Source organism: Paenibacillus sp. FSL R5-0908 (assembly GCF_038006245.1).
GTDB classification, from domain to species: Bacteria; Bacillota; Bacilli; order Paenibacillales; family Paenibacillaceae; genus Paenibacillus_AQ; species Paenibacillus_AQ odorifer.
The window spans coordinates 1152925-1210595 of sequence record NZ_JBBOUV010000001.1 but is presented as its reverse complement, the minus strand read 5'-3'; the positions used below and the strand labels follow the sequence as shown (position 1 = coordinate 1210595).

General features: G+C 44.7%; 47 protein-coding genes and 1 riboswitch (2 of these 48 only partly in view). Of the genes, 8 read left to right on the top strand and 39 right to left on the bottom strand.

Annotation, left to right across the window (positions count from 1 at the left end; genetic code table 11):
• The 16 genes from MKZ09_RS05380 to MKZ09_RS05305 all read right to left on the bottom strand — a co-directional run.
• A protein-coding gene (locus tag MKZ09_RS05380; protein WP_036676592.1) for a glycosyltransferase crosses the window boundary here: on the bottom strand, positions 1–699 show its 5' portion. Its footprint begins 402 nt before the window's first position; only the first 699 of its 1101 coding nucleotides appear in the window; the start codon lies at positions 697–699; its stop codon lies beyond the left edge, outside the window.
• A gap of 61 nt (positions 700–760) precedes the next feature.
• Positions 761–1900, bottom strand: a complete 1140-nt coding sequence (locus MKZ09_RS05375) for a glycosyltransferase family 4 protein (RefSeq protein ID WP_076207342.1) — start codon at positions 1898–1900, stop codon at positions 761–763.
• Positions 1900–3087: a glycosyltransferase family 4 protein gene (locus MKZ09_RS05370; RefSeq protein WP_036676596.1), complete on the bottom strand. Its 1188-nt coding sequence runs from the start codon at positions 3085–3087 to the stop codon at positions 1900–1902. The genes MKZ09_RS05375 and MKZ09_RS05370 overlap by 1 nt, the downstream gene beginning before the upstream one ends.
• Positions 3074–3931 carry a glycosyltransferase family 2 protein gene (locus MKZ09_RS05365; protein WP_038568901.1) on the bottom strand — a complete coding sequence of 286 codons (858 nt, stop codon included), beginning with the start codon at positions 3929–3931 and terminating at the stop codon, positions 3074–3076. Before MKZ09_RS05365 ends, MKZ09_RS05370 begins: the two co-directional genes overlap by 14 nt.
• Before the next feature lie 26 nt (positions 3932–3957).
• On the bottom strand, positions 3958–5343 hold the full coding sequence (locus tag MKZ09_RS05360) for an oligosaccharide flippase family protein (RefSeq protein ID WP_076129264.1): 1386 nt from the start codon (positions 5341–5343) through the stop codon (positions 3958–3960).
• Complete coding sequence (locus tag MKZ09_RS05355; RefSeq protein WP_076207340.1) at positions 5309–6787, bottom strand: O-antigen ligase family protein; 1479 nt, start codon at positions 6785–6787, stop codon at positions 5309–5311. The genes MKZ09_RS05360 and MKZ09_RS05355 overlap by 35 nt, the downstream gene beginning before the upstream one ends.
• Positions 6784–7557 carry a WecB/TagA/CpsF family glycosyltransferase gene (locus MKZ09_RS05350; protein WP_036676606.1) on the bottom strand — a complete coding sequence of 258 codons (774 nt, stop codon included), beginning with the start codon at positions 7555–7557 and terminating at the stop codon, positions 6784–6786. The genes MKZ09_RS05355 and MKZ09_RS05350 overlap by 4 nt, the downstream gene beginning before the upstream one ends.
• A complete protein-coding gene (locus MKZ09_RS05345) occupies positions 7554–8900 on the bottom strand; it encodes an O-antigen ligase family protein (protein ID WP_036676609.1) in 1347 nt (448 codons plus the stop codon). Before MKZ09_RS05345 ends, MKZ09_RS05350 begins: the two co-directional genes overlap by 4 nt.
• A gap of 9 nt (positions 8901–8909) precedes the next feature.
• Positions 8910–9845, bottom strand: coding sequence for a glycosyltransferase (locus MKZ09_RS05340; RefSeq protein ID WP_076207338.1), 936 nt, complete (start codon positions 9843–9845; stop codon positions 8910–8912).
• 25 nt (positions 9846–9870) lie between these two features.
• Positions 9871–10563 (bottom strand): sugar transferase, encoded by a 693-nt coding sequence (locus MKZ09_RS05335; RefSeq protein WP_076137155.1) that lies wholly within the window; start codon positions 10561–10563, stop codon positions 9871–9873.
• 30 nt (positions 10564–10593) lie between these two features.
• Positions 10594–11484, bottom strand: coding sequence for a UTP--glucose-1-phosphate uridylyltransferase GalU (gene galU / locus MKZ09_RS05330; protein ID WP_042185171.1), 891 nt, complete (start codon positions 11482–11484; stop codon positions 10594–10596).
• A gap of 149 nt (positions 11485–11633) precedes the next feature.
• Positions 11634–12275 (bottom strand): CpsD/CapB family tyrosine-protein kinase, encoded by a 642-nt coding sequence (locus tag MKZ09_RS05325; RefSeq protein WP_076207336.1) that lies wholly within the window; start codon positions 12273–12275, stop codon positions 11634–11636.
• Positions 12259–12996, bottom strand: coding sequence for a YveK family protein (locus MKZ09_RS05320; protein ID WP_076129269.1), 738 nt, complete (start codon positions 12994–12996; stop codon positions 12259–12261). The genes MKZ09_RS05325 and MKZ09_RS05320 overlap by 17 nt, the downstream gene beginning before the upstream one ends.
• A 265-nt stretch (positions 12997–13261) precedes the next feature.
• Positions 13262–13897 (bottom strand): response regulator, encoded by a 636-nt coding sequence (locus MKZ09_RS05315; protein WP_036676623.1) that lies wholly within the window; start codon positions 13895–13897, stop codon positions 13262–13264.
• 23 nt (positions 13898–13920) lie between these two features.
• On the bottom strand, positions 13921–15567 hold the full coding sequence (locus tag MKZ09_RS05310; RefSeq protein WP_076137153.1) for a sensor histidine kinase: 1647 nt from the start codon (positions 15565–15567) through the stop codon (positions 13921–13923).
• A gap of 317 nt (positions 15568–15884) precedes the next feature.
• Positions 15885–16739, bottom strand: a complete 855-nt coding sequence (locus MKZ09_RS05305) for a helix-turn-helix transcriptional regulator (RefSeq protein ID WP_038568894.1) — start codon at positions 16737–16739, stop codon at positions 15885–15887.
• Between the two features lie 84 nt (positions 16740–16823).
• Here MKZ09_RS05305 and MKZ09_RS05300 point away from each other — a divergent pair, with 84 nt between their 5' ends.
• A complete protein-coding gene (locus MKZ09_RS05300; RefSeq protein ID WP_076207334.1) occupies positions 16824–18755 on the top strand; it encodes a family 20 glycosylhydrolase in 1932 nt (643 codons plus the stop codon).
• 53 nt (positions 18756–18808) lie between these two features.
• Here MKZ09_RS05300 and MKZ09_RS05295 read toward each other — a convergent pair whose 3' ends face one another.
• Positions 18809–19102, bottom strand: a complete 294-nt coding sequence (locus tag MKZ09_RS05295) for a hypothetical protein (RefSeq protein WP_076207332.1) — start codon at positions 19100–19102, stop codon at positions 18809–18811.
• A 101-nt stretch (positions 19103–19203) separates the two neighbouring features.
• On the opposite strand from MKZ09_RS05295, the gene MKZ09_RS05290 reads away from it, so the two are divergent.
• Together MKZ09_RS05290 and MKZ09_RS05285 are read left to right on the top strand one after the other, a co-directional pair.
• Entirely contained in the window at positions 19204–20139 is a 936-nt protein-coding gene (locus MKZ09_RS05290; RefSeq protein WP_076207330.1) for a hypothetical protein, read from the top strand.
• Between the two features lie 94 nt (positions 20140–20233).
• Complete coding sequence (locus MKZ09_RS05285; protein WP_170914256.1) at positions 20234–20473, top strand: NHLP leader peptide family RiPP precursor; 240 nt, start codon at positions 20234–20236, stop codon at positions 20471–20473.
• A 10-nt stretch (positions 20474–20483) separates the two neighbouring features.
• Here MKZ09_RS05285 and MKZ09_RS05280 read toward each other — a convergent pair whose 3' ends face one another.
• The gene (locus tag MKZ09_RS05280; protein ID WP_341041829.1) at positions 20484–22400 is read right to left on the bottom strand and encodes an ATP-binding protein; all 1917 of its coding nucleotides are present in this window, start codon (positions 22398–22400) and stop codon (positions 20484–20486) included.
• 113 nt (positions 22401–22513) lie between these two features.
• Positions 22514–24412: a sensor histidine kinase gene (locus tag MKZ09_RS05275; protein WP_076207325.1), complete on the bottom strand. Its 1899-nt coding sequence runs from the start codon at positions 24410–24412 to the stop codon at positions 22514–22516.
• A 257-nt stretch (positions 24413–24669) separates the two neighbouring features.
• Between MKZ09_RS05275 and MKZ09_RS05270 the strand changes: the two genes are divergently transcribed.
• Complete coding sequence (locus tag MKZ09_RS05270; protein ID WP_076137144.1) at positions 24670–25074, top strand: hypothetical protein; 405 nt, start codon at positions 24670–24672, stop codon at positions 25072–25074.
• Positions 25075–25160: 86 nt separating this feature from the next.
• On the opposite strand, the gene MKZ09_RS05265 is transcribed toward MKZ09_RS05270, so the two are convergent.
• Entirely contained in the window at positions 25161–26387 is a 1227-nt protein-coding gene (locus MKZ09_RS05265) for an MFS transporter (RefSeq protein ID WP_076207323.1), read from the bottom strand.
• A 210-nt stretch (positions 26388–26597) separates the two neighbouring features.
• Between MKZ09_RS05265 and MKZ09_RS05260 the strand changes: the two genes are divergently transcribed.
• Positions 26598–27257 carry a peptidylprolyl isomerase gene (locus tag MKZ09_RS05260; protein WP_051491160.1) on the top strand — a complete coding sequence of 220 codons (660 nt, stop codon included), beginning with the start codon at positions 26598–26600 and terminating at the stop codon, positions 27255–27257.
• 134 nt (positions 27258–27391) lie between these two features.
• Here MKZ09_RS05260 and MKZ09_RS05255 read toward each other — a convergent pair whose 3' ends face one another.
• The 3 genes from MKZ09_RS05255 to MKZ09_RS05245 form a co-directional block, all read right to left on the bottom strand.
• A complete protein-coding gene (locus tag MKZ09_RS05255; RefSeq protein ID WP_076207321.1) occupies positions 27392–28498 on the bottom strand; it encodes a Glu/Leu/Phe/Val family dehydrogenase in 1107 nt (368 codons plus the stop codon).
• A gap of 205 nt (positions 28499–28703) precedes the next feature.
• Positions 28704–29636, bottom strand: a complete 933-nt coding sequence (locus MKZ09_RS05250) for a manganese-dependent inorganic pyrophosphatase (protein ID WP_076207318.1) — start codon at positions 29634–29636, stop codon at positions 28704–28706.
• 99 nt (positions 29637–29735) lie between these two features.
• Entirely contained in the window at positions 29736–30542 is an 807-nt protein-coding gene (locus tag MKZ09_RS05245) for an AAC(3) family N-acetyltransferase (RefSeq protein ID WP_052096796.1), read from the bottom strand.
• A 179-nt stretch (positions 30543–30721) separates the two neighbouring features.
• Here MKZ09_RS05245 and MKZ09_RS05240 point away from each other — a divergent pair, with 179 nt between their 5' ends.
• A complete protein-coding gene (locus tag MKZ09_RS05240) occupies positions 30722–31699 on the top strand; it encodes a ring-cleaving dioxygenase (protein ID WP_076137136.1) in 978 nt (325 codons plus the stop codon).
• A gap of 59 nt (positions 31700–31758) precedes the next feature.
• Here MKZ09_RS05240 and MKZ09_RS05235 read toward each other — a convergent pair whose 3' ends face one another.
• On the bottom strand, positions 31759–32460 hold the full coding sequence (locus tag MKZ09_RS05235) for a YjjG family noncanonical pyrimidine nucleotidase (protein WP_076207315.1): 702 nt from the start codon (positions 32458–32460) through the stop codon (positions 31759–31761).
• 168 nt (positions 32461–32628) lie between these two features.
• Here MKZ09_RS05235 and MKZ09_RS05230 point away from each other — a divergent pair, with 168 nt between their 5' ends.
• Positions 32629–33564: an MraY family glycosyltransferase gene (locus tag MKZ09_RS05230; protein WP_076137133.1), complete on the top strand. Its 936-nt coding sequence runs from the start codon at positions 32629–32631 to the stop codon at positions 33562–33564.
• 849 nt (positions 33565–34413) lie between these two features.
• On the opposite strand, the gene MKZ09_RS05225 is transcribed toward MKZ09_RS05230, so the two are convergent.
• The 9 genes from MKZ09_RS05225 to qoxA all read right to left on the bottom strand — a co-directional run bounded on the left by MKZ09_RS05225 (position 34414) and on the right by qoxA (position 44236).
• A complete protein-coding gene (locus tag MKZ09_RS05225; RefSeq protein ID WP_076207313.1) occupies positions 34414–34935 on the bottom strand; it encodes a mismatch-specific DNA-glycosylase in 522 nt (173 codons plus the stop codon).
• Between the two features lie 34 nt (positions 34936–34969).
• The gene (locus MKZ09_RS05220; RefSeq protein WP_076207310.1) at positions 34970–35530 is read right to left on the bottom strand and encodes an RNA 2'-phosphotransferase; all 561 of its coding nucleotides are present in this window, start codon (positions 35528–35530) and stop codon (positions 34970–34972) included.
• Positions 35531–35884: 354 nt separating this feature from the next.
• The gene (locus MKZ09_RS05215; RefSeq protein WP_143767368.1) at positions 35885–37927 is read right to left on the bottom strand and encodes a hypothetical protein; all 2043 of its coding nucleotides are present in this window, start codon (positions 37925–37927) and stop codon (positions 35885–35887) included.
• A complete protein-coding gene (locus tag MKZ09_RS05210) occupies positions 37881–38783 on the bottom strand; it encodes an ABC transporter ATP-binding protein (protein ID WP_076207306.1) in 903 nt (300 codons plus the stop codon). The genes MKZ09_RS05215 and MKZ09_RS05210 overlap by 47 nt, the downstream gene beginning before the upstream one ends.
• Positions 38776–39165, bottom strand: a complete 390-nt coding sequence (locus tag MKZ09_RS05205) for a GntR family transcriptional regulator (protein WP_036680827.1) — start codon at positions 39163–39165, stop codon at positions 38776–38778. Before MKZ09_RS05205 ends, MKZ09_RS05210 begins: the two co-directional genes overlap by 8 nt.
• Before the next feature lie 1181 nt (positions 39166–40346).
• Positions 40347–40637: a cytochrome aa3 quinol oxidase subunit IV gene (gene qoxD / locus MKZ09_RS05200; RefSeq protein ID WP_036680878.1), complete on the bottom strand. Its 291-nt coding sequence runs from the start codon at positions 40635–40637 to the stop codon at positions 40347–40349.
• 4 nt (positions 40638–40641) lie between these two features.
• Entirely contained in the window at positions 40642–41238 is a 597-nt protein-coding gene (gene qoxC / locus MKZ09_RS05195; protein ID WP_042124373.1) for a cytochrome aa3 quinol oxidase subunit III, read from the bottom strand.
• Positions 41235–43178: a cytochrome aa3 quinol oxidase subunit I gene (gene qoxB, locus MKZ09_RS05190; protein ID WP_036680823.1), complete on the bottom strand. Its 1944-nt coding sequence runs from the start codon at positions 43176–43178 to the stop codon at positions 41235–41237. The genes qoxC and qoxB overlap by 4 nt, the downstream gene beginning before the upstream one ends.
• A 38-nt stretch (positions 43179–43216) precedes the next feature.
• A complete protein-coding gene (gene qoxA / locus MKZ09_RS05185; protein WP_036680822.1) occupies positions 43217–44236 on the bottom strand; it encodes a cytochrome aa3 quinol oxidase subunit II in 1020 nt (339 codons plus the stop codon).
• Positions 44237–44722: 486 nt separating this feature from the next.
• On the opposite strand from qoxA, the gene MKZ09_RS05180 reads away from it, so the two are divergent.
• Positions 44723–45859, top strand: coding sequence for a polysaccharide deacetylase (locus MKZ09_RS05180; RefSeq protein ID WP_076208740.1), 1137 nt, complete (start codon positions 44723–44725; stop codon positions 45857–45859).
• A gap of 1685 nt (positions 45860–47544) precedes the next feature.
• Here the strand turns inward: MKZ09_RS05180 and MKZ09_RS05175 are convergent.
• The 6 genes from MKZ09_RS05175 to MKZ09_RS05150 all read right to left on the bottom strand — a co-directional run.
• Positions 47545–49251: a methyl-accepting chemotaxis protein gene (locus MKZ09_RS05175; RefSeq protein WP_076207871.1), complete on the bottom strand. Its 1707-nt coding sequence runs from the start codon at positions 49249–49251 to the stop codon at positions 47545–47547.
• Positions 49252–49453: 202 nt separating this feature from the next.
• The gene (locus tag MKZ09_RS05170) at positions 49454–52018 is read right to left on the bottom strand and encodes a DUF4430 domain-containing protein (RefSeq protein ID WP_076207873.1); all 2565 of its coding nucleotides are present in this window, start codon (positions 52016–52018) and stop codon (positions 49454–49456) included.
• Positions 52019–52188: 170 nt separating this feature from the next.
• Positions 52189–52391: riboswitch (cobalamin riboswitch) on the bottom strand.
• 127 nt (positions 52392–52518) lie between these two features.
• Entirely contained in the window at positions 52519–55515 is a 2997-nt protein-coding gene (locus MKZ09_RS05165; protein WP_076207875.1) for a GAP1-N2 domain-containing protein, read from the bottom strand.
• Positions 55512–56774 (bottom strand): hypothetical protein, encoded by a 1263-nt coding sequence (locus MKZ09_RS05160; RefSeq protein ID WP_076129587.1) that lies wholly within the window; start codon positions 56772–56774, stop codon positions 55512–55514. The genes MKZ09_RS05165 and MKZ09_RS05160 overlap by 4 nt, the downstream gene beginning before the upstream one ends.
• An 82-nt stretch (positions 56775–56856) precedes the next feature.
• Positions 56857–57498: a beta-mannanase gene (locus MKZ09_RS05155; protein ID WP_076207878.1), complete on the bottom strand. Its 642-nt coding sequence runs from the start codon at positions 57496–57498 to the stop codon at positions 56857–56859.
• Between the two features lie 24 nt (positions 57499–57522).
• Positions 57523–57671, bottom strand: partial view of a vWA domain-containing protein gene (locus tag MKZ09_RS05150; RefSeq protein WP_076207880.1) — the 3' end only. The gene runs 1126 nt beyond the window's last position; the window shows 149 of its 1275 coding nt (coding positions 1127–1275); its start codon lies off the right edge, out of view — the gene reads right to left on this strand; it ends in the stop codon at positions 57523–57525.

Genomic DNA, 57671 nt, shown 5'->3' with positions numbered 1-57671 from the left:
CGGTCCATCCCCTACGATATAAAGCTTAAGACCGTTACGATTGAAAGCCTCTACGGCCAGATCAATCCGCTTGTAGGAAACAAGCCGGGAGACAATTAGATAATAGTCACCAATGGTAGAAGAGCTTGTAAACCGGGCTGTATTAATCGGTGGAAATATGACATCAGCATCCCGGTGATAATAATTCTGAATCCTCGTCTTCACTACTGAAGAATTGGCTACGAACTGATTCACATTTTTGGAAGTCCGTTGGTCCCACGTTTTGAGCTGCTGCATGTATACCTTAAGCATTTTTTTGAACAGCCCGGAATTCGACTGACGTTCCATGTAGGTGTCATAATCCCATGCGAAGCGCATAGGCGTATGGCAGTAACAAAGATGAAACGTATGTTTAGGAACTTGAATACTTTTCATAAAAGCACTGCTGGAACTCAGGACGATATCGAAACCGCGAAAGTCCAAATCACGGATGGCCATTGGATAAAGTGGCAGCACCCCTTTAAAATTGGTCTTTACCCCCGGAATCTTTTGCAACCAGGAGGCACGGATATCCGCATCTTTGAGATTGTCAGTAAGGCGGCTTCCGTTAAAAACCGTTGTGTAGATTGGAGCCTCGGGATACATGTGATGAAAGACTTCCACCACTCTTTCCGCGCCGCCCATTTGGATTAAGTAATCGTGCGCTATCGCAATTTTCATGTGAATCATCCTCAAAGTTTTATGGAGCATCATCTTCAGAATTACCGCGTCATCTCATCTGTCAGGTGCCCGCCAACAAACCTTTATAGTAGTCAACGATGTCCTTGACCGTATTCTCGATAACAAAATGCTCTTTCACTCGTTTCATCCCATTGTCCGCCATCCGCCGTCTTTCCTCTGGGTGATCCAGCATCCATTTAATGGAGTCTGCCAGTATCGCCGCGTCACCAGGCTCTATCAGTAGCCCGGTCTCACCTTGAACTACAATTTCTACCGGCCCGCCTTCATTGGAGGCGATCACCGGCAATCCCGCTGCCATTCCTTCAACGATAACTTGGCCAAAAGGCTCAGGAGTTACCGAAGTGTGAATCAGTAAATCAGCAGTATTCATAAGGCCTTGAATATCATCCACATGCCCTAGCATGCTTACATTAGTAAGCTCGTCGTTTTTTATCCTTTGCAGCAATTCCTGCTTATAAGCCTCTTCTCCAAACAGAGCGTCTCCGGCCAGCCAGAATTTCACACGAGGTTCGTTCTTAAAGCTTTTTGCGGCTTCCAGCACAATATGCTGACCTTTCCAATGCGCCAATCGACCAACTAGCAGTACGTTAAAATCCTTCTGGTCCCGCATGCCGATCCCATTACCAATCGCTTTAGCAAAAGCGGAGTATACGACCAGCGTTTTTTTCGAACGCGGCAACTCCAAAGCATTCAGCGTAGAATGTGAATTTGCGATGACTCCATTTGGGAGCAGACGCGACAGCAAACGAATGCCTTTGGCAACGATTGGCTTTAAATAAGGAGCTCCAATATGATCCCGGATGTGCCAGATCAATGGAACGCCCGCTATTTTGGCAGCGATGGCTCCGTATAATGCAGATTTCAGGGAATTGGTGTGCACGCAATCTACCTTCTCCGCTTTTAAAAGCGGCGCAAGCTTGCGGCCATAAGCCAACAGCTTGAAGGCTGCAGCAGGTGCTCCCAAGTTGACTGCATTTCTACCACGACTTCTGATGCTCTCATCCAGCGGAATAATACGGACATCCATCCCTTTTTCACGTAGCCGTTCAGCCAGCGCACCATCCTCAGCCAGAATTACCAGTGGATCGATCTGTTCTCCAATATGGGTAAGGATGTTAAACAGGGCAACTTCTCCACCACTCCATTTAGCAGTGTGATCTATATAGGCCACTCTAAGCATTACGTGGTCACCTCCTCTCCTAAAGCTTGCAGGAACACGGATTCTACTTGATCCGTAACATGCTCCCAGGTATATCTCTCCAGTACATGCTCTCTACATTCATCCCGGCTCGGAAGCAGCTTTCGATTGCTGAGCATATGGATCATACCTTCAGCCATGTGGTCGCTACTTGAACTCTTAAATAGCAACTCCGGCCGGAAGCCTTGCAAAATTTCCTTATTGCCGCCAATCGGTGTAGCCATCACTGGCAATCCCGAAGATAAGGCTTCAACGGTAATCAAACCAAAGCCCTCCAATGCCTGTGAGGGAACCACAAACATATCCGCTGCCTGATAATAAGAGGCTAGTTCATGATCAGGAATGTAGCCTAGCAGTCTTACCTTGTTGCTCAAGCCATAGTCGGCGATCTTTTCTTCCAGTTCCCCCCGCAACGGCCCTTTACCACCAATCAGCAGAATTGCATTCGGGAAGCGCTCCGCAACTTGCTTCCAGGCTTCAAGCAGCTGGAGTAGTCCCATCCGATTGACCAACCGCCGGACAGTCAGCACGGTTGTTGCTCCCTCAGGTAAATTCAAGGTTCGGCGAATCGCCAATCGGTTTGTAGCGGGGATAAAACGTTCCACATTAGCTGCGCCTGGAATCACAATAATTTTGTGTAGTGGCACTCCGTGCAGCTTATGGAGAATATCGCGGAACGTCTCACTAAGCACGATGAACTTATCCGCAAGCTTATAAGCTCTATGTTCAATGGATTTGGCGATGGTTGTTTTGACCCGGTGCTTAATGCCTTGGCCTTCGATTTTCATTTCTTCATTCCATGGACCATGAAAAGTCATCACTACAGGAATCCCACGTTTCTTTGCTTCCAAGGCTGGACCAATACCATAAGGAGCAAAGTGAGTGTATAAAATATCTATACGGCCACTGCCCTCTCCCATCAGATCGGCTGCCTTACGCTGGAAAGCATCCTTACGTTTCCAGATCCCATCTTTTGGATCTCCGGCATTGTGAATAATCAATTCCTCAGGGGTAGCAGGCGTCTCTTGACTGCAAATCAGCGCATGCACCCGATTACGTGAGGAGAGTTGCTCGCAAACGGATTTGAAATACGTGTTAAGCCCACCCGGCTGTAGCGACGGCCAGCTAAGGCCTGTCGTCATAATGTTCAATCCGTCACTGTACGGCATAGCTTCTCTCTCCTTTATTCTCCTTCTCGGTCTGACTCGTCTTCGCATTGTGCTGAGTCAGCTTTCCCGATCTAATTAATTCGTAATGCTTGAAGCCGACCATGAATTCATACATGACCCAGAATACGGATACACCGAAACCTGACATTCCCTTCTTGAACAACCCGTGTAAGAAATACTTTTGCAGGAAACGGGCTGGTGGTCTTAACAGCAGATGACTGACCCGAAATCGTTTGCCCTTGGCATACGCACTTTCAGCTTCCAAGTCAGTGTACTTATTGAAACGGGCCACATGATCGTTAATACTGCGGTAACCATAATGCCAGAGGGTTCCTGTCAAACGTATGGTTCGCTCTTCAGAGACCTCAGGCATCTCGTGCACCAAGCTATTTCGAATTCCATACGCTTTGCGGTTGTAAAGGCGCACTAGATATTCGCCACGATCCAGCCATCTACCCATGAAATCACCAATCCGGTAGATAGAATAGGCAACCGATTGATCCATAAGCCCCGGTTTCAGTTCAAGAATACTTGCGGCCAACTCGTCGCTGACCACTTCGTCAGTATCAATAAGGAAGACCCAATCATGAACCGCGCGTTCTACTCCGAACTCTCTCTGTTTCGCATATCCGGGCCAAGGGTTGACGTATACACGACAATTCAAGCTTTCAGAAAGCTGTACTGTCCCGTCTTTGCTGCCTCCGTCAATCACAACCACCTCGTCGGCGAATAACCTGCAGGATTGTATGGCCTTAGATATTCGAACTTCGTCATCCTGAGCGATGATGACAGCCGATATTGGATAATTGCCTTGGCCGCCTACCACGCTTTTTACTGAATCCATGAAGGTTTCCTCCTTTATCTTTCGCATTATCCATTCATATCCATAGGTTTCTTGCGAATGTAAGAATTCATCGTCGTCTTCATCCACTGAATGTCCTCCCGGGTAATGAGCAGCCGCGGAAGTTTAACTTTTAAGGTGTACTTTATATTGAGAACAATGAAGAAAAACCGCAGGATTGCTGATGACAACATCGCTATCCCTGCTCCGAGTAAACCAAATTTAGGGATGAGCAGGAACAACATTGGGATAACCAAAAGTAAGCCGAAACCTTGAAGCATCGAAACCACTTTTGGCTTGCCTAACGCCATAAAGGCCTGCGCCAGAATGATCGTCCCTCCGCTAATGGTCACTTCAAGGAGCAATAAGCGAAACACGGTTAATGCCGCATTGAAGTCTTTGCCGTACATCAACGGAATTACTAAAGGGGCTAAGAGCATCAGGAATACTCCACCAAGCATGGTGAAGGTCGTACTTATTCGGAAGGCTTTGAATGTTAACTCAACTGCCTGTTCTTTGGACAGCTCAGAAGCCTTAGGAAACAACACGATCGTAATCGAGCTTGAGAAAAAATTAACCATTCGTGATAGACTCACAGCCACTACATACAGCCCCAAATCAGCTGGTCTTAACAAACCGGCAATTACGATCTGATCGATATAGGTAGAGAAATTGCCAAGCAAGTCATTGCCGTAGGAACCAAGTCCGTAAGTAAACAATCTTTTTAAATTCTGATAGGCCCCTCTCATCTTCACCTTATAGGTACGAAGCAAGGAAATCGTCATTCCGATAAACAGCGGCGCTCCAGGAAGAAGATAGGCAACTGCAGTTGTAAATGGATTCATCTGATCCAGCGCGATCAATATCCCGATCATCGTCAGTGTAAGCAACGGCACTAGATAGCGAATCCAATTAAACCTCTTGTATTCACCTCTGAATTGAAAAGCTGCATTGTTAATTTGAGAGATCACTATAATCGGACACAGAATCATAGACCACTGAGCAAAGGTCACGACCTCCGGACTGAAGGATTTCAGCCAATAAGGCAAGACTACGATACCTATAATCATCGCTATGACCCCAAAAATGGTACCAAGCAGTAATGCCATACGATAAAGCACTCCGGCATCCTCCGGGTTTTTCTTAGCGTTATAGATGAGAGCTGAAGGAATGCCAAAGCTCATGCTAAACGCCAGAAACTGTGACCAGTTAATCATTGCCGTCTGTTCCCCACGACCTGTCGGTCCAAGATAACGGGCGGTCAGTACACCCGTTAACATGTTAATCAATAGGATCATGACACTGACAAACATAGTTTTTACGGCTGCCGAGCTGTTGTCCTTGCTCTTGGCGAACAATCTAAAAGATGACCAGATTGTTCTAGCGGGGAGAGATTTTGCATTCAACTGCTGCATACGGTGTTCCCTTCCTTCTAATTTGAGTAATCTCCCTTGCGCTGAGGCCAAGACCGATCAGCATCCAGATTAAGTATCCCTTGAGTCCGGGAAACCCATTATCTGAAACTAGACTGACAATCGCACCGGTCCAAGTAGCTAACGCAAGTCGGGCGTAGGGCTGCAATTGGTCCCTGCTGATTACTCTAGCGAATATCTGTTTGACAACTGCGCCTAAAGCTCCGAAGAAGAAAACAGCACCCAGAACACCAAAGGTAAGCAGTAAAGCGATAACTCCGTTATCCATAATTCCGTACTCACCAAGCTCGCCGTCATTACCAAGCTTAGTCCCTTGACCTACACTACCAATTCCCTGACCTACTGGATTGGCGGCGACCATCGGCAGCATGTTTTGCCATAAGCTTAGCCGTTCATTATAAGAGTGATCTTCTTGAACAGAAGAAAGTGTCTCTACCCGAGCAACCAGTCCTTCGGCACCAGGCAATTTCGGCACAACCCAGAACAACGCAGCAGCCACAAAAACTAATTGGATCAAGGTTTTCCACTTTCCCTTAGAAGGAGAGGTTCCAATGTACATAAGCAGCATCACCAGAAGTATCAGCCATGCCGCACGTACTAAAGTAGTCAGCAGGCAGATGACAACTAGCAGAACGCCGATCCAGCGCAATGTTCCCCGCCATTTTTTCTCCAGTATCATCGGAACTAAAGCAAATGCTAAGAAGGTTGCAGCCGGTCCGGGCGAATTCAGTGTAGAGAACACTCGGATTTCCAATGGATATGGATTTCCGATGGACATCATATCCGCATGTTTCATCCAGAACACATCCCAAGGTGGCACCGTCAAATACTGAACAATCCCGTAAATGGCAACTAGGACTGCAATATTGGCAAAAGCGGTAAGCAATCGATCGATATCCTTCGGCTTGAACTTCGTGACGGCAAAGTACGGCAATAACAGCAGTGGCACAATATAATTCGCTAAGTCATAAACTGAGCCCATGCCATTCTTAGCCAAACCGATTAAAGCACCATAACCCAGCGCAACTGCGAACATTAACATGATCCGCGTGGAGGCTTTTTGAATATTATGAATCTCCTTCAGCAGCGGAATGATCAAGGTTACACCGGTTAACAAGGGAGCTAAGCTCAGCAAAGATACAGAGTGATACACTCCTTCTGACCAGTCAGCAATGCGGCGCAGCTCTGGAGCTACGGCCCAGATTAGCAAGGTATAAGCAACCAGCATTTTCGGTCTAAGTACGGCTAACAAGAAAGCTGGGAATAGGATGGCTGAGAGAATGGCTCCCTGCAGACTGTTCGATGAACTCAGCATCGCACTGGAGAAGCCGATGATCAGCGGAAGAGAGACACCTATAGCAGCAGTCCCCCCTATTAATCCAACTGTCTTGATGAACCTAAGTGATGGGGGCGTAAATACACTCATTCCAAGCCTCCTTCCTTCACCTTATCCCGCTTACGCAGTTCCTTAAGTAATAAAAGTAGAAATTGTGCATCATCCACAAGATATCTTTTCCAGAGCCGACCCGGCTCCTGGCTAAGCCGCCAGAACCATTCGAACCCTGTTTTTTGCATAAAGCTAGGTGCTCGTTTCACTGAGCCTGACAGAAAATCAAAGGTCGCTCCCACTCCGATCGATATCGGAGCTTGATAAGAGGTATAGTGGCGATAAATCCACTTTTCCTGCTTAGGCGCTCCTACACCAACAAACACGATATCTGGCTGGCACTCTGTCAGCATTTCTATAATGCGTTCATTCTCCTCCTCATTGTGCTCGAATCCATAGGATGGAGAATAACAGCCAACCACATTTATTCCGGGATGCGCTGTTTTCAAATTCATCGCTGCCCGTTCCGCCACGCCTTCAGCTGAGCCTAAGAAGAACAGCCGGTACTTCCTTTGCTCAAAGGCGTTGCCCAATCGATTAAATAGATCCGCGCCGGATACCTTCTGCTTAAGCGGTTTGCCTAGCATTTTGGATGCCCAGATCAGTGGCATTCCGTCAGCAACAACTGCACCTGCCTTCGAATATACCGTTTGAAATTCTTTATCCTTTCGAAGCTTGATCACATGATCTACATTGCAAGTGAGGATATAAGACTGATTCCTCTCCTGAATGGTTTTATCAATGTAATCAAGCAAATCCATGAAATCATAGTTATCAAAATTGACATCGAACATATTCACTTGACTCATCGTATCACTTCTTTTTGTGGGGAATCGGTTGGCTGTGAAGATCGATACAGGCAGTTCAGGTACCAACAGAACGGAATAATAAATTGGACCGTCGACAGCGTGTTATCGGAGAATGAGTAGATTAAAAACGCTGCAATAAATAACAGATAATAAGGTTTGATCGGCGGAGCCAATGCTCTGTACACCAGAATAAATACAGCCAATAAAGAGAACATCAACAGAATAGCGCCAATATATCCCCCATCGAAGTAAAAGCGGATATACTCGTTGTGTGGAACTACAAAACCCTTATACAATGTTCCATCATTTGCTACCGTCACTGCTCCAAGCCCTCTACCAGACCAAGGAGAGTCCGCAGCCTTATTTAAAAAATACTCCCATGCCTCTGACCTTCCTGATAAATCAACAGCCGTGTCTGTCTGTCTCTCAAAGGAACGTTTCTCAAAATTATCGAGCTGCCAGAAGACGGCGACCATAATCAGGAAAAATGCACCCATTAACGGAATTAGCAGATAGGTTCTGCCCTTCAAATATTGGCGAAGAATATCATAGAAGTAATAGAGAACGGTAAGTCCAAGTGCCAATATAGGCCCTCTTGTTCCTGTTCCAATCAAGATAAAGAAATTTAGAACTAACATGATATAGAAAAAGCGTGCTTGCTGCGGATTCCGCTTCACCTCTATAAATGGAATCGCTACTCCCATAAAGGCCAGCATCGCTAGATGCGCAGGAATATTAGCCCCCTGAATCCGTACAGCGCCTGTATACTCGATGTTGAGAAAATTATGAACATGCGCAAGCTGCAGCAACAAACCAACCACTACACTAACAAGGGGAAGCATACAGATAATTTTGATTTGCAGCTCGGCTACATTCTTTTTCCAGTTGATTAATAAAAATACGAATGGAATGGATAGACCGATAAAAGCTTTAACTGCAATGGATGAGGTCATTTCCGGCAGCCAGATCGAAGATCCAAAGGTAATCACCAGCAGGGCTACCATTGCCCACAAGGGGTGACTCAGACGAAACCGCAAGCCATTGACCAGAATACAAGGAACAAGCAGCATCACGATAACCAATTTATAAAGGGACAGTATCTCCATTCCAAACATGCTGCCATCATATAAAAAGTTAATCGATATTGCTGTCGTGATTAGAACGAAATAACTGATCAGTTCAGGCCGTGAAATCGAGATTCCCAGCAAAATAATCAGAAGCACGGCAGCTATCGCAATCATCGGCTGGTAGATGACCGCCGTTCCAAAGAACAGGGCCGACATGAGATAGAGCATCCCGTATGGCAAAACATTTAATTTGGAGCCCCACTCAAAATTTGTCATGTTAATCCCTCACCCCGCTGCGGAATGCCTCTCCCGATTGAGAATCATATGAAGCGTTCCACGAATACTCTCCAGCCTGCATTTGTTCAAAAGCCTTCTTCCTTTACTTCTTGAGAGGATAGAATCAGCCAGGATATACACGAGCTTAGCGGCTGTCTTTCCCACTAGAAGCAGCTTGCCTTTTAGTCCTTCGCTTTTCATAGCGTTAGAGATACCTTGGCTATAATAGCGCCTCATAATCCAGTCTTCCGTCAAACGGGCCGCCGGAACGAAATGGTCAACCGCCATTTCCGGATGGTAGAGGATGGAATGCCCTTCTTTTTGAATCTGTCCGAATAACCAGGTCTCTTCACCGGAGAGCAGAGAATCACCCTTTCTTCCGAGATCTAGGGGAAAAAGACTGATGTCGAATACGAGCTTCCGCATCGCCATATTGGCCCCACAAGGGTGAAGTTGCTTGGGATATTCCTTAATCCGGCTACCTAAATCAACAATCGTGTACGGAAGCTCAAAGGGTTTAATCAACCAGTCCGGACGTTTACTTTCAAATATCGGAGCAATTTTGCCTCCCATAGCCATGACCTCCGTTTTACTCTCGAAAGTACTGACAATCGTTGTTATCCAACGCTGGCAAGGTATCGCATCATCATCGAGAAAGGCAATCAGCGGCGATTTGGAAGCCAGAATTCCTGTATTTCTAGCCGCTGAAAGCCCCTGCATCGGCTCCATCATGTAGCGGATATCCACATCAGCTCCATGCTTTCCTATAAACTTTTTGACGCAAGCTTCAGTATCATCCTTGGAACAGTTATCCACAACAATGATCTCCGCCTGCTCTAAGTGATCCAGCTTTAAAAGTGACTGAAGCGTCTTGATCAATAAAGGTGCTCTGTTGTAGGTACAGATGATAATGGAAAGCTTAGGAACGTCTCCGTATTCACGCATCGGCATTCACCTAATTTCCACATTATTAATAAGCATCTTTTGAACCGAGTAACATCAGTCCGGTTTTAGCAATGATTTTTAGATCCAGCATGGTGCTCCGAATATGGATGTAGGTTAAGTCCAGCTGTACCATTTCGTCGAAGCCGACACTGTTTCGAGCATTTACTTGCCAATATCCGGTACAGCCTGGTGTAACCGTCAAACGCTGTTTGTCATATTCCGTATACTGAGCTACCTCTTCTGGCAGCGGAGGACGAGGACCGACCAGACTCATTTGACCTATCAGCACATTCCACAGCTGAGGTAGCTCATCGATGCTCGTCTTACGCAGGAATCTCCCTATTTGTGTGATCCGCGGATCGTTCTTAATCTTGAACATGGCACCGCTCACTTCGTTATAGGCCATCAGGTTTTCTTTTAACTCCTCAGCGTTACTGACCATGGATCTGAACTTATACATTGGGAATTGCTTTTCGTTCTTCCCAACCCGGTTTTGCCGAAAGAACACCTTTCCTTTCGGATCCTCCAGCTTGATCAGAATCGCCACGACAACAAATAATGGCATTAACACGAGAAGACCAAGAGCGGAAAAAAAGATATCGATTATCCGTTTCATTATCAAATAGGACTCTGCTTCTTTCCTTCTCTCATCGGTATGCAGCATGTAAAGTTTCGGCAGGACCGCCTCGTAGTCTTCCGGCAGTTTTTGCATGCTCATCCTCCTCATCTAAAATTTTGCGAACTCAACTTAACTACTCAAGCTGGTTTGTCCCATTTTATTCAGCCATTCCGCCATTGCATCCATCACCGGATAGCGCAAATCTTCGCTTTGCAGTGCAAATTCAAGTGTTGTCAAAATATATCCAAGCCGCTCGCCGACATCATATCTTGTTCCGTCAAAATTATAGGCATATACCCGTTCGCTCTGATTCAGCTTCTGAATGGCATCTGTCAACTGGATCTCTCCGCCAGCGCCTTCTTCCATCAAATCGAGATACTTAAAGATCTTCGGAGTAAACACATACCGGCCCATGATCGCAAGATTGGAAGGTGCCGTACCTAGTGGCGGCTTCTCTACAAAATTGTTAACCCGATACAATTTACCGTCCTGCAAATCCGGTTCAATAATACCGTAACGATTCGTGAATTCATCAGGAATCTCTTGAACTCCGATAACCGAGTTTTGTGTTTCTTCATATTGATCAATCAGCTGCTTAAGGCAAGGTACGGCTCCTGTGACGATATCATCACCTAACATGACACCGAATGGCTCATCTCCGATAAACCGTCTTGCACACCAAACGGCATGCCCCAGACCCTTCGGTTCTTTCTGGCGGATATAGTGAATTTCAACCTTGGCTGAACGCTGAACCTCTTTAAGCAGATCCAGCTTTCCATCTTCCAGAAGCCTAGACTCCAGCTCAAACGCATTGTCAAAATGATCCTCAATGGCTCTTTTACCTTTACCAGTAACAATGATGATATCTTCAATACCGGAAGCAATAGCTTCCTCAACAATGTATTGAATGGTTGGTTTATTGATAATCGGAAGCATTTCTTTAGGCATGGCTTTCGTTGCGGGAAGAAAGCGCGTACCTAGTCCTGCCGCGGGTATGATTACTTTTTTTACCTTTTTCATCGCACTTTACCTCCTAAAAGTTTTGTGAGCATTAGCTTCAATGATTTGACTTCGTACAAAACTCACTTCGAAAGCATAAACTTAAGTTTTGTGAGCATTAGCTTCAATAATTTGACTTCAAGCAAAACTTACTTCGAAAGCATAAACAATTACTTCGCCTGGTTCATGGCAATTCCGATTAGATTAGAGCCGGTCTGTTCAAGCAGCGTCTTCGCTTTGCGAATCGATTCCCGTTTGGACTTTCCGTATCTGGCCACCAGGATCACGCCGTCCGCTTGAGGTGCCAATATACGAGCATCACTGAAATCGACTGCCGAAGGAGAATCCAACAGGATCAGATCGTAGTTTTCTTTTAGTTCCTCAAGCAAAGTGGTCATTTTGGGGTTCCCCAGCAAATCCGGCGGACTAACATGAGTTTTTCCTGCCGGGATGACTGAAAGATTGGCTAAGTTTCCGAGGACAGCGATGTTATCTGCTTCCTCTTGCCCACTTAAATAAGCCGCAAGCCCGTCACTCCCCTCTACTTCAAACACGGTATGAAGACCGGGATGTCTCAGATTGCAGTCAACCACCGCTACCTTCTTGCCATCCTGGACGAAAGAAACCGCGAGATTCGACAAGATTGTCGTCTTGCCTGCTCCAGCTTCTGCTGACGTAAAGAGCAGCACTTTTCCTCCGCCGCCCTCCGCTAGTCCAAGCTGACGTATATATGTGCGCAGTGATCGGAACGATTCGGAGATATGCGAGGACGGATTAACGTCTGTAACCAGACTCTTATTTAGCCGCAACATAAGCACCCTCCTTCACTCTGGTGTCGCCTGCCGCCTTACCCAAGTCACGTTTGCGAATAGTTGCGATCGAAGCAATTACCGGTAGACCAAGGTCATATTCCGCTTCCTTTTCAGACCTTAATGTGCCGTTAAGTGTTTCCATCAGCAAGATAATTCCTAGGGCAGCCATAAGTGATACAACAAAGCTGATGATGAGATTCATCGCAAACCCGCCGTTCGAGGGCCCTGGAACATCAGTCGGATCGGCCGGTGTCAGCAAGGTAACATTGTCTACCCTCATCAGCGATGGCAATTCACGAATGAATGTCTGCGATACCGCATTTACGATCCCGGCAGCTTTGGTGTAGCTTTCATCCTGAACATTGAGGTTGATCACCTGACTTTTCTCTGAAGTTTTAATCTCAAGCTTCTGACTTAGTTCATCGGCCGTGAGACCAAACTCCGGGTGATTTTCTATTACGCTTTTCATGATGGTTGGTGATTTCATAATTTCCTTGTAACTCTCAATTAAATTCAGGCTAAAGCTCAAATCGTTAAGATTGTTGCTCTCGGGAGCTTTGGCAATGTTGTTGACAAGCAGCTGTCCGGAAGCGGAATAGACGGGTTCAACGAAGTTTTTGCTAACATAGTAAGTCGTAGCACAGGAGATCAAAACGAACACCATGATGAGCCAAAACCTTTTTTTAATCAGGTTAATGTAATCCAGAATCGTCTTTTCCACAGTAACCCTCCTTCCGCTAAAATTACATTCTGAAAGCATTCATGAAAGTTTCAGTTGTTGCTTTAATTCTATCAATCCACACCATTCGCCACATGGCTCATACCATCACTTTCCTCTTCACTTTGGAGTAAGACGTTATACCTCTTAAGAGGGGGATTAGGTATACTTTAGTGCCATATATAGGGCTGATTTAAGTTTTAACGCACAAAAAAACACGGACAACCTGTCCGTGTTCATGTACAATGCTTACGAATTATTTCAATTTTCACTCGTATGACATTTCATATTTGGTTAATCCGACAGCATTTGCATAAAGCGCTGCCTGTGTACGATCAGCCACCTGTAATTTAGCTAAAATCTGACTGACATGCTTTTTCACCGTAAATTCGCTAATGAAAAGACGTGAAGCAATTTCTCTGTTGCATGCGCCCTGCCCCAGCTCGATCAGGACTTCCTTTTCTTTGGGTGTCAATTCATCCGTTGGGCTGCTTCCACTCATGCGCATTTTATCTTCCATCAGACCAGGATCGTAATACTTTCTTCCCTTATGCACCAATTGGATAGCAAACAGTAACTCTTCAGGCAACGCCTCTTTCAGTACATATCCATCTACTAGTACTTCTTCAGCCTTCAGGAAATCCTCTCTGCTCGCAGATGAGGTCAACAAAATGAACTTACTAACGATACCACGAGCACGTGCTGTCTTAATGACATCCAATCCCGATTCATCTGCTAGCTTTAGATCAATCAATACGAGATCAGGCTGCGTCTCCTCAATCACAAGAAGCGCTTCTTGGCCATTCGTTGCCTCACCTGCAAACTGCACATTCGGCTGCATTGAAATGACAGATGCCAGTCCTCTTCTAACTAAAGGATGATCATCTACAATGACGATTTTCACAGAAACGACCTCCCGCCTAAAGTTTATGCATTCTTTAATTCAGCTACACCGACAGGAATCGAAATCATAATTCTTGTTCCTGTGCTCTCATTACTGGACAACTGAAAGTCGCCGCCGAGCGACTGGGTCAAATATTGCATATTCTTCATGCCAAGTCCGCTTACACTATCTTCAGATTCAATCCATAACAAATCAGTATCAAAACCAACACCATTATCACAAATCAATAATCGAATCCAAGTCGGCTTCAGAGACAATTCTACATCCACTCGACTGGCAGCACCATGTCTGATGGCATTACCAGTGGCTTCGGAGATAATCCGAAAAAGCGCTTTGTGATAAGGATAAGGGAGACTGAAATCATCGCCCGTTATTTTTAAATCAATATCAACATCATTTAACCTGGATAAGCTCTTCAAATGTGATCTTACCATGCCCAACCAAGTAGGCCCGCCACTCTTCTTGGAGCTAAGACTGTAGATCGTGATCCGCAGTTCTTTAGCAACCTTTGTAGCAGAATCATGAATTAGCTCAATTTGTTCTTCTAGCTCATGATCTGACATTCTCTTCCACGATTCCTTCAGCGAATGCGTCGCATACACAATACCAAAAAGGCTCTGCGATACACTGTCGTGCATTTCATCCGCAATCCGGTTCTGTTCGTTCGTGATGATCAACCGGTTCTCGATCACACCAAGCTCATGTCTTTCAAGAATATTCGCACTTAGCTCAGATAAGAATATCAATTGTTGAATATACCATCTGCGGCCTTCCAGCCCCTCTGTAGACTCCAGCTTGAGTCCAATCATCCCTACAAAACGGGTGCTCATCCGTACAGGCATCAGCAGGAAATCTCCTAATCCCGGCAGATTTCTAAAAATAGGCTCTCGCTGCAATCTCCATTCATGCTCATGTTTTCCCAGTTCTGAGAATAGGAACTGTTCCTCTTCCTGCTGCCAGCCGGTCTGCCTGCTCTGCGGAGCTGGTTCTCCGCTTTTCTTGGCGAACCAAAACAAAGCCTTATCCAGCTTCGTTAGCTTAACAACATAATCGGTGATCACTTGACCGATATTCATGAAATCATGTTGGCTTGAGGTTTCCACGATATGGTACAGGGATTTGATATGCTCCATCGTCTCTTTCGTGCGGGCATTCGATTCTTCACGTTGCCGCTTCATCCGATTAACGATCTGCATTATTATAACCGTAAGTACCAGTGTTAGAAACAGATTCCCATTTATAAATACAATTTCTAGAAAATTTCTGTTCGCAGAATTGATAAAAAAATAACAGAGCACCGCAAAAATACTGATATAGCTTAAGAGCAACGACCATCCAAAATAAATGGACAACGAGCCTGCAGCAATCAATACAGGATTTAGCACATAAAGCCTAAAAGAGCTTTCGTACCCACCCGTAAACAAGGTTAATGCGATAATTCCCACCATCTCTATACTAACAGCCAGGACGAGAGTCTTCGGCCTGCTGCGTAGCCTTCGATAACAAAATGAGAACGTTTGTGCAAACATAACAAGTATAGCAATAATAAGTGATTTATAAATTATGGAAGGTCCCGTCTGATCTAGAAGATACATGAGTGATGTGAGGGACAATGAAAAATACCTGTAATACGCAATCAGTTTGTCTTCTGCAGTTGGTTTGATTTTCATCCCACCACCCTATTCTCCAGTTTTTTGGAAAATGCGAGATTGTACTGTGCTCGATAAAAGCATCATACATGAGAAAAATCACAATAACAAGTTGACATTTCCCATGTTTGCGCTTCCATTTGAAAAATAGTTACAAAAAATTTATTATTTTTTCAGTAGGTTTTATCACTAAAATTTGGAATTTTATCCACTATAGTTAATAAGAACTAACGTATTTATGTAATATTAATCCATAATTTTCAACATATCTTATAAAACGACAACAATTATACAAATTATAACAATTGCCGTTGGGACTCTAGTAGGATGATGTCGATTTAAATGTTATTCCGGCAAAGCTGGGGTGCGATCCCCATATATTTTTTAAATAAACGAGAAAAATAGAACGGATCATTATAATGAAGCATACTAGAAATTTCCTTGATTTGTAATGACGTGTTGAAAAGCAACTTTTTGGCTTCCGCCATTTTTAGACGGTGAATATATTCATGAAGCGGGTATCCACTGCTGCGCCGAACAAGACGACGAAGTGTAGACATCGAAACATGATGTTTTGCCGCTATTTGTTCTAGGTCCATTTCACCATAAATGCATAAGTTCAGGTCTTCCCGAATCTGGCGCATATAATCAGCCTGAGAATTCCAACTTTTTTCTTCTATTATAAAAGAACACTCCAGCAGCATTCTTTCGAGCAATAATGCTGCCCGATCCGCATCTACAGGTTCTCCGCTCTCCATCCGTTCCAGCACTTCTTCAAATAAGGTAGTAAGACCTACTATAGATTGGGCTTGAAAAACATTTCCCCCGGCTATGAGGCCCGATTCCAGCCATTCGGATACACGCGTGCCATTAAAGTTAATATAATACTCATCCCAGCTGCCTCCCGGTGGTGGACCAAAGTTATAACTGTAACCTGGGCGAAAAAAGTATAAGCTGCCTTCACGCACCTGCTGCTCTTTTCCCCCAATCTCCATGTAGGAGCCACTACCTGACACTATGTAAACAATGGCCCAGTGCTCAAAAACTACACCTGAACGGAATAACGTTCTTCCTGGCAGATGACCTGCCTGTCCCACCCTTATATTCTTGAGCTTCAGCTTGGAGGATTCAACCTTCGGATCAATAATTCTTATTGGATATGGACTGATCATATAATCCATGTGCTTGGACATTATAGGCATTCCTCCCCTTGTTTAGTAGTGATAAGGTTATTGTGAAGATGATCATATTCTACATGAATAAGAGGTGTCCACGCTATGCTTAATCATTCTGCACTACTGCTTTTCCCTAATCCGCGTGAAATCACATTGTCACAAGACTCCTTCCATTTCCCAACAAGCGGAAGCATCGTGCTTCCTAATATGGAAGAACAATCTGCCATGCCAGCTGCACGAAAACTACAGGAAGTGATTGCACAAGCATTGAATCTGCAGCTGACTTTATCCATTGGCTTACGTCCAACCGTTGTATCTGTCTGTAACTTTAACTATGTGCCATTATTGTCTGCACAGGCATATGAGATTGTTGTCGATCAGAAGGGTATCGTTGTCTCCTATAGCTCTCCTGTAGGTGCCTTCTACGCAGCAGCAACCCTGAAACAAATCATAGAACAAAGTGGCAAATCTATACCTCAGCTGCATATTCGCGATGAACCAGATTTTGGAGCCAGAGGCCTGCTCATAGATATCAGCCGCAATAAAATTCCGAAGCAAGAAACCTTGTACCGGATCATTGACCTTATGGCTGATTTGAAGATGAATGAACTTCAGCTATATATAGAAGGTGCTCCCTTCGCTTATGAATCCTTCCCTCAAGTCTGGGAGCTTGAAACCCCAATTACCGGAGAGGAAATCCTGCTTCTGGATGCCTATTGCAAAGCACGTTATATAGAGCTTGTTCCCAATCAGAACAGCTTTGGGCATATGGAGGGCTGGCTTTCTCGTCCAGAATTCAACGCTTTAGCTGAAATTCCCGAAGGCTTTATGCTTCCGAAGAATTTGTATGCACAGGACGTTTATCCAGAAGGCTTATTTATGCATCCTGGTACTTTTGATACCGAAGATCCTGCTGTACTACCTCTGCTAGACAAAATGTTTGACGATCTGCTGCCCTACTTTAGCTCCAATCAGTTTAATGTAGGCTGCGATGAGACCTATGAACTCGGTCTTGGTAAAAATAAAGCTCTGGCAGAAACTCAAGGCAAAGGTCAACTCTATTTATCATTCCTGCAAAAGATTTATGAGTTGGTTACAAAACGTGGCAAAACGATGCAATTCTGGGGCGATATCATTATCCAGCATCCCGAACTGATTCCTCAGCTTCCTAAGGATATTATTGCTATGGAATGGGGTTATAGCGCGGAGCATCCCTTCGAGTCCGATACGCTCAAATTCCGTGAAGCTGGTATTCCTTTTTATGTCTGCCCAGGCACCAGCTCATGGAACTCCATTACAGGACGCACGGACAATATGTTAGCCAATCTGCGCAGTGCAGCTATTCATGGCAAAAACAACGGTGCTATCGGTTATCTCATTACGGATTGGGGAGATTTTGGACACTGGCAGCATCTGCCGGTCAGCTATGCCGGCTTCGCCTACGGCGCAGCCCTATCCTGGAGTGTAGATCATAATCTGGAAGCAGATACTGCACAGTATTTAAATAGATTTATCTTTGCAGATCGTTCTGAGGGAATTGGCCAGCTGCTCTTGGATCTCGGCAATTACTATCAGCTTGAATCCAGTATCAACCGTTCAAATGATGCAGAAATGTCCCTGCTGCTGCGTACCCATCTGGACAATTTCCTAATCATAGAGAAGCTTACTGAGGAACACTTCAATCATCTCGAAGAATATCTGCTCTCCATTGAGGCGCGGCTATCGGGGCTAGATCTTCAATGCGAGGATGCTGCTCTTGTGCTGAAAGAACTGAGTAATGGCATCCATTTTGTGAAGCATGCTGTGCAGTTGGGCAGAATCAAGCTAAAGTTGACATCAGCACCAGATTCGCTTGATCCTGCGCTGATTACGAAGCAAATCAATGATCTTGATATACTCCTTCACCAATATCGTCTCTTGTGGACGGAACGCAACCGGCTAGGCGGCTTGGAGCAAAGTATCTCGAAACTTCAACGCCTGCGTAGTCAATATGAAGCATTAAAATCAGAGCTCTCCGCATCCGTAAGTTCCTAATCCCTCTTATTAATATTCTCTATATAGCTGCTGTTGGGTAATCGAACGTTGAACTAACGTTTTCGGTTCGCCCAACGCAGCTCTTCATATTGATTCTCAAGCATCTCCCGCTCACGTTGCTCGTGTTGTTCCCTGCCAATTCCCTCCTGCTGGCTTTCCTCATCCTCATAGATTCGCCATAGGTCAGAGAACAGATAGTCTTTGATTTGTACCACTTTTCCCTGCAGGATTCCGTTTATCCAAAAAAGTCCCGTGGAGGTACGCATAACCATGCGGCCATCCGGTGTTTCCGCCTTTTGACCCATTCGAATAGCCATAAGCATTTGGCCGAAAGTATACCATTCCATATTCGCTAATACCTCCTAAATTTTAGTTGTAATGGAATAAAGAGAAAGCTATAATCAGGGCAAAAGAACCATTTTCGTAAAAATTTTATAGGAGGATTGTTATGGATTGGCTAAATGACTACGAAGATGAACTGCGCTTGGTATTCCAAGAAAGCAGACGGATTATTTCCGAATTTCCAGAACCTCTAAATCAACAAGGCATGTCCTATCTTGAGCATTTTAACGTATTTAACGCTGAAAGCCACAAAAACTACATATGTTATCTTTTACCCTTTTGGTTGCAAAAGGGATGCGGAATCTCAGCAGAGGTTACTCGCCAGATGTCGATGGGCAACGTCTTTTTTATGTTGTATTTCTTCATACAAGATGACCTGATGGACAGCCAAGAATGCTCCGCATACGAAAAATTGCCCTTGGCGAATTTGCTTTATGTCGAATTTTTAAATATCTACCGGATACTATTTCCGGAGCCATCCGCTTTCTGGATCTTATTTAATCGTTATATCATGGAGTGGGCAGATAGTGTTAGCAACGAAAAAACCAGTGACTATTTTCTTAATGATCGGGTCAAAATTGCCTATAAAGCCAGTCCCCTCAAGCTATCCAGCACCGCTGCCCTTCTGATGTCTGGAAAGAGTGATTTAGTGCCGCAAGCTGAAGAACTTATCCATTCGGTTTTGCTTACACTGCAAATGCTGGATGACTATGAGGACTGGAAAGAAGATTTATCCGCGGGCAACTATAATTGTCTTCTCTCCCTAACTCGCAAACATCTGCCAAACAACAGTGCAGCTAAACTCACTTCACAAGAGGTCGAATTTTATCTATTCACTGCAAATGGTCTACATACCTATACGGAATTAGCACACGACACACATAACAAAGTTACAGCTTCCGACCTTAATGTCCCTCATCTTATCGCGTTCCATTCCATGCTAGTAAGTAACTTACAGCAGATCTCTGATTCCATCGAAGCGGACAAGCAGCTCTTGCTAAACGGAGGATTATATCATTGGTTGTCAAAAAATGTCCATTAATTCTATTATTTTGTAATAAAAAGAATAGTATTAGTAGTTTTGCTATGTTATATTATTAAAGGTAAATATATACAATTTGGGAAGGGTGATTATTATGTCAGAAGCAATTCTTAGAAATCAAGTCATTCAAAAGGCATGGGAAGATCCAAGTTTCAAGAAAAGACTACTCTCAGACCCAAAAGCGGCACTCCAAGAAGCACTAGGCGTAATCATTCCCGACAGCGTTACCTTGAAAGCCGTTGAAGAAGGTTCAAACGAATTCTATCTTGTAATTCCACCAAGTCCTACATCCGATGTATTGAAGGCAACCGCAGCACCACGCGGTTCGTGGTAAGACAACAAGATTAACCCCCTAAGGAGTGAGAATCATCCGGAGCTTCTGCCAATGGCAGTATGGTGATGGATTCGGTTCCCACTCCTTTTTTGCTTGTGAATTTCACTTTACCTTGCATAGCTTCGATGATGCGGAAAGTGACCATTAATCCAAGACCTGTCCCTTTATTCTTTTTAGTGAAATAAGGCTCTCCCAATCGGTGCAGGACATCCGCGTCCATCCCTTCCCCGTTGTCTTTGATATGAATAATTACGTTCTCCTCCTCCGCATACACCGACATATAGATAAATCCTTCTTCACGGAAAGATTCAATGCTATTTTTGATAATGTTGATGAAGGCTTGCTTAAACTTCGAGGAATTCCCCTTCACCCATAATTCGCCCGATACATCGAGAATCATTTTCCCTCCATTTAAATGACAAAGCGGCTGCATAATACTCTCAATATGCTTAAATTCATTATACAAATTCAGACTGGAAATCGTCTCAAATTCCGGTTTTGCGAAGGTTAAGAAATCCGTAATGATCCCGGAAGCACGATCCAGCTCACTAAGGGCCATCGACATAAATATTTCCTCTTCACCAACGGATTTCTCGCTAAGCAGCTGAAGGAAACCCCGAGTTACCTGGAGTGGATTCCGCACTTCATGAGCAACAGATGCAGCAAGCTCGCTAATAATCTCCATTTTTTCCGAACGCTGCAATTCGTTGTTAAAACGCTCTAATTCTTTAGAATAGTTAACAACCTGTTGATGGCTATAGGCTAGTCTTCGCTCCAGAATTACGATTAAGGAGATTATGAAGGCAACAATGCCCCACTTCCACAAGAATAAATCATAGTTCCCCTTATGAATGTAATACCACAGTAACTCTGACACTACAGTAAATGCAGCCGTTCCAAAGCCAATGGCAAAAATGATAGCGTCCCTATTCCCTTTAAGCGAAAATATAATCACACATACGATCAGCAAGATGAACTGAAGGATAAGAATGAACCCGATAATAGTGGTGGATACAAAATAATAAAACTCAATATAGCTATTATTCGATAGAAAATTGATCAAAAGACATAGCAAACAAAATGAGGAGTAAATGACTTGAAATTGACGAAAACGACGGACGATCGCATATTTTCCACTGCCAAATATTTTTTCAAATAAAAGAGTAAGCGCTGGTAAAAGTGAGAATAAAGCCAAATCAAGAAACACATTACTAATCGCGCCCAAATTGCTGTAAAAGGTATAAATAAAAGGAGAATAGGTTATCGAGAGAATTCCGGTTGAACCTATTACAACGGCTAGTGAAGCCACACTGGAAAAATAGTCCCTATTAATGTAGAGAGAGCTTATAAATAGAACGATAGCCACAAGAAAAAAAGCACAGCCCAAAATCACATCGCTGAGTCCATTTTTAATATAATCATTGATTAACAGGTTGTGTTCACCGATCACTACTTCATTTTTAACTCCGATTCTATCCTGCAGCGTTTCAGTCCAAATGTATAATGTTTTCCCACTATCGCTTTGACTCAAAGGCAACAACAAAGAATAGTTATCCTTAATATAATTACGATCTTCCTCGAAGATCAAACGGTCGTTCACATACACCTTCACATGAAGAGCATATAAAGTATCAATGTAGATTGAAGGGGAGATATAACTAAAGTTAGGTATGGAAATACGAGTCCAAGAAGTGGATACGCCTGATGGCAGATGTGGGATTTCCTTCGTAGCATTCACATTTATCCAATACCGCTGGTCATTATTCTGAGGAACCTCTACGCCGCTGTTTTCGGTTCCATCGCCCCATCTCATCTGCCAACTGGTAATTTCTTGGGATGGGTATGGGGCCGCTGCTGATACAACAATTGAACTATATCCTATCAGAAGGAGAGTAAGGGCTATTGCTATATGTAGGACTTTAATCATCAAGCGCATATATGCACCTCAGAAGTAAGTATCAGAAACAATATTCTGTCTGTACTACTTCGCTCAGCCCCTCACTCTTTCCTTCTAAAAAACGGAATTATCATAAATTACTTCTAAATTCTTCTAAGTTCTGGTATTTTTACTATAATTTCAGTCCCTTCCCCTTTCTCACTGCGAAACTCAGTGCATCCCTCCATCGCCTCAATAATCCGAAAGGTTACCATCAGTCCAAGCCCCGTTCCTTTGGTCTTATTGGAGTAATATGGTTCCCCTAACCGAGCCAGCTCATTCCGGTTCATCCCTTCCCCATTATCATGAACACTGATTATTATATGTTTTCCAGACTTCCAGGCTGTGACTTTAATCAGCCCATTGTCCTTTAAAGCTTCAATACTATTTTTGAGAATGTTGATAAACGCTTGCTTGAACTTGGCAGATGATCCAGTAACGTAAAGACCTGGCTGTAAATTTAGTTCAATGACGCCCCCTTGCAGATTCGCTAACGGAGAAAGAATACCCGTCACATGCCTCAACTCTTCGGACACATCAAGCTGCTCTACGGTTTCAAGTCCTGGTTTAGCGAAGGTTAGGAAGTCTGTAATAATGAGCGTAGCTCGATCCAGTTCTGTCACTGCCATTTGCAGATATTCCCGCTCCTTTTGATCTGAACGCTCCCCAAGAATCTGCAGAAACCCCCGGGTAACCTGCAATGGATTTCGTACTTCATGGGCAACCGAAGCTGCCAGCTCACTAATAATCTCCATCTTCTCCGAGCGCTGCAAATCATTATTGAACTTCTCAAGCTGATGGGAATATTCAATAAGCTGTTCATGGTTTCGAGTAAACCTTCTTCCCAGAATGACGATTAAGGCAATTACGAAAATCACCATTCCCCATTTCCACCAATATAATTGATAGGATTGCCCCGATGCATAGAACATGATCAGTTCACTAAGAGACATGAAAGCAAATATTGAGAACCCTGAAGTAAAAATAACAGCATCTACATTGCCACGGTTCGCGTGTATAAACGCTAAGCTGATCAAAAGTATAATTTGCACAATCATAAGGATACCTAGCACACTCGTAGTCATCAATCTATAAAAGTCATCCACCTGATAGGACAGAAGAATATTAATAGCCATTAGGGAAAAACAAAATACAGAATAGACAATTTGAAACTTACGGAATCGTGTAACGATTCTCTTTTTCCCTGGACCAAATATTTTCTCAAAATAAAATGTAAAGGATGGCAAAAGCGTATATAAAGCTACATCAAAGAAAACAAGTACGATCTCTCCATAATCGCCGAGGATTGTCGGCAGGAACGATGAATACGTTACCACTAAGACGCCAATGGATAAAATAATCAGCACCAATAGAAATCCGCCTGAAAAATAGCCTTTTCTCATGAATAGCGAGCAGATCAGCAGTACAATCGCAATAAAAATAAGCGTCGTTCCAATGATCAAATCCATTAAACCCTGCTTTACATAAACAGATAACAGCTCATCGTATTGGCCTACTCTTATTTCGCCGTGGATCCCTAAGTCTTTGCTGCCACCATGGGTCCATAAATATAGCTGTTGTCCTCCAACACTTTTGGACAGAGGAATGAAAATTTTACTGCCATTGAAATTAAAATCTTTTCCGGAATCATATATTAATTCGTTATTTAAATAAGCCTTAACATTATTTCCATATACTTTATCTATGAATAACGCAGATTTATCACTAATTTGTGGTAAAGTAAACCGCAGCCAGGCTGAGGTTGCCCCACTTGGAGTCTCTGGGCTTTTCCCATGAGGCATAACACGAGTCCATTCTTCATCAAGAGCTGCCACAGCTTCTTCAATATGATCTACTTCTATACGTTCAAATTTAATCTCCCAATTGGGCAGCGTAGAGTCTGATGATTCAGCACTCACTATCGCCGTACCAAAAGGAACCATAGCGGTCAGCAGTAGAATTAATAAAAAAGCAGCCGCTATATTGGGCTTTGGCAACTTCATCGTAGCACCTCAGTAATTCATTAGTTGTTTAAACGTTCATATATGCTTCTTAATTTCGACAAGCTTCGCACTATCCCTGCCTAATCTTGTAAATTTTCTCGAAAAAGAACGTTTTTCATCGACTTTTGCTTTCACCCATTTTTTACTAATCCAATATAGACATACCCATTTATTGGATCAGCGATTCGAACATGGTCAAACGGGTAAAGATAAACATAGGAAGTTCAAATTTTATCATAAAAAAGGAGTGAACGGCTATGGATAGTTCACCAAATAAAACTGAAGCTGACTTTGAATATGAACGTTATATACAAGCTGATATGGATGAAGAGGATATTGTTGATGATGACGCAGATCCTGTCTTGGTTGGCGATAAATACTTGGCAGCAGATATTGGTTTAAACTCACCTAAGGATGTAATCGAAAGAGATGAGTTGGTGGAATCCGATGCATATCTAGCCGCTGAAACCGCAGGATTAACCCTAGATGATACGGATCATACTAAAGATGAGGAATTCTTGGAGATGGAAGAAGAAGATCAGCCGCTGGAGGATGTTCCAGATGCAGACGATGTATATCCAAATTCCATTATTGACCCTGCCTCCCCGCCAGTGGATGTTATGCCGGGAACAGACGTTTTGAACGGTTCGCAGGGAGAATAGCAGCTTAATATGAATAAAGCCGCCGGGCTATGAGCCCGGCGGCTTTATGTTGTTTCTAAATAACGACATGCTCATTGAGTTAGCAGTTAACCCTGCATCGTTGTTGGCTGTTCTGCGGGACGAGCAGCGGCGATTTGTGCTTCCAGCTTGCGGGTCTTAACCAATATCGCTGCTACGAGCAGCATCACTCCATTGATTACAAACACCCAGCGAATTGGAATCACCGCGCCTAATAAGCCGCCGATAATCGGTCCAGCCATCGTCGCAAGCTGAGATGCCGCCTGATTCAGGCCAAAGGCCCGTCCACGGAATCCCGGCTCAATTACTTGTACAATCATGGCATTCACTGACGGCAGCACACCTGCATAGAACAGGCCGTAAGCAAAGCGAAGGATAGCGAACTCTACATAGCCCGAAACAAAAAACTGCAAAATATTACCGATGCCGCCCCCGATCAGTCCAATAAATAAGATCATCCCAAAGCCTTTTCGGCTGCCGAGTCTGCCCCACTGCGGAGCCATCAGCACCGTAGCAATCCCCACAGCAGAGAATACTATTCCCGAGCTTAGCGAGGCACTATTTTTGGAGATCCCCATGTCCAGTAGATAAATTGGGATTAACGGTTCCAGGATCATAACGGAGAAGGTACTGATTCCCGCCAGCGAGAGCAAAGTAATAAAGGCACGGTTACTTCTCGCTTCCCTGATATCATCACTTACATGTGACCTTGGAGCCGAACGGTCGAAGTTCTCCTCTTTTGCAAAAAAAGTAGCAATGAGCGCTGAGATAAGTACAATACCCGCTGAGAATAAAAAAGCAATCCGGTTGCTGGTATAATAGCTCACTACACCGCCGATTAATGGCCCAATAATACTACCTGTAGCTCCGGCTGTAGACATAATACTTAAAGCGTACCCCGTCTTATGCTCAGGTGTATTGGTGGCTACCATTGCAATAGCTGCTGGAACAAAACCGGCAAGCAAACCTTGCAGCACACGCACAATCAAAAAAACATAAGGATCATGTACAAAATAATTAATAAGGTATAAAGCTGCCAGACTAAAACCCGAGCGAATAAGCATCGGTTTCCGACCATACTTGTCGGCTAGCGAACCCCAATAGGGAGAGATTAAAGCGCTGGCAAGAAAGGTTATTCCAAAACTCACCCCTGACCAAATCTCCAAATGATTTGAAACCCCAAGTTCGTCGCTCAAAAAAATGGAAAGGAAGGGAATCGAGATCGAATAAGCTGTACTACAAAAGAAAACCCCTACCCAAAGCACGATCAAATTCCGCTTCCACGAAAAGAGCATCCTATGCACATCCTTTCTCGATGTTCTCTTTGGAAACATCCTACCATTGTAAACTTCTTTTTAAGATGTGCCAATCCCAGAAGTCATAACTGACCTTTGCATGTAATAGGACAAAGGAGGTATTATGGGAAGTACCTACGAGATTATTCAATAAAAAGGAGAGATTATTTAGTGAAGTCTACACGAACAAAATCCGCTATTCTTCTGATCATGTTATGCCTGGTCATGGTTATTGCGGCAGGTTGCGGTAACAAGCCAAACAATAACAATGCAAGCAGTAATAATGGAAGCAGCGGATCAGCACCTGGGGAAGGTGCAGCCCCAACTGAAGGCGTTCCTTCAGCTACGGCAAGTCATCCCTTAGTAACCATTGAAATGGAAGACGGGGATATCATCCAAGCTGAGCTATATCCTGAGGTTGCCCCTAACACCGTAAACAATTTCATCTCACTTATTCAAAAAGGATTTTATGATAACACTATATTCCATAGAGTAATTCCTGACTTCATGATTCAAGGCGGCGACCCTGATGGCACAGGTATGGGAGGCCCGGGTTACAGTATCGCCGGAGAATTCTCTGGCAACGGGTTCACCAATAACCTTCTGCATACAGAAGGTGTTCTATCCATGGCAAGATCACAGGCTCCCGACTCTGCCGGTTCCCAGTTCTTTATTATGGATGCAGCTTACCCTAGTCTAGATGGAAGCTATGCCGCTTTTGGTAAAGTAACCGAAGGTATCGAAGCTGTAAAAAGAATTGTGAGCCTGCCTCGTGACGGTTCTGATCGTCCAGATGAGCCACCAGTAATGAAAAAGGTGACTGTCGACACCTTCGGCGTCACTTACCCAGAACCGCAAAAGGTTCAGTAATTAGGAATAAACAGAAACGACGTTACCGTCCTCGAAAGAGGATAAACGTTTCTTACAGAAATAAAAGAACATAAAAAACTCGGCAGTCCCTCCGAAGTTGTAATCGGATGGAGCTTGCCGAGTTTTTTTACAGCTTATCCCCGCAGCGATCTTCTGCTAAGTGCATGTTGACCATTACGCAGAAAGGTGCTGCGGCTATTTCTTAATAGCGCTATCCGGTCCTCTGCAAGCTGGTTCGCAGCGGCATAAGCAGGTATTCCGTTCAAACGGGAAATTTCCATTACGCGGGTAATATTATCGTAAATCTTCGCCACCTGCTTAAAGGCACGTTCCTTATTATAGCCGTTCAGCTCGTCCGCAATGTTAATGACGCCACCTGCATTAATCACGTAATCTGGAGCATATATAATCCCCATCTCATGAAGTGCATCACCATGCGAGGAATCCTTCAGCTGATTATTAGCAGCTCCTGCAATCACTTTCGCCTTGATTACCCGTAAGGATTCATCGTTAATTGTCGCTCCAAGAGCGCAAGGAGCATAAATATCACAATCTACACTGATGATATCGCCTGGATCTACAGCCTTGGCGCCATAGGCCTCTACTGCACGTTGAACGGCTGGTTTATGGATGTCCGTTACGATAAGCTGTGCTCCTTCTTCATGAAGATGTTTGCACAGTGTAAAGGCCACGTTCCCCACACCTTGAACAGCTACCGTCTTCCCTTCGAGTGAATCGCTGCCAAAGGCGGCTTTAGCGGCTGCCTTCATTCCTTGGTAAACACCGTAAGCCGTTGCTGGTGACGGATTGCCCGAAGAACCGTACGTAGGTGAGGTGCCAGTAACATAATCTGTCTCTTGATAAATAATGTTCATGTCCTCTTCCGTAGTCCCTACATCTTCAGCAGTTATGTACCGTCCATTTAAACCTTGTATGTATCTTCCGAAAGCACGGAACATGGCTTCATTTTTATCCTTCTTGGGATCTCCAATGATTACTGTTTTCCCACCACCCAAATTCAGGCCGGATACTGCATTTTTATAGGTCATCCCTTTTGCTAATCGAAGCGCATCAACAATAGCTTCCTCTTCCGTAGCGTAGGTCCACATCCGTGTTCCACCCAGTGCTGGTCCCAGTGTCGTGTCATGAATCGCGATGATCGCCTTTAATCCCGACGCCTTATCCTGACAAAATAATAATTCCTCATAGTCGTCCCGTTCCAATGCTGCAAACAATTCCATTTCCAATATCCCCTATCCCTTTGTCATATTCCTCATGCTGGTTCAAAGTTCATGCAATTTGGAAGAGAATCAGTTGGATCCCCTCCCAAAATATTGTAGCAGAATACGCCGTAAAACAAAAAGAACTCATGTCACCATCTTAACTACTGATGGGGCATGAGCTCTTTTTATCCAATCTACTCTCATAGACAACTGTCAAAATGCTTTACAGTTTAGCAATCGTCTCTGTAAGTACCGGTACGATTTGCGATTTACGGGATACTACACCTTTAAGAAGGGCTTTATTGTCATCAAGCTTCACGTTGTACGCCTGTTCTACTGCACCTGCAACACGGCCCAGAGCCAGCCCCACCGAATCGTTGTTTAGAATATCTGTAACTACGAACAGGAACAGATCCAATTCTTTTTCAGCAATAATGGAAGTCAGTGCAGTTTCCAGTTCAGCCTGCTTGGAGAGTACATCATTAACGTCAACCGCGTTCACTTGGGCGATTTCTACTTTGTATTCACCCATTTTGAATTCCTTAGCATCCAAGGAGATCAGTTGAGCGATACTCTTGTCGCTAAGATCAGCACCAGCCTTCAGCATATCGAGACCGTAGCTTTCTGCATTTACACCAGCGATTTCAGCCAATTCACGTGCTGCAGCTACATCTTCAGCGGTGCAGGTTGGAGATTTAAACAGCAAGGAATCAGAAATGATTGCAGACAACATCAATCCGGCGATGTTTTTAGGGATAGCTACACCGTTTTCTTTATACATTTTGTTAAGAATAGTAGCAGTACAGCCTACTGGCTCAGCACGGTAGTATAACGGATGTGCAGTCTCAAAATTAGCGATCCGGTGATGGTCGATAACTTCAACTACACGCACTTGATCAATGTCATTCGCACTTTGTTGGCGTTCATTATGGTCAACAAGAATAACCTGATTAGCTTCTCCAGCTACGTTCTCTACCAGACGAGGAGCCTCTACTCCGAAATGATCAAGCGCAAATTGCGTTTCACCACTAACGTCTCCCAGACGAACTGGCTCAGCATCCCAGCCTAATTCTTTTTTGAGTGCTGCATAAGCAATTGCAGAACAAATAGTATCCGTATCCGGATTTTTGTGTCCAAAGACCAATGTTTTTTCCATTTCCAATCTCCTTACTATGTTTTAGTGAGATTAATATACCATACATTGATAGCGGCTTCCAGATTGTGCGTGCTGAAAAAATGGTTTAGCCTCTCCCACCTACGGTTGTTCACGTCTGGTCTTTGGAAGCGGATCTGGTTTGGACTCACCATGCAGCGGTTCATTATCGGAAAAAAGATCAGGATTCTCTTTTAGCATCAGGCTTAAAATATCCGTCGTTTCTACTGTTCCACACACTCTAACTAGCGCATCCCCGAAATTCCCCTTACGCATGGCACCGCCTTCCTCAAGCTCGCGTTCCACTTTCCAAAAATGCTCCGACCAAGAGAGACCACAATGTCTGCGAGAAGGCACCATGATTTCATCGCCACCCGGCGTCACCGTATATAATTCCTCATGACTATCCGTCATTCTGCCCGGAATATCCACCCACTCTTCAATACCGTGAATGAACGTATTCCGCCGCAGATCGACGCCCAGCAGTACTATTTCCGCCTTCCGATCAAGCAGCTTGCCCCACACTGAACCACGGGCGCATGGCGTATCCCAACGTTCATCCCCTGCAGTAAACGCCTCAGCATCAACACCCAAAGCCGCTACAGAATGAGTCGGATGCCAAGAGCGAACAACGCCCGGACGTTTTCTGAACAGCTCCGGTAATATCCCAACACAAGATGGGGAATCTTGAACAGAGAAGCGTGGATTATCCGCATTAATATAAGCCCATGTATGCGTTGGCAAAACAAGCAGCCCGTCCTTCATATATTCACTGAGTGCATCCAGCACCGTGTTCGCGCCTCCTTCTACTTCGCCAACACTTTTTAAAGAGGAATGAACTAGAATGGTCCCCCGCGGATCAATCTCTAACTCCTGTAATTGTTTCATCAAGCTTGTTGTTGTGTGCACTATACTCTCTCCTTATGTATGAATTAAATTTCATGAAACATTAATATCCACTTGCAAAAGTTACTTATTACTATTAAAATTATAGTAACTTAATAATATTCACTTGAAATTCTATCGATATATTAACAATAAATTAAAATAATCCACAAACCCAAAGCATTTACACGGAGGTAACTATCATGAGTTTAACGTTAAAAGGACTTCACCATGTCTCAGCTATTACAGGCAAAGCACAAGAGAACTTTAAGTTCTATACAGAGGTACTTGGACTGCGTCTCATTAAAAAAACAGTAAATCAGGATGATATTTCAGTGTACCATTTATTCTATGGAGATGAGAAGGGTAATCCCGGAACCGAATTAACCTTTTTCGAGCTTCCGATGGCAGGCCGCAACCGTGAGGGAAATAACAGCATCTCCGCGCTCTCCCTTCGAGTGCCAAGCGATGCCGCACTTACCTACTGGGAGCAACGCTTCACCGAGCTTAACGTGGAGCATGGGACGATACAGGTACTTGGTGGACGCCAGACTTTATCCTTCCGCGATCACGAGAGCCAACGTTTCATTCTCGTATCCGACGAAAATGATACCGGTGTTGCCGGCGGTACTCCTTGGGCTAAAAGCCCAGTACCTGCCCAATATGGCATTATAGGCTTAGGACCCGCACATCTCACAGTAGAAAGCGCAGAACATACTGCGGTAGTGCTAGAGCAGCTGCTTGGCTTCCGCCGTATAGGAACCTACTCTTCAACAGTTGCCGGTCAGCCAGATGTGCTCGTATTCCAGACTGGTGAAGGCGGTTCAGGTGCTGAGGTTCATCTGGAGGAACGCAATGATCTGGAGCAAGAGCATTTGGGACGTGGCGGGGTACATCACATCGCATTCCGCGTTGATAATGAAGACGAATTGAAGCAATGGATTGAACACATCCGCCAGGCGCAGCTTCCTAATTCCGGTTTTGTCGACCGCTTCTACTTCCGTTCCCTCTATTTCCGCGAGCCTAACGGCATCCTTTTTGAGTTAGCAACAGACGGACCAGGCTTTGCTACAGATGAGCCTATGGAAAGTTTAGGTGAATCGCTTGCGCTGCCGCCATTTCTGGAATCGAAACGCCAGCAAATCGAGGCGTATCTGAAGCCGCTGGATACTCGGCAATAAACCTCTTTCAGTTACTAAATAAAAGGTGTGAGGCGCTTATGCGCTCACACCTTATTTTTTTATTGAAGGTTAGTAGCTTTCCCTACAATATCTATTAGCTCCGACAGGTTTCGGATTTCGTATTTTGGCTGAACGCTGGACTCATTAATCTTACCGAGCGGGTTAAACCAGCAGGTATCAATTCCATAATTAATTCCGCCTTGAATATCAGAGGTTAAGGAGTCACCCACAATCAATACTTTTTCCTTATCTTCAATCCCCAATTTGGCAAAAGAGTAATCAAAAATCCCTGTCTCTGGCTTCTGACACCCTGCCTCCTCTGAGATAATGATCTGCTCAAATGTATCACTTAGCAGCGAGCCTTGGATTCTGGAAGTTTGCACATCCTTGATTCCATTCGTGATAATCGCCAAGCGGCAATCTGCAAGCTCTCCGCATAGCTCGATCGCTCCCTGCATCAGAAAGGTTCCTTCGCCTAAGAAACGTAGATAGGCCTCACTGAATGTTTCAGGATCAAGCTCAAGCGCATGTGCAGCAAACAACCGGTTAAACCGCTCTACCCGCAGCGCCGCAGATGAAATCCTTCCTTGTTCTAAATCCCTCCACAATGCGTGGTTAATCTCTTGATAACTGGCAGCATAATCTGCTGCACCTGTGGGCATCCCAAAGTGTAGAAAGGCATTAGACAACGCGTGACTTTCTGCCATTCCATAATCAAACAACGTATCGTCGGCATCAAATAAAATAACATCGTATTTCATAAATATCCCCCAAAGGCTTTTCTCAACAAGGTACTACAGCGTTGCTGGCAAGTCAACTTCACACCCCTCACGACAAAATTTTACTTTTTTAAGGTAGATTTAATCGATCTGTGGTATTTTAAAAAGAAAACGGTGGTGAGCGTCATTTTATACGTTTTATCATTTCTAATGTCATTTCTTATCGTCTACTTTCTAATTCCGCCGCTCGGCAAGCTTGCTTTTCGGCTTGATTTTGTGGACAAGCCTCGGCAGGACGTTGAGCGTAAAATTCATAGAGAGCCCATTCCGCTAACGGCCAGCTACGCCATATTTCTCGGTTTTTTTATTACTTATCTGGTGTTCGCGCGTGATTTCTCCATGGAGACTGTCGCATTATTTGTAGGTGGCGTACTGTTGCTGACCATAGGCACGGTGGATGATTGGTACAAAACGAAGGGCAAAGATTTCCCAGCCCTGCCCAAGTTAATTGTACAAGTTAGCGCAGCGATCCTGGTTTATGCTTCTGGCAACGCCTTTACCGGATTCTACAATCCATTCTCAGGCGATTATATCGTTTTGCCTGTCATTCTATCGTTTCTGCTGACGATTATCTGGATCTTCGGTGTAACCACAGTTATTAATTTCTCGGATGGCATGGACGGTCTGGCTGGTGCCTTGACGGCCATTTCGGCGATTACGTTATTTGTTGTAGCACTGGCAAAGGGGCAATCCTCATCTGCCATTATGGCTATTTCACTGATTGGCGTTACGCTTGCTTATCTGCGCTACAATAAACCGCCCGCCAAAATCTTTATGGGCGACGCCGGGGCAACCTTTCTCGGCTTCATCCTAGCGGTAATTGCACTCGACGGCGCGTTCAAGCAAGCCACCGTCCTGTCGCTGTTCATTCCGATTCTGGCGCTGGGCGTACCGATCTTCGACAACATTTTTGTCGTAGTCAAACGTTTCATCCAAGGCAAGTCCATTTATCAAGCCGATGCCACCCAGGCTCATTACCGCCTGCTTCGGGCAGGCCTGAACCAGAAGCAGGTCGTTGCCGTGCTTTGCCTGATTAGTGTTTGCCTATCCTTATCCTCTATCATTCTGCTGCTGATTGAGACCTAATGCTTTAGGGACTAAGGGCACGTCTCATATACTGAGACTGCCCTTTAAAGTTATAAAAAGAGCAAGATTCCGATATGGAATCTTGCTCTTTTTGTGTTGGAGGGTATTCTAGAGTAGCGAGAGATAGCTAAGATGCGATAGTTTGCCAGAGCTTGCGGGGTCTACGGGATCCGCAGAGATCCACAGAGTTCCACAGCGAACTCTCCAACCTTTATCCTTACGGACTCAGGCGCCGTTATTCGTGGATTTGCGGCCATTTAGTGGTGTTTTCGGACTCCAAAGACGCTATCTCACCAAACCAGACGCATTTCCAGTCAATTTCCACCCAATAGCTGCATTGGTGTCCGATAGCACGCAAACTACAGTGATTTGTTACTTTTAGCGACTCCTGTGTCCTTTAGCACCATTTACAGCGTTACTGCTCAGTCTTTCTAACCTACACTCTGCTGCTGGTTGGAACAGTTGCGATCTACGGTGATCTACGGGATCTACGGGATCTGCGGGATCTGCGGGATCTGCGGGATCTGCGGGATCTGCGGGATCTGCGGGATCTGCGGGATCTGCGGGATCTGCGGGATCTACGGGGTCTATGGGGTCTACGGATCTACACCGTAATCTGCGCCAACTTCCCAGCTTTTACCCTTGCGGACTCAGGCGCCGTTATTCGTGGATTTGCGGCCATTTAGTGGTGTTTTCGGACTCCAGAGACGCTATCTACCCAAAATGGTCTCATATTCAGTCAATTTCCACCCAATAGCTGCATTGGTGTCCGATAGCGCACAAATTAGAGTGATTTGTTACTTTTAGCGACTCCTGTGTCCTTTAGCACCCTAACTCCGAATACATCAATCACCCATCGTTCTCTTGCGTAAACTCGGCTAATCTTCGATAAATTCCAACGATCTCTTCCTTCGGCATTCTAACTAATCCACTTGAAGAGGGTGCAACAAATTCACGGACACCATCTACCTTCGGAGGCACGTCCCCTTGAAATCCCCAGTTAGCTTTTGTTCTGCGACTAAACTCTGTATACACACCCTTACCTACAAAACAGGCGACTTGAGGCCGATATTTCTCCAGCTTGGAGCGAAGCAATTCCCGACCCTCCTGGTATTCTTCACGAGTAATATCGTCGATTCCCCGTGTGGGACGGGCAACAATATTTGTAAACCCATAGCCCAGCTTAAGCAAGTTCCCATCCTCAGACGCATCATACAACCGGGGAGTAAGTCCAGACTGATGTAATATTCTCCAAAAATTATTCCGCGGATTGGCGTAATGATGTCCTACCTCGCCAGAACGGATACTAGGATTGAACCCAATAAATACAATCTGTAATCCGTGATCTAAGTGATCTGGAATTTCATCCATGTTATTATGCCTCCTAACCAAACGTCGATCTAGTTCAACTTACAGGTGTATACACCTTAAGACAAGAAGGCGGTATATGAACTGCCAACCATACCTTATTACCCGCATTATAAAAGGTTACACCCATTTGACCCGCTCTAATCGTATCAACAGTTAACAATATCAATTTCCCTCTGCGACTTCCGGCTAAACTGGCAAAATGAGTCCCTTCAGACAAATGAACATACTGCCGTCCCATCGATTGAAGCCCCTCTTCCAAAATCACAGTAAGCACACCAGCATGAGTTCCGTGAAAAAGTACAGCAGGCGGAGTCCCCGGCTCATAAGTGATTTTTGTATGGCTATGCCCGTACCGGGCTTTGATCCGGTCATCAACGATTTCCAATCGTTGCTTGTCGCAACCTGCGACCACTTGCCGAATATCTCCCACAGTCACCTCTGACCATCTAGGAGTGCTTACAATAACAGACAGCAAATCATCCAACCTACAGGAACCATCCTCTGGATCCAAAATAAGACCATATTGCTCCGGGGTATGCCGAAGCAGCTTAGTCATAAATTTACTTAACGACACTTCCGCTGTATTGCTTAACATTATATTTCCACCTCAATTTTTCCTATTTATATTATTCTACAGTAAAGGATCTGCCGAAGCAGACTCCAGAGGCATTACAGCAATCACACATCCATGTATTACCTCTTAATATGCAAAAAAAGACCATGGACTCTATCGTCCATGGTCGGGCTTCACCTAAATACAGAACTCCTTACCAGTTAATACAGCGATGTTATTTTAACGGAAACGAATATACTGGTTCAGAGGCTGACCTGAAAGGTCCATTTCATCCTTATCCTATCTCCAAAAGCATAATCCAACTATCCAGTTTATGTCAACCAGTAGTCTTTTATCTGTAATCTTTTATCTGTAATCTTTTACTTACTTCTTAACTCATTTCAGCAATACTTTCAATTCGGGCGTCATATCTGATTCTTTTAACATTACGAAATCGCTATAACCCTCTTTGTACATCAACTTCACAATGTAGTTACCATTCTCAACACCATAATGGAAATGATGGTCCAAAATATCTGTTAATAATGTCTTATCCTTCGTAACAGCCGTACGATTCTTTTCACGTGCAAGCACTACTCTTTGTTCAGGACTAGTAGGGTTCTTAGGTGTTTGCTCGTCCATATAATCATCTTTTATAATCTCTGCCGATTGGATATCTTCAGCTGTTATTCGTATTTTATCGGCATAACCTTTTTCATTCATCCATTTCTCTAACTCATGAAAAGATGACTTCCACGGATAATAATAACCATAATCTGTAGAAACTTGATTACTGTTCTCTTTTGCCTTCACCTCCACTTGGATATTAGCCACATCAGGTTTTCCGTCCTTATCTATCTGTACTTCGTAGGACATATTCGAAATTTCGCGTTTGATAATCTCCTTTAGCTCTGAAATTTCCCCGGGATCAGAGATGGCTACTTTTTTATTCCTGTTAGTAACCCACATAAAATCCAGATCTTTGTCTAAGAGAGCTAAATCATACTTTTCATACTTGTAAGCTTCAGTATCCTTAACCGCCTTGAGCTCTGATTCAAACCCCTTATTAGGGATCCAGTATTCCCTCACTAGCTTGTCGCCGTTCTCCAATTGATAAGCCAGAGTAAAATATTCATAAACGTATTGTTGTGAGGTAAGTTCTGGACGTACTGCAACTACTGTTTGATGAAGTTTATGGACAGCTTCTATATAATCTTTATCATCGGAAAAAGGGTTCTGCCCCATGAAGGGTGTAGTGTACAAATCATCCGTTGGGGTATACAACCGGTAGTTAGCTCCCATATATACACCGCTAATCTTATCACCGGAAGGCACTCTTGCTTCATACCCCGTAACACTTGATACCGGGATATACAGAAGTAACCCTATCATTACCGCATAAACTGCAAACTCAGCTACCATTTTACGCGTCATAATCTGCCATGTTTTCCGAATAATCATTTCTGCGGCAACATAACCAATAATGGCTCCGATGGCATATCCACTAATCACCCAGCCCATTTGCTGTTGCTTCATTTGTGCAAAATAATTTCCGGAAATAAGCATAGTACATAACATAACCCCTGCTTTAAACAGTGGATTGAAATATCCAAAAGCAATAGCCTGACCCGCTTTTTCCGTATTACGTTTTCGATATAAAAGGTAAGATAATCCAATAAATAGAAGTGCCAATACCCCATAAATCCATAATTCTGTATTGGTGAAGGGTTTGCCGGTAAAATAATACACGATATGAACAAACGGAGACCAGACTTGCAAACTAGAATCACTGAAGTTTACATTTGCATTTGCATATCCATAAAGATACATGACTAAATGGCTATTGATTAATGAGATCAGTACAACAGGAAGAATAAGCAAAATATAAATGATAATTCCCTGAAGAATAGATTGGCCCGTACATATTCCCACAAAAACACTAAAACAGAAGAGGAACAAAGTCAGAATACTAACTGTGATACACCATTGCCAAATATCTGCACCTTGAAAAATATAAAAATTCCCACTCCATGGCTTAACAACGGCAACCACCCCAGCAGTTAACCAAACAGGCAGCAACAGTAAGGTAAGTCCACTCGTCAGATGAACTGTAAATAAATGATCTCTGCGTAAAGGCAGGCTATGCCAAAGATCTGCGGGTGATTTTGCCTGAAGGTATCGGAATAAGAATAGTCCTGCGGCAACTGGGATTGTAATGATAAACAAGGCTTGCACACTACCAGCTATGCGAAATAAATGATCAATTTCCTGCGGTTTTGCATCCGGATTGTTGCTCATGAAGAGCTGTAATGGAAGAGCGAATAATAAGCCGAGTGCATATATAATCCCTATCCAGCCATGCTGGCGGAAGTTCTGGCGAAAAACACTGCTATTAAAGTAGTAATGGCTGCGCGTCATATCCGACATCCCCCATTTCATAAATAAAGATCTCTTCTAACGTTAATGGAAGCAAATCGAATACGTATGGCTCGTACACCTGAAAAGCCGCTTTGATCCGTTCACGATCCCCTTTTACAATATATAGGTTCACACTTCCCCGGCGCTCTTGATGCAGAACTTGTAACTTGGCAGCTAACGGAATCTCATGCCGTTCATCCCGAAACGCCACTTGAATCTTATGTGTATCCGCCTTAAGATCATCCAGATCCTTCTCAATCAACATCTTCCCACCATGCATAATCCCGACATGATCGCACAGATCTTCAATCTCACGAAGGTTATGGGAAGAAATGATTACCGTCAACTTGCGTTCAGCAACCTCCTGAAATAGCAGGTTTTTGATTTGACGCCGCATCACTGGATCTAATCCGTCAATCGGTTCATCCATAATCAGCACATCCGGCATACAGCTTAAACATAACCAGAATGACGCTTGCCGCTGCATCCCTTTGGAGAAACGACTGAGCTTGCGCTTTTTATCGAGCTGAAATACGGTTCCCAAATCTTCAAAACGCTTCTGATTCCAGCTCGGATAAATCGAGCGATAGAAGGCCGCCATTTGCAGCATGGTGGATTGTGGGAAAAAGTAAGGAGCATCCGGCATAAAAATAACCCGTTGCTTAGTTGTCGGGTGTTCGAATACTGCTTCACCATCCACCTGTACGGTCCCCTTATCTGGAGAGTAGATGCCCGCCAATGTTTTGAGCAGCGTAGTTTTGCCCGCGCCATTAGAGCCAAGCAGCCCATAAATTGTTCCTTTATGTACCGTTAAAGAGATATCGTCGACTGCCTTCTCGCCTTGAAATAACTTGCTGACTCCTCGAATCTCAATCATCACTCTTCCCTCCTTCTCTTTGCTTCTCCACTTGTTGGTACAAAGAACTAATCTCAGCTGCGGTGAACCCAAGGTATACCGCCTCCGCCATCAGCCTCAGCAACTCATTCCGGACTTCCGCTTTTTTAATCGCATTTTGTTCTTTTTTCATCGGGGCTACAAAACTTCCTTTCCCCTGTAGTGAGTAGATATACCCCTCACGTTCCAATTCACGATAAGCCTTCTGAATCGTATTGGGATTCACGGTTAGCTGCTGGGATAACGTCCTTACAGAAGGTAGTTGTTCATCCGTCTGCAAAATACCATGCAGAATCATCTCCTTGACCTTATCGGTCAGCTGCTCATAAATCGGCTTCCGACTACGAACGTCCAGTTCAAACATAACCCTCCTCCTTCCACTATCTTGCATTAAATCCATTTTGGTGTGTATTAACTGTACTACTATTATTAATACAGTTTGATTTATATGTCAACAAAAAACCCCCAAGATTATCCTTTGGGGATCTATCTATCCCTTGTTATTAATCAAGATTACGTACGATCGCACCGAGCCACGTTTGTCTCACGGGGATTTCGGACCCAGATGACGCTATTCGCACATTTCCCGCCTTTTGAGCGAAGTTTCGGACTCCAGTGCAACTATCGCCTAGAAAGGCGCTCATTTCCGGCGTTTTTCACACCAATAGTGGCTTTGAGGTCCGTTACTACTCCAAATGACGCTGATTCCTGCTTTTAAGGTCATCTGAGTCCGACAGCGCCGAGCCAACCTCATCCCCCGTGGATTTCGGACCCAGATGATGCTATTCGCACATTTTCCGCCTTTTGAGCGAAGTTTCGGACTCCAGTGCAACTATCGCCTAGAAAGGTGCTCATTTTGTGCGTTTTTCACACCAATAGCGACTTTGAGGTCCGTTACAACTCCAAATGATGCTGATTCCTGCTTTTAAGGTCATCTGAGTCCGATCGCACCGAGCCAACCTCATCCCCCGTGGATTTCGGACCCAGATGACGCTATTCGCACATTTTCCGCCTTTTGAGCGAAGTTTCGGACTCCAGTGCAACTATCGCCTAGAAAGGTGCTCATTTTGGGCGTTTTTCACACCAATAGCGACTTTGAGGTCCGTTACTACTCCAAATGACGCTGTTTCCCGCTTATAAGGTCATCTGAGTCCGATCGCACCGAGCCACCTTTGTCTCCCGGGGCATTCGGACTCAAATGACGCTGATTCCCGCTTTTAAGGTCATCTGAGTCCGATCGCGCCGAGCCACCTTTGTCTCCCGGGGCTTTCGGACTCAAATGACGCTGATTCCCGCTTTTAAGGTCATCTGAGTCCGACAGCGCCGAGTCGCCTTTGTCTCCCGGGGCATTCGGACCCAGATGACGCTATTCCCACATTTTCCGCCTTTTGAGCGAAGTTTCGGACTCCAGTGCAGCTATTGCCTAGAAAGGCGCTTATTTCCGAGCATCCGCTACACCGAACCTCCTAAATAAACGCAAAAAAAAGAGACGTCCCTAAGCCATTTTGGCTTTGGAGACGTCCCTTTGAGTATTAGTGACTGTAATTAAGCATACCAGCCCCATACGAAGATGAAGAGCGTACCGAATATCGTAACTAAACCAACGAATAAGGCATAGGCGATATTGATGTAAAGTTCTTTCTTGGTATCTGCTGATTCACCAATATGCATGAACAGGAAGAGCTGCAAGGAAGCCTGAATGAGGGCTGTAACAAGCAGGATCGCCATGTTCGCAGTGTTGGATAGATCAAGGTAGATTACAGCAAGTGCAGCCACAGAAAGGACAAGAGAGGCTAAGAAACCCATCACATGGCGAATTGGAAACAATTGCTTCATCATGCTACATCAGTCCTTTCAGATAGACGAAGCTGAAAATAAAGATCCAGACAACGTCCAAGAAATGCCAGTACAGCGAGAAGATAAAGGATTTATTGGCCGTAGCCGGATTAATACCTTGACGCTTCAACTGGATTAGAATAGCCGCACCCCACAGGAACCCGAACGATACGTGAGCTCCGTGTGTTCCCAGCAGTACAAAGAGACTGGATAGGAAACCACTGGTTTGAAGTGTAGCCCCTTCGTGAACATAAGTGACAAACTCCGTGATTTCAATACCAAGGAAGCCGAGACCCATTAGAAGGGTTAGTCCGAAAAAGACCATCATGGCTTTTTGGTAACCATGCCGCATGGCATGAACTGCAAGACCAATCGTGAACGAACTTGTCAGCAGCAGCAATGTTTCGATCATCACTGGACCAATTTCGAAAAGATCCGGCCCGCTAGGGCCGCTGGCAAAACGGTCTACCATTACAAAGTAAACAGTGAACAATGTAGCGAACAGTGCAATCTCCGCTCCTAGAAAAACCCAGAAGCCAAAGATTTTATTACTATTCTCTTCTGTTGAGTATTCAAGCGGCTTAGACGCATCTATTTTCATACTGTCTCACCCCGCAATTTCTTTTCAGTAGCAATAACTTCTTCTGCTGGGATGTAGAATCCGTGATCCCGATCAAAGGACATAGCAGCTAGAACAATGAGGATACCTACTCCAGAGAGGATCGCTGGAATCCAAAGACTGAAGACCAGAGAGAACCCTGCGATGAAGAAGATAACACCCAGAATAAATGGTTTTCCTGTGTTGCTAGGCATATGAATCTTAGTAATCTTATCTTCAAAAAGCGGCACTTTATCTTGCTTAGCAGACCAGTAAGCATCGCGTGTTTTTACATTTGGAACCACTGCGAAGTTGTAAGCTGGAATCGGGCTTTTCGTTGCCCATTCCAAAGTACGTGCATCCCACGGATCTCCATCAGTATCTCTTGGTTCGTAACGAGTACTCCAGTAAATGTTATAAACCAGGATTACAAATCCAATAGCGAGACCAATCGCACCTACGAATGAGACCATACTCAGCGGGCCAAATCCGGTATCCGCAGAATAGGTGTATTGTCGGCGGGTCATGCCCTTAAGTCCGAGAATAAACAGCGGGAAGAACGATACGTTAAAGGAAATGATAATCCACCAGAAGGCATGCTTGCCAAGACGTTCATTCAGACGGAAACCGAATACTTTAGGGAACCAGTAATGGAACCCTGCGATAACGGCGAAAACCGCACCTGGAATAAGAACGTAGTGGAAATGGGCAACCAGGAACATCGTATTATGGTACTGGTAATCGGCACTGGCCATAGCCAGCATGACACCTGTTACCCCACCAATCGTAAAGATCGGAATAAAGGCCAGGGTGTATAGCATAGGTGTCGTAAAGGTTATTCGCCCTTTTCGTAAGGTGAATAGCCAGTTAAATATTTTCACACCTGTTGGTACGGCAATGGCCATGGTTGTAATCGAGAAGAAGCTGTTAACCATAGCGCCTTGACCCATTGTATAGAAATGGTGAGCCCATACTAGGAAGGACAAGAGGGAAATGATCAACATACTGAATACCATGGATGTATATCCATACAGGTTCTTTTTAGAGAAGGTGGCGATAATTTCACTATAAATACCGAATGCCGGTAAGACAACGATATATACTTCAGGGTGACCCCATACCCAGAACAGGTTGGCCCATAACATATCCATACCGCCATTGGCCATCGTAAAGAATTGAGAGCCGAACAACCGGTCGAACATCATCAACGCAAGTGCTACCGTAAGCACAGGGAAGGCAAATACGATAATTACGTTGGTGATCAATACGGACCAAGTAAACATCGGCATTTTCATCAACTTCATGCCTGGTGCACGCATTTTCAGAATCGTTACAATAAAGTTAACGCCTGTGATAAGCGTACCAATACCTGAAATTTGTAGTGCGAGCGAGTAATAGTTATTACCCACCGTTGGACTGAACTCTAGACTTGCTAGCGGGAAATATGCGGACCAACCAGCATCTGGCGATCCCCCGATAACGAACGAAATGTTAAGCAGCATAGCTCCAAAGAAGAAGAGCCAGAAGCTGACAGCGTTCAGACGCGGGAAGGCAACGTCTCTAGCGCCGATTTGCAGCGGAACGATAACATTCATCAGACCGATAATAAACGGCATGGCCATAAAAAGGATCATAATCAAACCGTGTGTTGTAAATACCTCGTTGTAATGCTGTGCGTCAAGAAATTTCATGTCCGGGGCTGCTGTTTGCAGCTTCATCATAATAGCGTCAACGCCGCCGCGGAAAAGCATAAGCAATGCAGCGAGGATATACATAATCCCAATACGTTTGTGGTCAACAGTAGTCAACCATTCGCGCCATAAATATCCCCATTTTTTAAAATAGGTCAGGCCGACGATAATCCCGATTGTAGCCAGAACAATACTTGCCATAGCTCCGTATATCAGGGGTTCGCCGTGGACCTTAAATTTATCCCAATCCATTAGGAATCGCTCCTTTCAAGTTGTTCAATTAACATTGACTAGTGTCCGTCATGTGTTGTGCTCTCTTCTAATGGAGAACTAGGTGTCGGCTCATCCAGTTCTGGATTAGGCTCGGTGTTGAATTCCGTCTCGCTGGATGGTGCTGGAGTCGGGTGAATTTCTTTATTATCCTGATGCTCCATACTTCCGTTATCCGTATCCATTTCAGTGCCGCCATTACTCATATGGTCACCATGGCTTCCCGGAGGCGGGCTAAAGGATAAGTGAGTATTCGTATACGTTTTACGTCCGACATGTTCCATTTCCAAAAGACCTTTAAATTCATCTTCCGTCAGTGGACCCGCCGTTTCTTTAACGTCTTTCACCCATTCCTGATAGTCCTTATCTGTCATCGCAAGTGTTTCAAACTCCATGTGGGCGAAGCCCTTACCATTAAAGTTCGCATTTCTTCCGACATAAGAACCTACAGTATCAGCTGAAAGATGCAGGGTTGTGATCATGTCGCTCATCGCGTATTTTTGTCCTCCCAATTGTGGGATCCAAAGACTTGAGATCGTACCGAAAGAATACAATCTGAACTCTACAGCGCGGTGAACTGGAATGTTAACGTAGTTTACTGTTTCGATACCTTCTTCTGGATAGCTAAAATGCCATTTCCAGTTAGAGGAGGAAGCATAGATTACAAGCGGTTTCTGATCTTTATAATCCGCTGCAACATTTTCTACATCTACTGTTGTTTTGACGGTGACTACGGAGAGGAATGCCACGATAATAATCGGAATGGTAATCCAGATAGCCTCCAGCCATTTGTTTCCTTCCTCGTGAGGAGGAATATAATCTTCGTTGCTTTTTTTGGCACGGTATTTCAGAAGCACGAAGACATATAAGATGTAGACAACTGCCAGAACACCGAGCATCATAACAATGGAGAGAATGATCGTGTCAGATAAAGTTCTTGCAGCCGGCCCCTTCGGATTCAGAACAGCGATTGAACTGCATCCTGGCAAGAGTAAAATTAGGCTGAGAAATAAAGCGTATAACGGTCCCTTTTTGTTCATGCTTAAGCTCCTTCCTTCAATACTTCTTTTATTAACCCTCAACATTAACCTTTATATATAGTAAGAATTTATGGGGAAGAAAGCAAAAGACTTATTTTTCCATTTAGCCTAAAAAAGACCTTAATAATGGCGAACAAGTTAAATATGTGTGATCAATTTGTTACAAGTTTCTAATAGTATGATAAAGATCACTGTAACGGCGCTGTTTATGGGTTGAAAAATTCCGTTCAAACTTTGTTCAATAGTTTACTAAAGTTGCTAATTTGGACACATCTATTTTGCGCAAAACGGGGTTATTTTAACCATTTTTGTTGATGTGTCAGTATTTAGCCGGAGTTACGTGCTTTTTATGATTGTGGTTGAAATCACAGTTAACTTCTAAAAGGTAACAAATTATTCTGCTGGGGGTTACAATCTCTCAAATTTCATTCTATCAATGTATGATAAGGTAATAGACAAATATACATAGATAGGAGATTTTTGACGATGTCTTTAAAGAAAGTATGGCTATTATTAATCGTATTATTCATAGGTTCCGGATCAATACGAGCGATAGATTCAGTGAATGCAGCAGGTGCAGGCTCCCTTAGGTTAGGTGTGAACGATAAGTTAACAACTATTGAAGCCGTTTCGGTAAAAGATACCTATTACGTTCCTCTACGTGATCTGTCACAGGAACTTAAGTTAACGCTAACTGGAGTGAGCGATGGGATAAAAGTTACAGGTCAGAACAGATCAATCAAACTGCTGAATGATCATGCAACAGCTACTCTAAGCGATGGAAAGACCATATCCATGAGTACATTTTTGAAAAACGGAAAAACAATGGTTCCACTGAAATTGACCTCTTATCTTGGTTTTGGAATTTCCTTTAAAGCAGATCAATATTTATTGCGTGTAAAAGATGGCTCGGCCACATTAGATGATGCATCATTTGTAAGTAAGTTTAAAAAGGAATTGAAGCCAACCGCAACTCCTGGAACTTCTACGCCAACTGTTGGGAAGCAAGGTAAGAGCGTATACCTCACCTTTGATGATGGGCCAATGGCTACAACTTCTACATTGCTTGATATTTTGGCAAAATATGATGCGAAGGCAACTTTTTTCATGATTGGACCGAATATGAACCAGCATACTGCGCAAGTGAAACGGATTGCGAATGAAGGGCATGGTCTCGCATTGCATGGAATGACGCACCGGAAAGAGAAGTTTTATGCTTCACCTGCGGCTGCGCTGGGAGAGATGGATAACGATAACGCCATTTTGAAAAAGATTACAGGTCAAAGCACTACACTGATTCGTCCTCCTTATGGAAGTAAGCCTTATTTCACAAAGGCCTTTAGAGATAAAGTGCTGGCTCAAGGTTATCATCTATGGGATTGGAACGTGGACTCAGAGGATTGGAAATACAAGGATGCTAGTGCGACGATCTATAATTCGGTAATGAATCAGGTTCATAAGCTGCAGAAATCACAGACCAATCCAGTGATTCTGATGCATGATCAAAAGGCTACACTTAAAGTACTTCCGCGTATCTTAGAGTCATTGAAAAAAGAAGGCTATACATTCCACGTCATTAGCTCAGATCTGAAACCTCTGAATTTTTGGAAGGATACACGCTGAGTTTTTCAAAAAAATCAAGAGGGAATCCCAACAGCTGTGAACTAGCTGCTGGGATTCCCTCTTTTTTCAGGTCTTGATCTAAACACTAATTTTTGTTTAATCCAACCACATTCATGCTCCCGAATTTTTCTATCGGACCCACATGACCTTAATTGCTGGATTTAGCTATATTTCGGATGCTATCGGACCTCATAGCCGCTATTGATGCAAAAACCACCCGTTATCAGCGTTTTCCACACCAATAGCTTCACTGGAGTCCGAAAATTCGCTCCAATGCCACTAAATGGGCAAATAGCGGCGGCTGTGTCCTAAACTCCACTCCCAAGCCACTAAATGAGCGAATGGCGTCTGCTGTGTCCGCCAAACCAGTGGGGATGAGTATGAGCCCACGCTATCGGACCCACATGACCTTAATTGCTGGATTTAGCTATATTTCGGATGCTATCGGACCTCATAGCCGCTATTGGTGCAAAAACCACCCGTTATCAGCGTTTTCCACACCAATAGCTGCACTGGAGTCCGAAACTTACCCCCAATGGCGATAAATGGGCAAATAGCGGCGGCTGTGTCCTAAACTCCACTCCCAAGCCACTAAATGAGCGAATGGCGTCTGCTGTGTCCGCCAAACCAGTGGGGATGAGTATGAGCCCACGCTATCGGACCCACATGACCTTAATTGCTGGATTTAGCTATATTTCGGATGCTATCGGACCTCATAGCCGCTATTGGTGCAAAAACCACCCGTTATCAGCGTTTTCCACACCAATAGCTGCACTGGAGTCCGAAACTTTGCTACAAAGGCGATAAATGTGCAAATAGCGGCGGCTGTGTCCTAAACTCCACTCTCAAGCCACTAAATGAGCGAATGGCATCTGCTGTGTCCGCCAAACCAGTGGGGATGAGTATGAGCCCACGCTATCGGACCCACATGACCTTAAATGCTGGATTTAGCTATATTTCGGATGCTATCGGTCCTCATAGCCGCTATTGGTGCAAAAACCACCCGTTATCAGCGTTTTCCACACCAATAGCTGCACTGGAGTCCGAAACTTTGCTACAAAGGCGATAAATGTGCAAATAGCGGCGGCTGTGTCCGATAGCCTGTGGGGGTAAGCATAAGCCCACATTATCGGACCCAGATGACATTAAACTGGGGAATATCAAGTAGATAGTGTGTTTAAAAAACTAGAGAACAGCCGGGGACAATAGGGTTACGGGTTACGGGGTACGGGGTACGGGGTACGGGGTACGGGGTACGGGGTACGGGGTACGGGGTACGGGGTACGGGGTACGGGGTACGGGGTACGGGTTACGGGTTACAGGTTACGAGGTATGAGCATACCGATCATCTCCAAGGTTTTTATTGTTTCCTTCCCTTCGTCTTGCCACTGTTGTCGCTGGAGCCCACATAGCATATGTTTGCCCGCAACCTACTGAGTCCAGTTTACGTCTAACCGCTCCTGACCTACTGAGTCCAGCTTACGTCTATCCGCTCCTGACCTACGGAGACCAGCTTACATCTATCCGCTCCTGAGCTGCTGAGTCCGCTTACATCTATCCCACTTGACCAACTGAGATCAACTGGCTCGCACTTGCTCCCAATCTGCTATAACCACAAACAGCAGAGCAGCGATCTCCGTTACTGGAGAACCGCTGCTCTGCTGGTTTTAACAATATTATGAAGCCTATAGTTTGAAGCTGGACAATGTCTTTTGCAGATCTTCTGCGAGCACCGCTAAATACTGAGCTGAAGCCGACATTTCCTCCATTGCCGATAGTTGCTCCTGACTCGCTGCACTTGTGTCCTGAACACCTTCTGCGCCTTTACTAGATATAACGTTGACCTGTTCCATAGCTGCTGCCACACCTTGTGATTCCATGGCTACATGAGCAACCGCTTCTCTAATTTCGGCTGTCTGTAAGGTAGCTTCTTTAATGGAAGTCTGAATCTCATGAAACGCTTGAGATACCAGATGACTTTGAACTACGCCATTGGTGACTAGCTCAGTACCCAAAGCCATGGATTCTACTGCGCTTTCGGTTTGCTTTTGGATATGTGTAATAATATCTGTAACCCGCAAAGAACTATTTCTAGTTGCTTCCGCCAGATTACGAATTTCTCCAGCAACTACAGCAAATCCCCGTCCATGCTCACCGGCCCGTGCTGCTTCTATAGAAGCGTTGAGCGCAAGCAGATTCGTCTGTGTAGCAATACCGTTAATCGTTGTAATAATTGTATTAATCTCTTGTGACAATGTCCCCAGATTAGAAACAATCTCCTGACTCTGAGTTACACTGAGGTCAATTTCCTTCATCTGCACAATGATTTGGTCTACAGCCTCTACTCCACGATCCGATGAACCGGAAACTACGCCCATTAGATCCGACATTTCATAGCTGCTGCCCTCTACGGCTGCAATATCATTGGTCATTGCTTTTATGGAACGTGTTGTATTGTTAATGCTCTCTGTCTGTTCATCAAAACCCGCGGCAATCTCTTCAGAAGATACAGCGATCATTTGTGAAGCCAATGAGGTCTGCTCAGCACTAGCGCTCATCTCTTCCGATGAAGCTGACAGCAGTTCTGCACTCTCTGCAATCCCTTGCATCATCTTCCGCAAGCCCTGCAGCATATTGTTAAATGAACTGTTAATTTGGCCGATCTCATCCTTGGCGGTGTACGTTGCTACCACGGTCAAATCTCCATCTTCTGCCCGCTTCATTAGTCCTTGCAGTTCTTTAAGGGGTTTTGTTATCAGTCGAATAATTGCAATACTAATTACGAAACAAATCACCCAGGCGAACGTAATCATTATGGTATTGTTTACCCGCATGCTTTTAGCGGTTGCCATGGAATCTGAATTGTGTTCATCAGCATCTTTAAGCAAAGAATCACTAATTCCTTTAAGTAGGTTGATCATTTTTTCACGGGATTCGTTAAATTCGCCTGAAAATACTTTATAGGCCTCTTGATTATGATTACTATCAGCAATCTTTATAATGTTATCCCGCTGTGCACGATAATCTGGCAAAAAGGACTCATACTCTTTGATTTTACTTACAATAGCAGGATCATTATACTGAATCGCTTTCACCTTGTTCATAAGTTCATTATTATCCTGAACCTTCACTTGGATACTCTCAGAAAGTTCTTTGTTTTTGCTGGCATTTACGCTAATCAAACGCTCCAAAAGATAGGATTCAATAGCCCGATTATTCGTACGCATCTGCCCTACGTAAGAAACAGGCAATAAATTTTCATTATATGTCTCATTTGTTTTTTCGGCCATTCGGGTCATCGTGATGATGCCTATGCCACCTACAACATTCACCATGATTACAGCGAATACCAAAAGCAACCCTATTTTGTATTTCACTTTCAAATTTTTCATCTACACTCCGCCTTCACATTATCTTATGATCTATCTATTTTTATCGGTCGGAAGGGCTAAGAGTTTGATGATTTTTTAAATATTGTGTCGAATAAAAGTATATATTGTCATAAAACGACTTTTCCAAAAAAATAAAAGGGCGGGCACCCGATCCGCTATTACTCCGAATCCCTGTGCCCGCCTAATTAATCATTCCTCTTCCTTATTCTCCAGAGGTATAGTACCAGTACAAAGTATCACCGTTCTGCAAAATATAACTGTCTGCACTGATGCTTGGATCAGCATCCCGGTTCGTTTTATACTTCCATCCGCTGCTTGGGCCTCCATCAAATTCAGCCAACCCGTCAATAGATTTCACGTAGATGCTTCCAGCGTTGCCGGATGATACTACCTTAGTACCTAATTGACTGACCAGTAAGCTATAAGCCGTTTCGCCCTCTTTTAGAGCTATTGTTGTACTGGCTAGGATGGTTCCTTTCCGGCTATCTCCAATCACTGAAAGGGTAGCGGTAGCTTTAACTGGAGCAATAACAGACGATCCGACAGTCAGAGACTGAGTATAACGCGCTACGCTCGGTACGCTGTCTTTAGCATAACCGGTAACAGCTATTGTATAGCTATTTGCTGGGAGACCGCCATCAACAACAGCCACACCTTGTTCATTCGTGATTACCTTCTTATCACCAATCGAAACCTGCACACCTGCAGCCGGTGACGTAACCGGATCAGAAGTGAAGCTTTCCTGATTCCACACCCACTTTTTCTGTGAAACCTTTACAGTAAAAGCTTCATTAGCTTTTGGCTGTGATGGGGAAAGCACCACAGAATTTACAACCTGTGTATTTTCTCCTGCATAATAGACAAGCACACGATCGGATTCCTGTAGTTCGAACGCATCCATACCCACACTTGGATATATCCACTCCCCGCCTCGTGATACCACGAAGCTCCACCATCCGTCGTAAGTACCTTGCGAAACTCCATGGATACCTGATACAAAGTTGCCATAAGACGATTTGGTGATATCTACTTTAAAATCATCGGTAGACCCTAGTTGTTGCAACGCTTCAAGGGCATTGGAGGCTTTCAAAGTCCCCTCACTAATCAACCCTTCCGGGCCTTCAACGGTTAGCGAAGCTGTTACATTCTTAGAAATCACTTTTAGAGCTTTTGTATATTTAGCAATCGTTGGGGCTTTGCCTTCACGGTAGCCAGTTACAGTCAGTGTATAGTCACCTGCGGGCACATTTCCTGAGAATACGGCCTCACCTTTAGCATTCGTCGTTACCGTCTGAGCTCCAATTTGGACCTGAACACCCGCAGCTTTTGCAGTTACAGGAGAGGAAGTGTTCGTAGCAGCGTCCCATTTCCACGTCTTACTAGTTACAGTGACGGTAAAAGAATCGCCCTCTTTAAGATTTGCTTTGGAAAGCGTAACGGAATCCACAAGCTTAGTGTCATCTCCGGCATAATAAACCAGTACCTGATCTGAATCTTTAAGTACAAAATCACTCATACCTACATCGGGATTCATCCATTTTCCGTCACGCGATACAACATACATCCATCCGTCATAACCACCAAAGCTTCCAGCAACAATATTTCCGATGCCAGTCACATAATTGCCCGAAGGATTCGTGATCGGCAAGTTCGTTTGAAGCGCCAGCTTCTCTAACGCTCCAAGTGCGTTGCCAGCATAGGCGTACCCTTGTGCCAACGTGGCCTGTGGCCCCTCAATCGTTACAGGAGCGTAGATTAGTGAGCTCTGAATGGAGGACTTGGAAAAATCGTATAGCTTATTGTTGCTTCCTTTATACAGCAAATTATAGGCAACCAGCGCCTGAAGCCCTTGCTCTGTCGCCAGAACATTACTGCTTCCACCACGGCTATGGGTGAAGCTACCATCAGCTAGACGATAGCTGAGCAGGTTCTCCATTAGATCCACTTTGTTTTTGGTGTATTCTAATCCACTAGGATCAACTCCAAAGGATGTGAGTCCAAGGATTGCTTGTGCGCTACTTTCAGCACTGTCACCGTAACCCCCATGGCTATCTTGAGCTGCGGATAACCAGGCTACGGCTTGTAGCCCTGCTAAGTAGGCTTCGGGATTATTTTTATGTGCCGCCAGAGCCGTCAAGGTTATCGCTGTCATATCAGGCTCACTTGTGCCTGAGGTTAGTGCAAAGCCCCCATCTGGATTTTGTTTGGAGAGAATCTCCGTAAGGAGCTTATCCGCCGTCCATTTCGCGTCACTTGGGATATTATATTTACCAGAATCCAGCGCAAGTAAAGCATATACCGGATTATTAAGCGTCTGTTCACTGAGCTTGCTGTTATTATAAATTTTCTCAATCAGATTATAGCCAGGAGTCGTTCCGTTACCAGCAAAGCTAGTAGGATCTGCACCAATCGCTCTCACTGCGAGCACGATTCGAGCATAATCGGTTACATTGGCGAAATTTCCAGCTGCATCCTTTACTTTTTTCTCAAGCTCTGAATGGTAACTGGCTGGCAGCTTATATCCTGCTTGCGCTAATCCAATAGCTTGCCAATCCGATTGCACGCCACCTTTCAAGAGATATTCTGCAGCCGCATAAGTCGCATCCGCAACATTAATCCGCTCCGCAGCAGTTGCTTCCAGACCGGAGCCAGCGCTCGCTTCTGCAAATATTTGTCCTGCCGGAGCAAGAGATGTTCCTAGAATTGAAATGACCATGAATAAGGCCAGCCCAAGTGCTACAAACTTGGAAGACATGATTTTCTTCATTGTTTAACCTCTTTCTGTATAAGAATGGGTACTGCTGGGAATAAGACGCATAACATAAAGACCGCCCCTTTAGAGGGCGGTCAGGGAAGATTACAAATCGAGGCTGAGGCGCTTGCTTCCTGCCAACAGTCCATCTGTATATGTTCCACATTCTTACCCCACGAAGAATAGAAACGCTCACGAAAAAGGCAGGTCTCCTGGCTGATGCTTCATCGCTGTTCTTCACCTTCCCACCCTACCTTAGGGGCAGTGGCTTATAGAAGAAAAACTCCGCACATACAGTGGCGGGACCGCGCCGGACTCTTGCACCGGACTTCCCTTTTAAGCAGACGACTAGATTGATAGAGTCTGCACCTTTTCCAGTATGTAGTATCTTATTTTGACATCCATAATCATATCTATTAATACATAGCATGTCTATAGAAAAGCTTAGTATGGGCAGCAAAAAAATGAACAGCATTACGCCACCTGCCGGTAGGTATTGCTGTTCAGAAAGCTTGTTATTCTGCTGTTCCTTCCGGACTTGCAGTTGGGGAAGGTTCAGCACTTGAATCAGAAGCTGGTGGAATATTAGGATCGGGATCTACGATCAATGTAAATCTTCCGGCTTTGATCATACTTTTCTCTAAAATTGTCGCTCCAGGCTCCAATGTAACCTCAACCTGATAGGAAGATTGTTCCCCTTCAGTCACAGCTGTTGCGGAAGGCAACCCAGTGCTATCCTCAGCATCAGAGGAAGGCGTAGGAGACGGAGATACATCAGCTACAGCATTAGTAGCATCTGCACCTTCTGCTGTTCCTCCAGTAGTGCCAGCGGCATCTGACTCGTCATCGGCGTTTCTCTCATCCGTCCCATCCGTTGACGGCACTGGACAAGTCCCATTCGTAGCAGCGACCTTAAAGCTTTTATCTATCTCTGTAGACGAAGACATTAAACTAATCTCAGTCGGTTGAAACTGCACACAGTCATCTGCACTTGCGAAGGTGAACACCAATATGCTGCTCCCCTTATCTCCTTCGCCGCTCTGATCCTTCAAGTATACTGAAGCCGGAGGCAGCACATTGCCTGCACTCTGAACAGGGGTCGGCTCAGGGCTTGTTCCCGGCAGAGCCGTCTTCGTATCATCCGGACGCAGCATACTGAATACGATAATTGCAATAATCACCAGAATACCCGTAATGGAGCCGGAGATTAAGAGTCGAAATCGGCTGCGGCTGATCCAGCGCGCCAGCGGGGAAGCCAGTTGGGAGCGGGCTTCATTGTACACATTTTGCAGAGCAGGCCGAGCTGCCGCGACATAGTTCTTTCGGAATTCCCGATTCTTGAACGCTTCACGATCACTGCTCAGGAAATACTTCAGAATCGCCTTACGGTAACCCGGTTGCAGCTTTTTATTCGAAACCTTAAATAAAGAATTTCCTTGCGACCAAGCAAAAAACCGATAGATGATTTCTTTGTCGGAACCGGCTTTACGCTTTAACAGCTCCAGAAGCGCATCGTAATCCAGCGGACCCCCTTCACGCTGAGTTGTATAGTAAAAGGCTAGCGGAAGCCGTTCAAAGGGTTCCAGAACACGTGCCTCTTTTAGCAAACGACGACCCAGTAGCTGCACATCGTCTAGTTCCTGCGGAGACAATCCTGTAAAAATCTCTTCATTTGGCTTCTCTTCACCAAACCAGCGGTAAGCTGCACGCAGCGCATTCTCTTTCTGCTTGCTAATCCTATCCAGTGGCGGCTGCCAATCGACAACATTACCATATCGTAAAAAAACTACCTCCAGAAGCTCCTCCTGCGTCATATCAGAAAGCGATAAGCGGTTCAGTAAGAATCTATCTGCTGAAGCAGCAAGATCCTGCATTAGGGAGAGTGCCTTAGGAGCAACTCCTGTTCCTTTACGGCGATCTTTTTCTGCCTTATCTACAATTTCATGAATTTCCGCCACAGAAGCCACCGGATCATGCTCCAGCTGGAGCTTTTCTAGCAAATAATCCTTCACAGCATTTTGAGCAAAAGACTGCTCTAACGCCACAGGCAGGAACCGCCCCCAATGGAGCACAAAGCTCAGAATATCCGCAGATCTGGACGCCGCAGCTAGTCTTGATTCCATATAAGGCTCAAGTAGCTGCTTACGGAAATAAGTTTCAGACATCACGCGCTGGAAGTAAGCTGCACTTAACTCATCATTACTCTCAATGATCCCGTAAGCAGCACTCAAAATATCCTTGCGGCCCGCTTCCACACTATGAAGCATCCCATTGATGAAATAATCCACGATTCTTACCCTGTAATTGTGATCCTTAAGTACAAAATACTCTTTAAAGCATTCCATAATCGCTGGATCTGGCACATTTCTTTGCCGAATCAGATCAAATTCCCGGTCAAACCGTTCTAAGAAAATATCATTCAAGCGGATTCTAGAATGAATTGCACCGTCTGGCTTTAGGTATGAAAGCAAACCACTTAGCACCGCACTCTTGTTTTCCGTATATAAATGCTCGTTCCCTTGCTCAATCTCATAAAAGATAGCCAGCTCATTATAGAAAGAAAGAGATAGCTTGTGCTCAGGACTCTCTCCACGCAGAATCTGATCGGCGAAGCTTACGAAGTCGTTAATATCTCCTGGATTCAGCAGTAACAGCTTCCATACCAAATCAGCATAAGGCTGGCGGGACTCGCCAAAATCGACATTCCCCATCCGTCCGGAAGCCAAATCAAAGGTATAATCCTTCTCAATACTGCGGTCACCGGGACGAAGTGAACCTTTTTCCACAAAGCTAAGATGTATATATTTACGGCTTTGCGGTTCATTCGCATACGTAATCACGCCTAATCTACGGCGGAATTCATACGGCAGCACGCTATACAGAATTTCTGTAAGCTCCACCGCCCGCGCGGACAACTCGGTGATAGGTACGTTTAGAGCCACGTAGATTTTTTTCTTACCTGCTACAGAGAGCATTACCGCTTGCAATAACGCCTTGAATATCCCTTCATCAATCCCTAGCAAGCGTAAGCCTGCGATTGGATCCGGGCTGCGGTCTGTGCGAACAACTGGAATAGAGGGCAGCTCCGGCAAGGTTCCACCAAGCTCTCCAGTATAACGCTCTGCAAAATCAGCATGCAGCCAGTCTCCATAGCTCTGCACAATTTCTTCGGAACGTGAAGCAGGTACTACATAGTTATGTGCAAAAAAAGCGCTTCGTTGGCCTGTGAAATCGGCCGCTTGATAACGACTAAGCCCAATAACTGTATCCCCGTTCTCAGCATGAAATAGGTGCAGCGCACCAGGATATGCAGCCTCATCCTTCTCCCCACGCGCGGTTAACTCCGCAGGAGCATCGTAGAGGCAGAAGGGATGAAGGATTTTTTTCACAAAATTATTGTCTAGACTATCTGATTTCGCTACCGTATCGAAGCCTTCTGTGGAACGAAACACTCCGCGACGTTCGCGGGTGTACATCTGTTGGGCGATTGTTGACCCTGAGAAAACATTCACGGGCCGTCGCTCCCCTCAATATACTTCAGCTTATGCAGCAGCCAAATAAAAGGCTCGTCTACACGAATCGGGCTTACTACACCCTCAATCTTTTGATTCACAGGGTTGCTGCCCAACGCAGATACTGCAAAATAACCCGTATTCGCGAAATAAACATCCATTGTATCTTTAAAGGGTCTGTCCACCTTACCAATAAATCTGCGAATTTCCCCGTCGATATTATGAAACTCGTCCATGTTTAATGTTTTGCGGTGAACATAGTTATTGAACACATTGCTGTTAGACTTGATGTAATCGCCATCTTCATCCTTGAGTGAATGCAGCATATCACTTTTGGCAAGCACAACCGCTGTTGGAATGTCTGTTTTGCTCTTTTCCTGATAGGCAATAAAATCACCGAACATCGTCAGCACCACATCGCGTGGCTCGTCATATTGTGAGACCCATTCTCCCGGGCGGTCACCGATGTTAATATGAATCTTTTCACGGATAGAACGGATTTGCAGCGGATCGACCATAAACAAAATACCCGCTGAGTTCTTGATATGCTGACCATGAAGTCCAAGATAATCCTGATCCACCATACCCTCACCTGCTACATCAAAGAATACAAGTGTCAGTGGCGGTTTATTTTCATCCTTAAAGACAAATTGAAAGATAAAAGGCTCCTGCATTTTTTCCTTCTGTGTAGAAGCCAGCAGATCCCCACGCTCAAAAAGCGGTTCCTCATACAATGTACGGAACTTACGGCTAATTTCTGCATTAAGCGGCATACAAGCGGCATCAAAATGACCTGCTGTAGTATGCTGCAATGTGTGGATCAGCGAGGTCATATACACCGATTTCCCGACTTGGGATGCCCCGATAATCGAGATGATGTTACTTGGCACCTTCCCGGCAGTCACCGGCAGCTCATTATGGCAGGACGGGCAAAGCCGTCTGCGCGTAAGCACACCGTAACGATCCGTAAGCCCAGTTAACACATGATCTGTGTAATGATGATATTCTTCCGGAATATCTGCCGGGTTGATAATCGCTTCTATGTCATCTACCGTATCAAGCCCGAAGCGCTCACGGTATTTGTTCAAGGCGTCATCCTCACCCAATGCGTAATTTTCATCGTCCTCCCGGCTGTGCATAGCCCGAAAGACGACATCCTCCGGAGAGAACTTGGTGAAGCAATACGGACACACTATATCGTAAAAAAGCGGCCGCGGCTCCGGCTGATTCTTTTTCATAAAACGGCTAAAAAAAGACATCTACTCATCCTCCCAAAAGTTGTATCTACGTACTTGCTATGAACGCACTGCTCATTACCCGCTTGTACGCGTAGACCAAGTCTCACTCCGGTACCAATTCGTAATAAAGCCCATATTTCTTGCCATCGGTGAAAAAGATGCGTACAAAATCATCCTTACCGATTTCAATCGGCGGAAGTACATTGCGTCCAGGAGCGAAATCCTGGACGAAGGGAAAGAGAATACCATCCTCTTTCCCTGCCGGATGCCCTCCACGTTTCTTGACATAACAGAGGACATCCCGTGCCACGGGTACTTCTGCCGTAATCGCCATATGTACGGTCTTTTGTTTTCCGAATAAGGCCTTTTTTTGTTGAATGGAATAATAGATCCGGGCTTTGCCTGCACTGACCATCACCCGGTTCACACCATCATTTTGCCTCACCAGGGCAGTCTGACCGTTCTCAGCAAGACGAGCAAATATCGTATAGGATATCAGACCGATCTCATCCAATCGATCACGATAACCATTGTTAGATTTGTATTCCTCACGAGTGTAGAGCTTCATACCGATCGGCGGATCATCTCCGGTTCCCATGTCAGCCGCTTCTGCGGAGGTTTTGTGGATGTACACCGCCTGCACGCCGTCCGGCCAGCGCCATCTCAGCGTACAGAATCGGTCATCCACTTGGGATGTCACATCCGTTATTCCCGGAGCGGAAGCATTAACCTCGGCGTACCTCATTACTGTAAACCCCTTTCCGCTACACTAGAATCCTTTGCTGTTCCGGCTTCTGCGCCGGCCCGGAAAGTTATCCGATGCTGGTGCAGGCGCTGCGTTATTGTTTCTTCTATTTCGATAAATACGTCCTTCACCTACCGGAATGACGCCTGTAAATAATGCAATAATAGCAGCTA

Coding starts and splice junctions, on each gene's coding strand:
- MKZ09_RS05340 (WP_076207338.1), bottom strand. CDS start 9,845: ATGCGTGAATACGGAGACGTTCCTAAGCTTTCCATTATCATCTGTACC.
- qoxC (WP_042124373.1), bottom strand. CDS start 41,238: ATGAAAATAGATGCGTCTAAGCCGCTTGAATACTCAACAGAAGAGAAT.
- qoxA (WP_036680822.1), bottom strand. CDS start 44,236: ATGAACAAAAAGGGACCGTTATACGCTTTATTTCTCAGCCTAATTTTA.
- MKZ09_RS05235 (WP_076207315.1), bottom strand. CDS start 32,460: ATGAAATACGATGTTATTTTATTTGATGCCGACGATACGTTGTTTGAT.
- MKZ09_RS05270 (WP_076137144.1), top strand. CDS start 24,670: ATGGATAGTTCACCAAATAAAACTGAAGCTGACTTTGAATATGAACGT.
- MKZ09_RS05355 (WP_076207340.1), bottom strand. CDS start 6,787: ATGAGTGTATTTACGCCCCCATCACTTAGGTTCATCAAGACAGTTGGA.
- MKZ09_RS05345 (WP_036676609.1), bottom strand. CDS start 8,900: ATGACAAATTTTGAGTGGGGCTCCAAATTAAATGTTTTGCCATACGGG.
- MKZ09_RS05215 (WP_143767368.1), bottom strand. CDS start 37,927: ATGAAATGGGGGATGTCGGATATGACGCGCAGCCATTACTACTTTAAT.
- MKZ09_RS05225 (WP_076207313.1), bottom strand. CDS start 34,935: ATGGATGAAATTCCAGATCACTTAGATCACGGATTACAGATTGTATTT.
- MKZ09_RS05375 (WP_076207342.1), bottom strand. CDS start 1,900: ATGCTTAGAGTGGCCTATATAGATCACACTGCTAAATGGAGTGGTGGA.
- MKZ09_RS05280 (WP_341041829.1), bottom strand. CDS start 22,400: ATGATTAAAGTCCTACATATAGCAATAGCCCTTACTCTCCTTCTGATA.
- MKZ09_RS05365 (WP_038568901.1), bottom strand. CDS start 3,931: ATGGATTCAGTAAAAAGCGTGGTAGGCGGCCAAGGCAATTATCCAATA.
- MKZ09_RS05255 (WP_076207321.1), bottom strand. CDS start 28,498: ATGGAATTGTTTGCAGCATTGGAACGGGACGACTATGAGGAATTATTA.
- MKZ09_RS05230 (WP_076137133.1), top strand. CDS start 32,629: ATGTCATTTCTTATCGTCTACTTTCTAATTCCGCCGCTCGGCAAGCTT.
- MKZ09_RS05240 (WP_076137136.1), top strand. CDS start 30,722: ATGAGTTTAACGTTAAAAGGACTTCACCATGTCTCAGCTATTACAGGC.
- MKZ09_RS05275 (WP_076207325.1), bottom strand. CDS start 24,412: ATGAAGTTGCCAAAGCCCAATATAGCGGCTGCTTTTTTATTAATTCTA.
- MKZ09_RS05265 (WP_076207323.1), bottom strand. CDS start 26,387: ATGCTCTTTTCGTGGAAGCGGAATTTGATCGTGCTTTGGGTAGGGGTT.
- MKZ09_RS05360 (WP_076129264.1), bottom strand. CDS start 5,343: ATGCAGCAGTTGAATGCAAAATCTCTCCCCGCTAGAACAATCTGGTCA.
- MKZ09_RS05335 (WP_076137155.1), bottom strand. CDS start 10,563: ATGAGCATGCAAAAACTGCCGGAAGACTACGAGGCGGTCCTGCCGAAA.
- MKZ09_RS05290 (WP_076207330.1), top strand. CDS start 19,204: ATGGATTGGCTAAATGACTACGAAGATGAACTGCGCTTGGTATTCCAA.
- MKZ09_RS05370 (WP_036676596.1), bottom strand. CDS start 3,087: ATGCCGTACAGTGACGGATTGAACATTATGACGACAGGCCTTAGCTGG.
- MKZ09_RS05310 (WP_076137153.1), bottom strand. CDS start 15,567: ATGAAAATCAAACCAACTGCAGAAGACAAACTGATTGCGTATTACAGG.
- MKZ09_RS05170 (WP_076207873.1), bottom strand. CDS start 52,018: ATGAAGAAAATCATGTCTTCCAAGTTTGTAGCACTTGGGCTGGCCTTA.
- qoxD (WP_036680878.1), bottom strand. CDS start 40,637: ATGAAGCAATTGTTTCCAATTCGCCATGTGATGGGTTTCTTAGCCTCT.
- MKZ09_RS05155 (WP_076207878.1), bottom strand. CDS start 57,498: ATGAGGTACGCCGAGGTTAATGCTTCCGCTCCGGGAATAACGGATGTG.
- MKZ09_RS05205 (WP_036680827.1), bottom strand. CDS start 39,165: ATGTTTGAACTGGACGTTCGTAGTCGGAAGCCGATTTATGAGCAGCTG.
- MKZ09_RS05210 (WP_076207306.1), bottom strand. CDS start 38,783: ATGATTGAGATTCGAGGAGTCAGCAAGTTATTTCAAGGCGAGAAGGCA.
- MKZ09_RS05300 (WP_076207334.1), top strand. CDS start 16,824: ATGCTTAATCATTCTGCACTACTGCTTTTCCCTAATCCGCGTGAAATC.
- MKZ09_RS05325 (WP_076207336.1), bottom strand. CDS start 12,275: ATGTTGCGGCTAAATAAGAGTCTGGTTACAGACGTTAATCCGTCCTCG.
- MKZ09_RS05305 (WP_038568894.1), bottom strand. CDS start 16,739: ATGTCCAAGCACATGGATTATATGATCAGTCCATATCCAATAAGAATT.
- MKZ09_RS05285 (WP_170914256.1), top strand. CDS start 20,234: ATGTCAGAAGCAATTCTTAGAAATCAAGTCATTCAAAAGGCATGGGAA.
- MKZ09_RS05220 (WP_076207310.1), bottom strand. CDS start 35,530: ATGTTAAGCAATACAGCGGAAGTGTCGTTAAGTAAATTTATGACTAAG.
- MKZ09_RS05295 (WP_076207332.1), bottom strand. CDS start 19,102: ATGGAATGGTATACTTTCGGCCAAATGCTTATGGCTATTCGAATGGGT.
- MKZ09_RS05160 (WP_076129587.1), bottom strand. CDS start 56,774: ATGTCTTTTTTTAGCCGTTTTATGAAAAAGAATCAGCCGGAGCCGCGG.
- galU (WP_042185171.1), bottom strand. CDS start 11,484: ATGAAAAAGGTAAAAAAAGTAATCATACCCGCGGCAGGACTAGGTACG.
- MKZ09_RS05350 (WP_036676606.1), bottom strand. CDS start 7,557: ATGAGTCAAGTGAATATGTTCGATGTCAATTTTGATAACTATGATTTC.
- qoxB (WP_036680823.1), bottom strand. CDS start 43,178: ATGGATTGGGATAAATTTAAGGTCCACGGCGAACCCCTGATATACGGA.
- MKZ09_RS05180 (WP_076208740.1), top strand. CDS start 44,723: ATGTCTTTAAAGAAAGTATGGCTATTATTAATCGTATTATTCATAGGT.
- MKZ09_RS05250 (WP_076207318.1), bottom strand. CDS start 29,636: ATGGAAAAAACATTGGTCTTTGGACACAAAAATCCGGATACGGATACT.
- MKZ09_RS05175 (WP_076207871.1), bottom strand. CDS start 49,251: ATGAAAAATTTGAAAGTGAAATACAAAATAGGGTTGCTTTTGGTATTC.
- MKZ09_RS05260 (WP_051491160.1), top strand. CDS start 26,598: ATGTTATGCCTGGTCATGGTTATTGCGGCAGGTTGCGGTAACAAGCCA.